We start from the raw sequence: 55,902 nt of genomic DNA, 5'->3' as shown, positions 1-55,902 counted from the left end.
GGGGTGGCGGGTTTTATCATATTCATCCTGTTCTCCTTCGGCGCTTGATAAACCTGCTTAAAGTTGCTGGCATTATACCAATTGAATTAATTCTCTAATCAATTTGAAGGGTGAAATAGCATATTAGCTTCGTTAAAAATTTCTCATTTAGAACAACTAAATAGCAAAATTTTTGCCTTGCCTATATGGATATAGGTACCTTAGCGGTAGCAGGACGCGAGAGCGGTGCTACTAAAGCTATTTCCCCGTTTCAAGATAGATCATTTACTTAATACAACTGGTATTAAAAGCGATAGCTGACACCAAGAGATAAGTTTGATGTATCCAAGTCACCCATATCAAGGTACTTGTAGCCAAGGTTAACTGCTATACCGTTATCCCAGTCATATTGCCAACCGGCCTCAGCAACAAAACCGATACCGTCGTCAGTAACTAATTTGGTGCGGCCACGAGTGATTTCGTAATCGTAATAGTTCGCCCCTAATTTACCGTAAAAATAGCTATTGTCAGAAATTTGATAGTAGCCTTTAGCCGCAACGACGAAGTTATCAAATTCTAAGTTATTAGCACCAAGACCAAACAAAGTTTTGTTGTTTTGTGTGCAGGTAAATTTGCGATCGTTTTCGTCTTCACACTTCCAATCATCTAAGTCTTCACCGCTGTTATAACCTAATTCAAGCGCCAAAATTGGCGTAAAGTGATAGTTGTAATACAGGTAGGCTTGACCTACACCATCACCATCTTTGCTTGAGCTTTTATAAGAGGCGCCACCGCCAGAAATGTCTAAACCGACACGGTGTGTCTCGTCCTTTTGCTCTGCAAAAGACGATAAGCTTGTTGTGAGTAATGCAAGAGATAAAAGCGCTTTAAGTTTCATAATCAATGTCCGTTGTGGTTAACTTGAAGACAGTATAAATAGGGTGGGTGTCAAGGTCTGTTGGGGGGCTGTCATAAAGTGTAAGAAGGCGTCGAATTTGGTTTTATTTATTTTACAAATCTAAATAGTTGCACTTGCTAAGTGCTTGTTGGTGTCTTAGGTTTTGCAATGAATATTTGATATTTCATTATGGTGAAAAATGTTAAAATTGCAGCAATAAGCCCACTCCATATGTGATGCATGACCAAATGACTTGCAATGAACATAGGCACATCTTGCCAGCCAGCAATAAACAAAAGTTTACTCAATAACAGCAAATACCCGAGCAGGTGTGCGAAGAGCGCAAACCTAAAGGATTTTATAAATTTACTTTTTGCATTGACAGGTAGCGCTGGGAGGTTGAGGTGTAACGCGACGGTAAAGACTACTGAGAGCAAAATACTCACGCTTCCTAAACCCAGTAATGAGGTTTTAATCAACACGATGGAATAGATGAAAGCTAGTAACATGCGTCAGTCCTACAATTACGAGAAACGCAGTTTATATACGCTTAGGTTTTGAGTCTATTCGAATTATTCTAAGGATTAGGTAGTGATTTTCTGAACGATCGCTCTATACTAAGGGCCGATTTTATCAATAGTTTGTAAACCGATGTAACATTAGCCTGTATTTTCGTGGCATGTTTCGTTATAAATGCAATGCTATGTCGTAGTAAATTCGAAAAAAACAATAATTATTATAGTATTTAAGACCAAGTTGGGAACTAGGGAAATGAAATTTGCTTTTAAGGATTTTTTGTTTGATAGCAAAGAACTCAAGCTTTATAAAGATGATAGAAAGCTAAATCTAAAACAAAAGCCAGCTCAGATATTGGAGCTATTTTTAACTGCTCCTCAAACCATTCACAGTAAAGAAGATATTTTAGAAAAGGTATGGCCAGATAGAAAAGTAACGGATCAGGTCGTATTTCAAAATATCGGGCATTTACGCGCTTTATTTGGGGATGATGCTATCAAAACCTTTTCGAGAAAAGGGTATCAATGGCAGATCCCATGTACGGCCTTTGAGGGAACGACAGAAGCTCAGACCTCAAAGCAGTCTTTGCCTCAATCAACTAACCCCGCAGGGGGAGTGCTAGATGATAAACCTTCTGAGAATGAAGCCGCAGTCACGAATAATGCACTCAAAAAACCCGAGTCAGTCAGTAAGCTGCCAATGTTTGGGCTTGTGGGCATACTTGTATTACTAGCTGTGGGTGTTTACTTTACGTTATCGTGAGTCAAACTTACGTGGATTGAGGGCGTATTATGTCGCAAACGTTATATATCACAGGTGCTGGTGTAAGTGCTGAAAGTGGTATTCCGACTTTCCGGGGAGAGGATGGATTTTGGACGATAGGTTCGGCTAACTACACTCCTCAAGAAATGGCTACGCGCGCAATGTATAAATCACAACCGGCGGAATTCTTAAAATGGTATTACCATCGTTTTGTGACTTATCGTAATCACGGCCCCAATCAAGTTCATCAATGGCTTAGTGATAAAAATGTGATCACGCAAAATATCGACGGTTTAGATGGTAAAGCGGGAAATAATCATTTTATTGCGATCCATGGCCGTGTTGATCAGGTGACTCCCTTTCATACCCAAGGTGAGCCCACGGAGTGCTTTACTGCCCCTTGGGATGAGGTGGACGAAAGTCGATTAGCTGAGTCGCTGTTAGCACTTTTCAAGATCGCGCAGCGAGGCCCAGAAAAAGGCGTGTCACTTAAACCCTATGTATTGCTATTCGACGAATACTACACCGATCTGTATCGTATTAGCGAAGCACAGTCACGAATGTATGCTGCGGATCGCATGATTTTTATAGGTACTTCCTTTAGTGTCAATATCACTCAAATGGCCTTGGAAATAGCAAGGCACAAAGCTATTCCAATTGAAGTGGTTGACCCAAACCCTGCGCACTTACTTTACGAGCAAGTCACTTATCACCGTATGACGGCAAGTGAATACATCACCAGTTTGCCAGCCTCTTAATCCAAAGTTTGGGAAAACTCATCCTGTATTGCCTTGGTAGTAAGTAGCTAACAGAAATTGTTTATACTCGCTGAATCGATTTTGTTGTATGAGATGTGACTCAATCATTTTAGCGTTGTGGAGTTCTACAACGCTTATATGTCGTCGTTCGATTTCTATCAAGCCGAGTAACGCACTTAATTCTTGAATGCTAAGCGGGGTAGTATGGCTATTAAAAGCTAAGTAGCATTCGAGAGGTGTTAACTTTTTTGCATTTCTTTGACTAAGTGCGTTTTGTAGTAGTTCTTTACTTTCAAAGTGTAATAAGGTTCTGAGGTAGTTGAGGCCGTTATCTTTCGCTGCGATTTGCGATAAAAGAATGTGCAGTATGTTATTCCCTTGCTGGTTGAGGTTGTTGATTTGCTCAGCTTGGATCAAAGGGGGTGAGAAAAAGGCAAACTTTTCTAAGGAGTTAATCGCAGCTATCATCGCTTCTGGAAAGCGCGCAGCTTGTAAGCAAATACTCGCTATATCTTGATAGTGGCCATAGCGTGCATCGTCACTCTGTGCGCTTTTGAAAAGAAACTTTAGGACTTCAATCTGCTCGTCTTTGGGAGCGTCTGTGTACACGGCTTTTATTTTTTCGATGTTCGCACTTTTTAACGCCAGTAAAAACGGTGCTAAGCTACCATTCGACATTTAAATACACTTTGTTATTTAATACTTAATCTCGATGATAGCTTATTCACTCGAGTATTTTAACTTCAATACTGCAAATATCAGGCGATGAACTAAACTTGGATTTATCAATTCAGAGGTAGCCCAATGATCGATATTGACGATAAAGTGCTGAATGATCTGCGCGGCGGGTTTAACTTACCTGCTAAGCCTGAAATATTACAAGCCTTACAAAATGAATTATCAAAACCAGAACCTGAGTTATTTGCTGTTGCGGATATTATTGCAGCAGATGTTGGTGCATCAGCTGCGGTGTTAAAGGTGATTAATTCACCTGCGTATGGCCTTGCCCGCACTATTACAGACATTAAACAAGCTGTGATGTTTTTGGGCGTTACCTGTATTACGCAGCTCGTGACAGGATATTTGCTTAAAAACGCGTTTGAGCAGTCCAAATGCTGTATTTCACTGCAGCAATTTTGGGATAACGCTGCTGATATTTCAAAAGCTGCAATGGTAGTTGGACATCACTTAAAGTCATCATTACCGATGGAGAATTTACAGTTGCTCGGACTGTTTCATGATGCCGGGATCCCTGCAATGGCCGTAAAATACCCTGATTACGCTGAGGTAATAAAACAGTCCATAGAGCGACCTGAGCAAACACTGATTTATTATGAGCAGCAACAATATCCAGTGCCACATACAGTAATAGGTTACTTTCTTGCGACATCTTGGCACTTACCCAAAGAAATATGTCAGATGATTTTGCGTCACCATGACGTAAGCTATCTTGAAGAGCAAAAAAATGCGCAATATGTGCAAACCTTTGCGGCACTTAAACTGGCTGAAAATCTCTGTTTTGAAGCAAAACACTTTAGAAGCGCAGCAGATTGGTATTTATTTAAAGATAAGGTGATGATTGAGCTTAATCTGCATGAAGATGAGTATCAAAACTTAAAAGATGATGTCGACGAAGTATTTATCGGGTAGGGGATTAACCGTAGGCATTAAAAAAGGCGCACTAGGCGCCTTTTTTACTTTTTGCAGCAGGGGATTATAGGCCTGCTGCTGCACGCAGTGCGTCAGCTTTATCTGTTGCTTCCCAAGGGAACTCTTCACGACCAAAGTGGCCGTAAGCAGCAGTAGGCTGATAAATTGGACGCTCAAGGTCTAGCATAGTGATTAGACCGTAAGGGCGTAAGTCGAAGTGCGCGCGGATAAGTTCGATTAAACGCGACTCATCAAGCTTAGCTGTACCGAAAGTTTCTACGCTGATAGAGGTTGGCTCAGCAACACCGATTGCGTAAGACACTTGGATCTCACACTTGTCAGCAAGGCCAGCGGCAACAATGTTCTTCGCAACGTAACGTGCTGCGTACGCTGCAGAACGGTCAACTTTTGATGGATCTTTACCAGAGAATGCACCACCACCGTGACGTGCCATACCGCCGTATGTATCTACGATGATTTTACGACCTGTTAGACCACAGTCACCCATAGGGCCACCGATAACGAAACGGCCAGTTGGGTTGATGAAGAACTTAGTTGCTTCAGTGATAAGCTCTGCAGGTAATGTAGGCTTGATGATAGTTTCCATCACAGCTTCTACAAGGTCTGCTTGTGAAACAGAATCACAGTGCTGTGTAGATAATACAACTGCGTCGATACCTACAGCTTTACCGTTTTCGTACGCGAATGTTACCTGAGACTTAGCGTCTGGGCGTAACCAAGGTAGTGTGCCGTCTTTACGAACTTGCGCTTGGCGCTGAACTAAACGGTGTGAGTATGTGATTGGAGCAGGCATCAGTACGTCGGTTTCGTTACACGCGTAACCAAACATTAGACCTTGGTCACCAGCACCTTGCTCTTCTGGGCGAGTACGGTCAACACCTTGGTTAATATCAGGTGATTGCTTACCAATGGTATTTAGGATTGCACATGAATCAGCGTCAAAGCCCATGTCAGAATGCGTGTAACCAATTTCACGCACGGTCTTACGAGTTAATTCCTCGATATCAACCCAAGCGCTAGTCGTGATTTCACCACCAACCATAACCATACCGGTTTTAACGTAAGTTTCACACGCAACACGTGCTTTTGGATCTTGCTCAAGGATGGCATCTAGAACCGCATCAGAGATCTGATCGGCGATTTTATCTGGATGGCCCTCAGAAACAGATTCAGAAGTAAATAAATGTTTAGCCATTGTATTTATGCTCACAAATATTGCGCTTCACAAACATCAGGGACAGCGCGAAAAATTAAGGGGCGTATTCTAACCAAAAAACCTAGGCATTGACTAGTTATTTTACGCCTAGACGTCCAAAATTGTGCAAACTTTTTTATTGGTCGGAAAAAGTCTGTCTGTACCCGTTTTTTTATGGCCTTTGCCGTTGCAGTTAGCCATATAAATAAGTAAGAATGGGCTCAAACCCCGCGAAACACATTTAAAGGTAGGAGAATTCATGCCATCTCGCAAAGAACTTGCTAATGCAATTCGCGTTCTTTCCATGGACGCTGTACAAAAGGCCAAGTCTGGCCACCCAGGAGCCCCGATGGGCATGGCGGACATCGCAGAAGTACTTTGGCGCGATTTTTTAAAGCACAACCCAAGTAACCCTGAGTGGTTCGACAGAGATCGCTTTGTATTGTCAAACGGTCACGGCTCAATGTTAATTTATTCATTGTTGCATTTGTCGGGTTATGACTTATCAATTGATGACATCAAAAACTTTCGTCAGCTACATTCAAAAACACCAGGCCACCCAGAATATGGTTACGCGCCAGGTATTGAAACGACTACAGGCCCATTAGGTCAGGGTATTACTAATGCGGTAGGTATGGCGATTGCTGAAAAAGCATTGGCTGCACAGTTTAACCGTGAAGATTACGACATCGTTAACCACTATACCTATACATTCTTAGGTGATGGCTGTTTGATGGAAGGTATCTCACACGAAGCTTGTTCACTTGCGGGTACGCTTGGTCTTGGCAAACTGATTGCATTTTGGGATGACAACGGCATTTCAATCGACGGTGAAGTTGAAGGTTGGTTTAGCGACGATACACCAAAACGCTTTGAGTCTTATGGCTGGCATGTTATCGCCGGTGTTGATGGCCACGATAGCGATGCGATTAAAGCTGCAATCGAAGCGGCGCAAGCAGAGTCTGACAAGCCAACGCTTATTTGTTGTAAAACGGTTATTGGTTATGGTTCACCAAATAAATCAGGTAGCCATGATTGTCACGGTGCACCACTGGGCGAGGATGAAATCAAAGCTGCTCGTGAATTCCTTGGTTGGGAACACGGTGCATTTGAAATACCAGAAGATGTGTACGCTAAATGGGACGCAACAGCACGTGGTCAAAATCAACAAAGTGACTGGTTGATTAAGTTCACTGAATACCAAATGCATTATCCTGAGCTTGCTGCTGAATTTGAGCGTCGCATGAAAGGCGAACTTCCAGCAGATTGGTCAGAGAAAACTGAAGCGTATATTGCAGAGCTTCAAGCGAATCCTGCAAACCCTGCAACACGTAAAGCATCACAAAATGCATTGAATGCCTATGGTCCAATTCTACCTGAGTTTATGGGTGGCTCTGCTGACCTTGCGGGTTCTAACTTGACACTTTGGGATCAATCTAAAGGCTTAACGGCAGAAGATGCTGCGGGTAACTATATCTTCTACGGTGTGCGCGAGTTTGGTATGTCTGCCATCATGAATGGTATTGCATTGCACAGAGGTTTTATCCCTTACGGTGCGACATTCCTAATGTTTATGGAATACGCACGCAATGCCGTACGTATGGCTGCATTGATGAAGCAAAGAAGTATCTTTGTGTATACCCATGATTCAATCGGTCTTGGTGAAGACGGTCCAACGCACCAACCAGTAGAACAAATGGCGAACTTACGCACTACGCCAAACCTAGCGAGCTGGCGTCCATGTGACCAAGTTGAGTCAGCAGTTGCTTGGCAGCAAGCGGTTGAACGCGCTGATGGTCCATCTGCACTTGTATTTACTCGTCAAGGTCTTGCGCAGCAGCCACGTACCGCTGAGCAGGTTGCAGCAATTAAGCAAGGTGGTTATGTGCTATCTTGTGATGGTGAGCCTGAAATTATTCTTATTGCGACAGGTTCTGAAGTGCAACTTGCGGTTGAGTCTGCGGATAAGCTTCGTGCAGAAGGTAAAAAGGTACGTGTTGTGTCTATGCCTTCAACTGACATTTTTGATGCGCAATCTCCTGAATACAAAGAAAGTGTACTACCAAGCTCAGTAACGCGTCGCGTCGCTATCGAAGCGGGTATCGAGGACTTCTGGTACAAATATGTAGGCCTAAATGGTGCGATCGTTGGTATGACAACGTTTGGTGAGTCAGCGCCTGCTGATGAGCTATTCAAGCTATTTGGCTTTACGGTAGAAAATATCGTTGAAAAAGCAAACGCATTGTTTGCATAATCAAGTGAAAGAGAAAAAACCCATGCTATGCATGGGTTTTTTTATGCTTGAATGCTCAGATTGAGCTTTGCTGTGTTTTGCTTTTTCTTATGGTGTTGCAGCGCTGGACTTTAATAACATATCAAGAGACTGCTTTAACTGTTGAACTTGCTCCATATTTAAGCCCGCTTTTGCCATCATTTGTGCTGGGATACATGTGCATGATTGCTCCAGTGCTTTACCTGCTTCAGTTAAGTAAATGAAGGTTTGCCGTTCGTCATCAGGGTTTTTGCTGCGGGTAACTAGACCTCGTTCTGCTAATCGCTTAAGAAGCGGTGTTAAGGTGTTGCTATTGAGTTCAGCTCGCTCGCCTATTTCTTTCACGAGCAGTCCATCTTGCTCCCATAAAATCAATAACACTATATATTGCGGGTACGTGAGCCCAATCTCTTTGAGTAACGGCTGGTAGAGTCGGGTAACCTGTCTTGATGCACTATATAGCCGAAAGCAGATCTGATTATCGAGGTTGAGCTGCGGATTCGATTTACTCATTTAATAACTTTTCAATATCTTTGGCTATTTGTTCTGGTTTGGTGATTGGAGCATAGCGCTTAATCGGTTCACCCTGTTGGTTGAATAAAAACTTAGTGAAGTTCCACTTGATTTTATTACCAAATAGTCCTGGAAGTGCAGATTTTAGGTATTGATAAAGTGGGTGTGTGTTGTCGCCATTAACTTCTATCTTTTCCATCATCTGAAAATCGACACCATAGTTGATTAAACAGCCTTGTTGAATTTGTTTTGCATCACCAGGCTCTTGTTTACCAAACTGGTTGCAGGGAAAGCCGATGATAACAAGGCCTTGGTCCGCATATTTTTGATGTAATTTTTGTAGCCCTTCGTATTGTGGGGTTAATCCACACTCACTGGCCGTGTTAACAATAAGCACAGCTTTACCTTGTAAGTCGGTAAAGTGATATGTCTGACCTTGTAATGTGTTTGCTTCAAACTGATATAGCGTCGTCATTTTTAATCTCTTGTGATTTAGTCGTGTGCGATTTAATTTAAACCAGGTATGACCTTTGTGCAATAGCTGTTGAGATTATTTTGCTGCGGTACGTTGATACTTGGCGTTTAGCATCGCAAGTCGTCTGGTGATCAAAGCGTGATCTTGTTTAGGGAGATATTTTAAGTGTGTGTTGAGGTAGGTATTAGTGGAGTAAAGTGCACGGATCATGTGGTTGGCCTTTTCGATAAATGCTTGGGTTTCTTGGGTATGGCTGCAAGCGATATGGCCCTCCAGGTGAGGAAGATTATTTGCTATTGGTAATGACCCCACTTGATGGGCTTTGTCCTTAGGAAAGCTTTGCTGAAAAATAGCGGGGTAGGCTAATATAAAGTCGTCCCTTCCTGCGCTGAAGTGTTCCATAATGGTTTGTGCTGACGTTTTATATGGTTTGGTGGCAACATTTTTTGGGTCAAGCAGCGCTAATGCGGAGTCAATGGTATTACCGTAAGACTTGCCGATCTCCTTGATGATGGTGGCTTGAGGATAGTAAGCCATTAAGCTTGCAAGCGACGTCAGCTTACCGGTGCTGTTCACAAGGCTGGCATCAATAGGAGTGCGTTGCTTGAAGTAATATAATCTATGGCTTGGATAGAGGTGAATGGGGATGGTAAACAAGAAGGCTTGCTGGCGGCTTGGGGTTTTTAGGCGAGACACTGCGCACACTGGGTCTTCACTTGCCAGCAATTGGTTGAGTTCGGCTGGGGTGACAATGTTAAAATCGAAGTAATCTCGGCCGAACTGGTTTAAAAGCAAGTTGTTGGTATCGGACTCTAAACTATGGGGTTGTTTGGTAAAAAGTCTTTGCTCATCGGCAGGCTCATTCGAGATCAGCAATATTTTTGCGTCGCAGCAGACACAAAACAACAGCAGCATTAGCAGTAAATATTTCATTATTGCTCCAACTAAGTAAAGCTGACTCCTGTTTACTATAGAACATTATGCTTAATTAGCATTCAAAATTGGGTGCTATATCAAGATAAGCGGTTATTTAACCTTAACTCTTTGTGCTGAGTTTTATAACCTGTCATCATTGCAATGATTTTTACCTATGGGGCAAATAAATGATGACCAAAGTGTGGGATGGATTTATCCGCGGGTTTCACTGGCTGCTCGTAGCAGGACTAGTAACCTTATATATTACCGGTGAAGAAGGCATGATGGATCTTCACTTTGTTACTGGCTATTTAGTGCTAGCACTGATGGCAACGCGATTAATTTGGGGTGTCATTGGTAGCCAAACCGCTAAATTAAGCGCTTTATTTCATTCACCTAAAGCGATTTTATCGGCCATTAAATCAAAACAAAGTCATGTAGGGCATAACCCCGCAGGCAGTTTGATGGTGCTACTATTTTTTGTGCTGATCCTTGTACAGCTCGTATCTGGCTTGATGACAACCGATGATATTTTGGTGGAAGGACCGCTTGCACAATATGTATCTTACGACTTAGTTGAATTAGCAGGTGATATACATCACACCAATATTGAGCTGTTAATCGCGGCCATTGCACTGCATATATTTGCTATTGTGGTGTATCGCCTAAAAGGTCAAAACCTAGTAAAGACGTTAGTTACTGGTAAGCAAGAAAATGCAGTCAGCACGCCTGTTATGAAATCGGGTGTTGTTGCATACCTTATCTTTATTGCACTTTCAGCTTTATTACTCTTTACGTGGGGCGCCGAGCCATTACAAGGGTTAATGTAACTCTACTCTAAACAAAAGTGAGCGAGGTTATTGTTTTCAATAACCTCACTCACTTTTAATACCAAGTCCGGCTAGTGTAATATTTGTTAACAGATTATCGTAACAGATATGACCTCTATTTCAGAAAATTCTGGTAACATGGCGCAGTTTTATCATAGAGGTTAGAGAAAAGTAGCGATGTTAGAGCCGTATTATCAACAACAAGCAAATGAAATCACCATTACCAGAGAACAGGGGAGCTTGTTTGCAAAAGGAGTCGCGGACGATTACAACCCATTGCACGACATCGATGCAAAGAAGTTTTGTGTACCGGGTGATCTACTTTTCTCCTTAGTATTAAAGCACTACGGATTAAGCGAAAATATGGAGTTTAGCTTTGTGGGCATGGTGGACGAAACGACAAAGCTCGTATTGCCAGATGGTGCTGCACAATTTGATATTACCGCAAATGATAAAGTGATGCTGTCTGTGTCGCGCACTGGCGAAACCAGCACTTGTCCAACACTCATCAATAGTTTGACGAGAAATTACGTTGAATTTTCAGGCACTACCTTTCCTCATGTGATCATCCCATTGATGGGTGAGCAAGAAGTAATGATCAATCCTGCAAGGCCAATGGTGATTTACGAATCTATGTCTATCCATATGGATGATATATCGGTATCGGAAGTAACATTGGAAGCAGCTAAGCCAGAGTTTAGCTATGAAGGCAAACGTGGCAAGATCAACCTGCGTTTTAACTTGCTGTCTAACGGCACTAAAGTCGGCTATGGTGAAAAGCACATGTTAGTTTCAGGGATCCGTGAGTATTGTCAGCAAACCGTTGATGATTTGATTGCTTATTACAACGATAGAAAAGTAGCATTAAAGCCATAATTTTGTAGTACACGCTGATTTACCGGTCAGCGTGCTGTTTATACAGCTTTCTTTTTAAACAATAATTCATCCTCTTTTCAGCTGTTCGCTATACTGTTTAGATAACATTGTAATTGAACGAAATGGTATCACTGTGCCCTATGCAGACTTGCTCAAACCAGAGTCCTCGCAACAAACATTATTAAAATGGCAAAAAACGGTCGATTTAATGGCAAAGATTTTTTCGGCGCCTGCTGCGTTTGTAGTGCAAAAAAAAGAAGATGGTTTTGCAGTGATGATTGCAAGCGACCAAGAAGAAAATCCGTATCCTGCTGGTGGTTTTATACCGCAAGAAACCAATATTTTCTGTAAGCATGTTGTTGCGAATAACCGTAATTTATACGAGCAAAATGCTAGTGCGAACTATCAATGGGACGATAACCCTGAGGTTGCCGTTGATGGTTTTGAGTCATACTTGGGCGTACCTATTCACTGGCCCAGTGGAAAGTCGTTTGGCACTTTGTGTGTGATGGATTTTAAGCCTACAAATTACAACGCTTCGTTGGTCGAGTTTATAGAGCACTTACGCGATATGCTAGAAGATGATTTGGTGATGATTGAGCGTTATAGCAAAATCAAAGCTATTGCAATGCAAGACCCGTTGACTGAAGTGTTGAATCGTCGCGCGACCGAAATACTCGGTGAACATAAGCGTGATATTGTCTTAAAACTTGGCGGAGCTATTTACTGTATCTTTCTTGATTTAGATGGTTTTAAACCAATAAATGACAGCTATGGTCATAAGATTGGTGATCAAGTGTTACAAAGCTTGGCTGAAGCGTTGAAGGCCACTAGCGGCGAAGATGATATTATCGGGCGCTATGGCGGTGATGAGTTCTTGGCTATTGTACAACGAGATAATGAAGAGGAAGTAAACGACTTTATTTTTCAAAGTGAGGCTAATTTCTATCAAGCGTTAAAAGAGAAAAAACTCCCCAAGTGTGGTTTTTCAGCTGGGTTTGCCAAGAGCGATAATAAGTTCGAAAGTATGGCTAGCTTATTTGCTCGAGCGGACAAACATATGTACCAGAAAAAAATGACCTAGATTGCCGACAAAATAGTGCTTTCCTTAAATTAATTCCCTTAGTCATCGTCCACTAAGCAGAGTACATGTGATCTCATGGCTCTGTTATTAATACCAATTTGTCATAATACTTGCTCAATTTGAAGCTACGAACCTGACGCTAACAGCGTTAAAAATTTCTTTTTCAGCGCAACTAAATAAGAAATTTTTGCTTTGTCTACATAGATGCAGGTACTTTGGCGATAGCAGGATGCGACAGTGGTGTTATTGACAAGATTTTCTCGCCTCAAAATAGATAATTTAATTAAGGTTTTTCAAACGCACTTTGTCGCTTCAATGACGGTCGTTTGTGTAATTTAAGTGGAAGAGTATGTATTCAATTCATCCTTTGTGGCAGCAATTTCCTTGTGCCGACAAAACCGCGCAGCAAGGTACAGAGCTCGCCTCGTATTACAACTCACAGCTCAATAAGACTGTGCGCTTTAAGTTGATCTCAAAAGCGGATTTACCATTATTTTGTCAGTGGATGAACGATCCTCGAGTTGCGCATTTTTGGCAGCAGGCGTGGTCAGAAGAAAAGCAGTGGCAGTATCTTAGCGAACGCTTAGCCGACAACTATAGTTTGCCGCTTATCATGTATTTTGATGAACAGCCATTTGGCTATGTTGAAGTCTATTGGGCTGAGTTAGATAAGTTAGCTGGTTATTATGAGTGGCAGCCCAAAGATAGAGGCATCCATTTATTAGTTGGCGAGCAATCATGCAGAGGTCCCGAAAATTTTCGTGCTTGGATGACCAGTTTAAGTCACCTTATTTATTTAGGGCATGAAGATACTCAGCGCATTGTACTAGAGCCTCGCCATGATAATGCAAGGTTACTCACTCGCATTGCAGAACTTGGCTATCATAGCCAGTTTGAATTTGATTTTCCTCATAAGCGTGCTGCGTTAGTGATGGCTGAGAAAGCTTCATTCTATCGAGACGTTTTTCCTCAGTTTGCTTAGGTTACTTAACGCGGCTTTTCTTTGCACCACATTGTGCTTGTGTTTGGGACAGTCGCGGCAGTAATTGCCATTTTCTCGGTTGTGTAGAAGGCAGCATTCAGGACGGATTTGATACTTGCCACTCGGATCATGCGCGATTATTTCGGTAAACTTTAGCGGATTATTTAGCGCCCCAAAGTGGGCGGATTTAGTCAATATTTGTTTATCTTCAAGCAATGTTGGATGCGCACCCACAAGCCCCATAATAATATCGAAAAAGTCATTCAAGCGATAAAAGCAATTACTCCATAGCGTCCGCTCTTTTACGCCAAAAGCTTGATGTAGCAGGTCGTGAAGCGGTGATAAGTGATTGAATAATAAATCGTGATAGCGTGTTTCTGTGTCACTGTCTACGAGTGCTTTGCCTTGATGAGGCAATAAAATGCTGAGCTGCTCAGGGTGGTAGCTCAACTCGCAAAGCTTTAGTGGCAATGGTGTTAGCAATAACGAATGGCTCACTATGATGCTTGGGAAAATATTGAAGGTGTAATACATATGCCACACGGAGGCTTGAGCCCTTGATTTCGTTACGCCTTTTTCTAGGCTAAAGCGAGCTACATGGTCGATAAAATGTGGTGACTCTAATAACTCAGAAAAAGTCGCAGTAGATCGTAAAGGGTTGAGGTCAACACCTTGCGCATAGGTATCATAAGGAGGCTTAAAAAAAGGCACTAAATTCGGCAGCATTGAAACGAACAGCTATAGAGGTTTATGGTTAATGACGAAGCGCAACTCCATTAATTTAATACCGTTTTTTAGTCTCAAAATACCACATTACCTAGTACTTATTTTGCTCGGTTGTTATCTACCAAAAATGGCGCTAGAAAAATGCAGTTAATGGTCAAATTAGGTGTTTTGGCGGGGTAAAAAATACCGAACGCCGACAAATCAATAATCTTATGTNAAGCGCAACTCCATTAATTTAATACCGTTTTTTAGTCTCAAAATACCACATTACCTATTACTTATTTTGCTCGGTTGTTATCTACCAAAAATGGCGCTAGAAAAATGCATTTAATGGTCAAATTAGGTGTTTTGGCGGGGTAAAAAATACCGAACGCCGACAAATCAATAATCTTATGTAAAAAAATTTAGTTTAGTTTCGTCACTAGTCTGAGTGTCGTGGTTGCTGCCTAAAAGTGGTGTGCAACAAAAACAAATATTCGGCTTGGGAACTAGGCTCTACATGCAAGAACTAACTAAAAAAATAACCCAAATAAGTACCTCTATAAGTCTTTTACAGGAGTTCATTGCAGCGCCGTCGGTGACGCCTTGTGATGCTGGGTTGATTTTAACAATCGCTCGATATCTTGAGGAACTCGGGTTTGAAGCCTCATGGTTTGAAGAAAATGGAGTGCGTAACCTTATAGCCAAGCAGGTTTTTTCTGAAGGGCCAAGTTTTGCATTCTCTGGTCATGTTGATGTTGTCCCCGCTGAGCAGGAGCATTGGCATTCCGATCCATTTAAAGCGACTGTCGTAAACGATGTTATTTATGGCAGGGGCGTGTCCGATATGAAAGGGGGCATTGCTGCCATGCTGAGTGCCACACGAGTCTTACTGGCTTCGAAGCAAAAGCTTAAAGGCACTTTCTATTGGTTGCTGACATCCGATGAAGAGGGGGAAGCTGAATTTGGTACCAAGCGAATAGTTGAGCGACTCAGTCAAGATGGTGTAACGATTGACGCTTGCCTTGTTGGAGAGCCTACGTCGCACAATCGAGTGGGTGATGTGATCCGAAATGGTCGCCGCGGCTCAATCTCAGGTGCCATAAAAATTGAAGGGAAAGCAGGTCATGTCGCTTATCCCGAACAAACGGTCAATGCGGCGCATATCGCGGGTAAAATAGTGGCGACACTGTGCGGTTTAGAGTGGCAAAAAGACCAACCAGATGTCAAAACAACCCTTCAAGTCACGGGCGTCAATACGACGACTGATGTGGATAATATCGTACCTGAAGCGTGCCAGGTTAATTTCAATATTAGATACAGCCATGGGTATAGTAATCAAGAGATCATCGGCATTATCGAAAATCACTTAACAAGATTTAAAGACAACCTGAGTCTAGATTGGTCAAGGGCATGTAACCCGTACTATACCAGTGCAGATATGGAAAATTCGTTCTTAAACTTAGTGGAAAATGCCATCGTGCAGTGCACTGCGAGATACCCCATAGTGAATACGGCAGGAGGCACATCGGATGGGCGCTTTTTTGCCAATGGCCACACCCAAACGATTGAATGTGGTGTTAAAAACGACACGATACACCAAGCAAATGAATGTTTACCCATAAATGATTTACTGGAAATCGAGCAGATTTATTTAACGGTGATCAGTGATTTTTTTGGCGCTAAGCAAAACCTTAATTTGCCCGCTGGTGAGTAAGTTGCTCGCTGTCAGGCAGGCAATACCAGTTTGACTTCATACTTGCTCAATTTGAGGGAGTAAACCTGACGCGATCTGTGTTAAAAATTTATCATTTAGAACAACTAAATAGCAAAGTTTAGGCCGGACTATCGAGAAGGTTTTCTTGCCTTAACATTTAGGTAAATTGGTATAAATTTAGTTTTTTTTAGACTTTCGTTAAACAACTTTATAAGTGCTTCGTCTTGTTGCTATCAGACTCAGTAATTGAATTATGAGGAAATCGTGTGCTTGGGTATTTAATTCGTCAATCAAAATGGCTGTTAGGTGCGGCTGTATTCACGAGTGCAATCTGCGGTGTGTGTGCCGTATTGTTACTCACGCAAATTAATAATGTATTGAATTCATCACAACAAGAAGCCAATCAATTTTTTGGTATTTTTGTCGCCTTGGTGGTGGCTGTGTTGTTTTTTCAGGTGGTGGCTTCAACATTGTTTGAGCGATTGAGCCAACAGGCGCACGCTGTGCTGAGAAGACATATTTCAGACAAGGTGCTGCAAGCAGATTATCGCCAACTTGAAGAAGTGGGTGGAGCCAAGGTGCAATCAGCGCTGTCTGAACACTGCTTAAAAGTTGCCGAGTTTTTCGTCCGGTTACCGGTGATCGTCGTCAACGGTATTATTGTAATAGGCTGTATGGCTTATATCGCTTGGTTATCGATGGATGTATTTGTGATGGCGCTGGTGGTCTTGGGCTTAGGTTCTATTGGTTATCACTTGGTTCATCTCAAGGCCATTGGCTATTTAAATGGTGCAGCAAAAGAGCAAGATCGCTTGTTTGGACACTTTAGTGCTTTGGTTGACGGTGCCAAAGAGCTACGCTTACATGCTGGTAAAAGAAAGCGATTTGCAGATAACGTGCTTGGAGACTCTATTGAGTCTGTACGTAAGCAACGGACGGTGGGCATGTCTGTCTTTGTTATTTCTACCGCTTGGGGAAATTTCTTAATCTACGCATTTATTGGCGCGGTTTTGTTCGCGCTGGTAGCAGACTCAGCGCAGCGCACCCAAATACTAACGGGCTTTGCGTTGGTCTTTATATACATGATTGCGCCTTTAGAGAATTTACTAAAGGCTCTGCCCGCGGCCAATATAGCGAAAGCATCAGCTGAGCGCATTGAAGCTGTCACCGCGCATTTATCCGAAGGAGCGAAAGAAAAGCACTTACCGAATGCGCCATCTTCGTTTAAGCAGCTTGAATTAAGCGGATTAACACACCAGTTTTATCATGAACCTTCTGATGATTTATTCACACTCGGGCCTATCGATTTATCGTTTAAACCGGGGGAAATTGTCTTTTTGGTTGGCGGTAATGGCAGTGGCAAAACCACGCTGGCTAAGATGTTGGTCGGATTATACAAGAGTAATACTGGTCAACTTCGCTTAGATGGCAAAACCATTAACCCAGAAGATCTAGATGAGTATAGGCAGCTTTTCACCGCAATTTTCTCTGATTTTTATTTGTTTGAAGAGTTACTGGATATCCCTTCGGCTGAATTAGATGCGGCTGCAAACTCATTGCTAGAAAAGCTCCAACTTAATCGTAAAGTGCATGTCGCCAACGGCGCATTTTCAACGCGTGCGTTATCTCAGGGGCAAAGAAAACGCTTGGCAATGGTGGTTGCCCATTTAGAGCAGCGTCCGTTTTTGGTCTTTGATGAATGGGCGGCGGATCAAGATCCTATATTTAAAGAGGTGTTTTATCGCCAGTTATTACCTGAGCTTAAAGCGCAGGGTAAAACGCTGTTGGTTATCTCTCATGACGATAAGTATTTTGACTGTGCCGATCGACTATTGCGGATGGAACACGGCCAACTTTATCAGCGTGAAGAGGCCGCTGCAAAAATAGCCTGAGTGGTTAAAGTTGAGCGCAGTGCCAGTTGACACTGCCACTGCGTTCAACTTGATAACAGCCTGGCAGTTAAGCATATTCAGTCCGCAACCCCCCCTCCTATACGCGTTCAATTATCTGCACTGGTAAAAAATCAGAATATAGGCGCTTTTTTCTTTAAACAATTCGCATTTCTATTCGTCTACAGAGGCAATATCGCCAAATTTATTGGCATGTTGAGACGGTAGCACGGAGATACATACCTCATGGCTACCCAATCTCATCAGAATGTAAACCAACTGCCTCTAGTAGCAGTGCAATATTTATCAGGAGATGTCATGTCTGTGAGCTGTTTTGACCGCGAAGATGAAACCTTCATCGTGCTTATTAATCAAGAAGAACAATATTCAATTTGGCCCGAGTGGAAAGCAGTACCTGCAGGTTGGCAAGCCGTAGCTGGCGTTCAGGGCGATAAGGCCCACGTGCAAAACTACATTAACGAGCACTGGACCGATATGCGTCCTGCCTCTTTGCGTCAGTGGATGGCTGAGCAAGCGCAACAAGGTGACGCGTGAGCACGCCAAGCATCAAGCTGCTGTGCCTGCCTTGTGCTGGGGCGAGTGCCTCCATGTACTTACGTTGGAGTCGGCAATTACCTAGCTGGATAAAGTTAGTACCCATTGAGCTTGCAGGGAGAGGCCCAAGGTTAGATGAACCGAAAGTCGAAAACTATCGCGAACAAGTGAATGCGATCCTCCAATGTTATCAGCATGAGATGACCGGTGATTATGCTTTTTTTGGCCATAGCATGGGAGCTTTGCTTGCCTATGGCGTAACACTGCAGTTGCAACAGCGCAATTTACCTTTGCCTAAGACCTTGATGCTATCGGCGTGTCCTGCGCCACAGTTTATTCATCCCGAGCGCTACCCAGAACCTAATGATAGGCAAGCGCTCATTGCTGAATTGCGAGCGCAGGGAGGGACGCCAGACATGCTATTTGACAATGCTGATTTATTGCAGATGACGCTTGAGGTGCTGGCCGCTGATTATCGCGCATTGCGCTCGTTTACGCCACCGAGCCCTTCGCAAATAACCGTGCCGGTAACCACTTTTTATGGTCACGATGACTTAATCAGTGTAAGCGAGGTACTGGCCTGGCAGCAACACGCCCGTCATCCATTATCGCAACAAGGTTTCGCTGGTGGGCATTTTTATATTCACAGTGCCCAAGCCTCAGTGTTGTCCGCGCTTGAGCAAACACTGAGTCGCAACAATGCATCAGCGGCTGCTTTGCTCAGTTGTTGAGAGTAAAACCAAGCGCTGCACTTGAGGACTTGGGTTATCACACAGCATTAAACACTTGGTGACATTAATTGTTTAGTCGGTTCGCTTTTTAATCTTGTCTCTAGTCGCGAGCCCATTTAGAAAAATTGAGGTAGAGCTGCAATATGCAACACAAGCCATTACAACTAAACCCGTATCTCACGGGCGAGACGCCCCACAGCATGGTTGAGCGTTTACAACACCTTGCCCAGATCCAAGCGGATAAAACCGCGCTGGTGGTCGTTAGTGACAAAGAAGGTGTGCTGGATGAGCGCTCATTTACCTATGGTGAATTAGATATACAGATTAAAAGACTAGCGGCCGAGCTGCAGCTACAGTGTCGTCAAGGTGATCGCGTGCTGTTGATGCTAGATAACAATGAGCACTATGTTATCAGCTTCTTCGCATGCCTTTATGCAGGTCTTATCGCGGTCCCTTTATTTGTTCCCGAATCTTCACGTTCTCAGCATATTCAGCGCGTTGTTGGGATTGCGTTAAATTGTCAAGCAACCGCTATTTTAGCGCATTCTGCAGATCATCAGTTAGTTGAACTAGCCAAACAAGAAATGAGCAACAGCGGTCTGAATGCTGCAAGTTTAATGTTTGTTGACCAGTTAAATTATCAAGAGAATACCTACTGGCAAGCGCATACGCCACAACCACAAGAGTTGGCATTTCTACAATATACCTCAGGCTCAACGGCAGCACCAAAGGGCGTTATGGTGAGTCACGGTAATTTGATTGCAAATGAAATTGCCATCAGCGAAGGGAGTGGGGTGATAGCTGACGAGGTTGTGGTGTCTTGGTTGCCTCTGTACCACGATATGGGATTAATGGCTGGCTTGATTTTGCCTTTATTCAATGGCTCAAAATGTGTCTTGATGTCGCCTCGCTACTTCCTTGAAAAACCAATTCGCTGGCTTGAAGCAATTGCTAGACACCGAGGTACGTCAAGCGGTGGTCCAGATTTTGGTTATCGCTTGTGTGTTGAAAGGATAAGACCAAGCGCAATGGCGAATTTGGATCTGTCTTCTTGGCAAGTGGCCTTTAGTGGCGCAGAGCCTGTAAGGGTTGATACGCTTGATAGCTTTTTTGCACAAGCCACGCCTGCAGGTTTTAATCCTCAAGCCATATACCCTTGTTATGGATTGGCTGAAGCAACCTTATTTGTTACTGGGCCAAAAAGACAATCTGGCCTAATGGTACAGTCACTTTCTGCTGCCTCACTTGCACAAGGTATCGCACAACAAGCTGAGCACGGCGTAAAACAGGTAGCCTGTGGCGTACCTGCTTCACATCATAGTATACGGATCACTGACAGCACGACCAAGGCGGCATTGCCGGCAGGACATGTGGGTGAAATTTGGGTATCGGGGCCGAGTATTGCTCAGGGCTATTGGCAAAACCCAGCTGCAACGGCTGACACCTTTGTAGAACATGAGCAAGCGCGCTGGCTTCGCACCGGGGACTTAGGAGTGTGGCAAGATAATCAACTATACATTGTTGGCCGCATCAAGGATTTGATCATTTCTCATGGTCGCAATATTTACCCTCAGGATATTGAAAAAATTATCGAAGCAGAATTTGAGTTCGCCCGTAAAGGTCGGATCGCGGTATTTGCAGCCACGGATAACCATAGCGAAGGCGTTGGCGTGGCCCTAGAAATTGCGCGCAAGGTTCAGCGCCAAGTGAGTCCGCAGTTGTTGGTTAATCGCTTAAAGGAAATCGTTGCAGAATATTGTGATGAGTCCGTCACAGGCGTTTTGATGATGCAACCTGCAAGCTTGCCAAAAACGTCCAGTGGCAAATTGCAGCGTAGCGCCTGCAAGCAAATGTGGACGCAAGCCGCTGAACTGAGTGCTGCTGCGGAACTGTCAGAAGATAATGCTGATAAGGCTTATGCGATTTATGCTCATAATCAGCTGGTGCGTGGTCAAACACTGGCAGATACTTTGGCCCCAGCACCTTTATCAGAACACGAGCAAGCACTGGCCAATATCTGGCAAGCCGTGCTCAACCGTAAGAGTGATTTTAGTCGCGACGCACACTTTCTAGCAGAAGGCGGTAATTCGTTAAAAGCGGTGCAGTTAATTCACGCCATTGAGCAGCACTGGCAAGTGAAGTTTGATCCTACAGAAATATTTCATTGTTTGCGCTTAGGCGAGCAAGCCGATGCTATTTTGGCCGCGTCACAACGTCAACAGCTGGTGGCTAAAGAAGCTTCCGACGTGTCATCAATCAATTCCATTATTGCCAATGAGTATGGAGTTGAGCAGGCCGTTCCAATGTCTCATGCGCAAGCGAGACTATGGTTTTTATGGCAACTAGAGCCCCATAGCAGTGCTTACAATATTGGTGCGCGCATCAACCTACACTCAGATATAGACGCTACGCGCTTGCAAAACGCATTAAATACTCTGGTGGCTGAACACCAAGCGCTGCGCACACGCTTTGATACCGATGAACTCGGTACGGCAATCCAAGTGGTTGCGAAAACGGGTCATTGGCCGCTGCAACAATTTGACTTAAGTAATGTTGAAGCACCGCAGCAAGCTTCGGCATTGGCTGAATTGGTTGCCACAGTGAGTCAATACGCATTTGATTTAACTAAAGGGGATGTCGTCAACGCGGCGCTAATTAATCTCGGTGAGCAAGGCTATCAGTTGATCCTAGTGATGCATCACATCGTTTCCGATGGCGTATCGATGCAAATATTACTAGACCAACTTGCACATATTTATTTGGGAACCTTGAGCGCGAGTAAAGTGCGAGAGGACGCAATCACCTATCAAGATTTTTCTTTGTGGCAGCGCTCATATCTCACCTCCGATGCAGCGCAAGCACAATTAGCGTGGTGGCAAGCACAGCTCGCCTGCGATGAGCAACCTATTTTGCAGTTATGCACAGATTTCCCTCGAGTCAATAAAGCGCACTCTCCTGAAAATAACAAGCAACTGTTAGGTGCAAATCACAGTGTCGTCTTACCGGCTCAACTGGTTAAGCAACTTCGTCGCCAAGCGGCCAAACAAAACGCCAGCTTATTTATGGTGATGTTAGCCAGTTTTCATGCGTTGCTTTATCGTCATACTGGGCAACATGACATTCGAGTGGGGATACCAGTTGCGAACCGCCATTTGCCTCAACTCCAAGAGTTAGTTGGCTTTTTTGTAAATACCCAAGTGATCCCTGCGAAGTTTTCGGGTCAGGTTTGTTTGCAAGATATTGTGGCGCAAGTCAAAACTGCAGTCTTGGGCGCACAAGCAAATCAAGATGTTCCTTTTGAGTATCTAGTCGAAGCACTAGCGCCGGAACGTAGCGTCGATACGCATCCGCTTTTCCAGGTAATGTTTAGCCATACGGAGCATGATACTCGTGCATGGCAGCCGTTGGTCGCAACGGATACTAACTTATCAGCTCGGGCTTGGCAGCCGCTAGAAGTGGCGCCGCAATTTGACTTAACGCTCGAAACTTACGAGCTGGAAGAGGATCAAGTAGCGCTAGAGTTTGTTTATCCCAGAGCACTATTTTTGCCGCAAACGATAGCGCGTATGGCTGAGCAATATGTTGCTCTACTACATGCCCAGCTTGAGTCTGGCGCAACGCCATTTGCGCAGCTATGTGTGCAAACTACGGCAGAGCAAGCGTGGTTGACTCAGGTTGCCAAAGGGCCTGCGGTTGCAACGGATGACTCCACCATTTATCAACTGTTTGAGCAGCAAGTGAAGCGCACGCCAGATGCGCCCGCGCTTATCTTCAACCAACAAACCGTAAGTTATGACGCATTAAATCAACGAGCCAACCAGCTCGCGCACTATTTAAAAAGTCGAGGTATTGGGCCGGAAGATTGCGTTGGTATGGCGCTTGAGCGCGGTATTGAGATGTATGTCACCCTATTTGCGATTTGGAAAGCGGGAGCCGCCTATGTGCCACTCGATCCGACGTACCCGGAGGACAGGCTTGTTCATATGGTGAAGGATAGCGGGGTGAAGTTGGTGCTGACGAATGCTGCGCTCGTGGCGCATATTCCAAACGCTGAAAACGACATCCCTGTGCTTGCATACGAGCATATAGCGCTTGGCGACTTTGCAACGACTAACCCTACGATTGCATCACACTCCCAGCACTTGGCTTATGTTATTTACACCTCAGGTTCGACCGGGTTGCCCAAAGGGGTTGCCGTTACGCATGGCCCATTGTCCATGCATATTCAAAATATGGTTGACGTATACGGAGTGGATAGCGAGCACACGGAGCTGCAGTTCTTTTCGATTAACTTTGATGCCGCAGGTGAGCAGTGGATGACGCCACTGATCAAAGGAGGGGCGTTAGTGCTGGCGACTAAAGCGCAACTCAATGTGGAGGCCGTCAGTGAATTAATAAACGTGCATAAGGTGACGGCACTGCATCTACCGCCCGCCTATTTGCGCCTTTTGACGCCGCATTTACACGACTGTAAACAAATTCGCACCTGTATTGTCGGCGGTGAAGAATTTAGCCGCACAGATTATCAAGACGCTCATCGGGCGTTTTCCGCGCCTCGGATTGTCAACGCCTATGGGCCAACTGAAACCATTATTACACCAACGGCATGGATCAGTTTGCCGGGTGAGCTACATGAGGTTAGCACTGTACCAATTGGCAAGCCGATTGGTGCGCGTGAGGCCTATATTTTAGACGCCGATCTGAATCCTGTACCACAAGGAGCAAGCGGTGAACTTTACGTGGGTGGTCGTGGTGTTGCTCGTGGTTATTTGGGGCGTCCAGCCCTGACCGCAGAGCGCTTTGTTGCCAATCCATTCAGTAGCGATGGCGAAGTCTTATATCGAACGGGAGACTTGGTTCGTTGGAATCAACACGATGAACTGGAATATTTAGGGCGTATCGATCATCAAGTCAAAATTCGTGGTTTCCGAATAGAGCTTGGTGAAGTTGAAGCGCAATTAATGGCACTCCCACATATTAAAGAAGCGGTTGTATTGGCCAAAGATGGGGATGGTCAACATGGTCATTCAGGGACACATTTAGTGGCTTATGTTGGCGCTAAGGCGAATGGCCAAGGCGTATTACCAAGCGCGCAAACACTGAAGCAAAGTTTACTGCAAAAACTACCAGACTACATGGTTCCGAGCTGTATCACCGTATTGGCAAACTTGCCAGTGACGGCCAATGGCAAAATTGACCGTCATCATTTACCCGAACCTCAGTGGGGGAGTGGTGAAAGCCATCAAGTACCAACAGGCGGCTTAGCAAAGAAAGTCGCTGCGATTTGGGCGGAAGTGCTAGGTCTAGATGCGAAACAAATTGGCCTGCATGACAACTTCTTTGACTTGGGCGGTCACTCCCTATTGTTTGGTCAAATTCAGCAACGTCTTGAAGCCGAATTTAGCTGTAAATTGACCATGTTAGAACTGTTTCATATGACAACCGTAAGTGCCATGGCCACTTACTTTGAACAACGTACACCTGAAGGCGCTGCAAATGCACAGCAAGCAGTTGCCAAAGAGATGAAAAAAGCATCGGCGCGCGGTCAACGCCAGCGCCAAGCCTTCTTGAAAAAAACACGCACTAAAGTGGAAAGCTAAGCATGACTACAGAAACTTATTCAAGCACAGATATTGCCATTGTCGGCCTAGCAGGTCGTTTCCCAGGAGCTGAGAACGTAGATGCCCTGTGGGAAAACCTAAAAAACGGGGTGGAATCAATCAAAACCTTCACAGAGGCAGAATTACGTGAACTTGGGGTGCCGGAAGCGACTATTGCTGACCCCAACTTTGTCCCTCGGTGTGCATTGTTGCCTGATCAAGACAAGTTTGACGCGTCATTTTTTGGCTATTCACCGCGTGAAGCCGAAGAGCTTGACCCACAGCAACGTCTCTTTTTAGAAACTGCTTGGCAGGCGCTGGAAAATGCTGGCTACGATGGTGACAAGTGTGACTTTCCAATAGGTGTCTATGGCGGCTGTGGCGTAAACACTTATCTAATCTCTAATTTGATGCAAAGTGGCCGTTTTAGCGATCTCGGTAATATCTCACAGCTACAAGCGCTGATGAACGGTAATAACAAAGATGCCATGACCATGACATTGGCCTACAAACTAAACCTAAAGGGTCCGGCGGTAACGGTACAAACAGCGTGCTCAACCTCTTTGGCTGCAGTCCACATGGCGACACGTTCATTATTGAATTATGAGTCAGATATGACCTTGGCTGGCGGCTCGTGGTTGAACTTTTTGCATCAGGGCGGTTATGTATATCAACCTGGCGCAATTTTGTCTCCAGATGGTCACTGTCGTCCGTTTGACGCAGATTCTCAAGGGACGGTAATTGGTTCTGGCTCTGGTGTCGTGGTGCTCAAACGCCTTGAAGATGCGATGGCTGATGGCGATACCATTTATGCCGTGATCAAGGGCTCTGCAATGAATAATGACGGTAATACTAAAGCTGGTTACACCGCACCTAGTGTGGATGGGCAGGCTGAAGTTATCGCCGCGGCACTGGAAATGGCTGACACCCCAGCAGAGAGCATTGGTTACGTTGAAGCGCATGGTACCGGCACGGTGATTGGGGACCCCATTGAAATTGCTGCGCTCACCCGCGCCTACCGAATGGATACTGAGCAAACGCAATATTGTGCTGTAGGCTCGGTAAAATCGAATGTTGGTCACCTAGATGCAGCCGCAGGGGTTACCGGGCTAATTAAGGCCGCGCTGACAGTGAAGCACGGACAAATCCCGCCGAGTTTGCACTACAAGCAAGCTAACCCAGAAATTGACTTTGCCAATAGCCCGTTTTATGTCGCGGATAAGCTGACGCCTTGGTCAAATGAAACAGGCCCACGCCGTGCTGGGGTGAGTTCATTCGGTATTGGTGGCACCAATGTGCATGTGGTCCTTGAGGAGCCACCTGTTCAACGTGCGACGCAGTCGCAGCGCAACTGGCAAATCTTACCGCTGTCAGGCCATACCAAAACTGCACTGGCCAGTCGCCGCGAGCAGTTAGCAACTTGGTTTAAGCAAGCAAGCACTCAGCCTTTGTGGCAAGACAGTGCTTACACTTTGCAAGTCGGTAGGAAAGGCCTAACCCATCGTGCCGTCGTGGTGGCGCAAAATAATGAGCAAGCGATTGCAGCACTGGCTGACGACACCAGCACATTAAGAGCGCAAGGGCAGTTAACAGTTTCGGGTGACAGACCCGTTACCTTTATGTTCCCAGGGCAAGGTTCGCAGCATATCAATATGGCCCGCGCACTGTATGAGTCAGAAAGTGTGTTTAGAGATGCATTTGACCGCTGCCGAGAGGGTCTGATAGCGCACGTTGGGCAAGATATTAAAGATCTTATTTTTGTTGATGAAGCGGACGTTGAGCACGGTGCGGCGCAACTAAAACAAACCTCAGTCACTCAGCCGGTATTATTTGCTATGGAATATGCATTGGCGCAGCAGTGGTTGGCGTGGGGAGTGAAGCCCAGCGCTATGATTGGCCACAGTATCGGCGAATACGTCGCCGCGTGTATTGCGGGGGTGTTTAGTTTAGAGGATGCATTATATCTGGTCGCTAAGCGGGGCGAATTTATTCAGGCGCAAGCACCGGGCTGTATGTTATCGGTGGCGCTCTCAGAAGCCGCTTTAGCTCCTTATCTTGATACCGACAATCTTGAGCATAAAGTTGAGCTAGCAGCGGTGAATAGCCCTGAAAACTGTGTTGTATCGGGCTCAGAGCAAGCGATAGCGGCACTATCAAATAGGCTCACAGAGCAAGGGGTCGTAGTACAGCCTTTACATGTTTCCCATGCGTTCCATTCGTCCTTGGTGAGTGATGCAGGTGAGCAACTGGCTAAGTTGATTGCTCAGGTTCAGCGCAATGCCCCAAGCATTCCATTTGTATCGAATGTAACAGGTACTTGGATAACCGACCAACAAGCGACCGACCCTCAATATTGGGCGCAGCATTTAGCACAAGCGGTTCGCTTTAACCAAGGTCTGCGCACTATCGTCAATCTTGACAATCCAGCGTCAGAAAATGGCTTAGAGCAAACTGTGCTACTCGAAGTGGGGCCAAGTAATACGCTAAGTCAACTTGCCGGACGGGATGCAGAAGTAAAAGCGCAAACGAGCATTGTCACTTCGCTACCACACCCAAGAAAAGCGCAAGAGACAGAGCAGCACTTTGCCTTAGCCTTGGGGCGTTTATGGATTGAAGGCGTAGAGATTGATTGGGATGCCTTGTATGAGCAGACGCCTCATCGCGTCGCCTTACCTGTTTACCCGTTTGAGCGAAAACGTTTTTGGATTGAAGCCGATGCAAATATTGTGGCGCAAAACAACCATAACGCCTTAGCACCAAAGCCGATTGAACAGTGGTGTTACATCCCTTCGTATAAGCGCTCGGTTCCTGATTTAACTCAGCCCGTTGAACTGGGTTGTACTTTGCTATTTGAAACACAGCATAAGGCCTGCGATCTGCTCCTTGATAAGCTGCACACGCAGAGCGATAAGCTAATTCGGGTCAAATTAGGGCAAGCATTTCAGCAAGAATCGGATAATGAGTTTGTGATCCGCGCGGCTCAGTTGAGCGACTATCAGCAACTTATTGCAAGCGTGAATCAAATTCATGGTCCTGTATCGCATATATTCCATTTGTGGAGCTTGCCGACCAGCGAGCCTGCTGATTTAAACCAAACTCAACAACAGGGCATGATGAGCCTAATCGCACTTGCTCAAGCACTTGAATCGCAACAGTTAGGTCAGCCGGTTAATTTGAGCGTAGTGAGCCAAGGGTTGGCCGATGTGTCGGGTAATGATGAGATTTCACCCGCTCAGTCGATGTTACTTGGCCCATGTAAAGTCATCCCGCAGGAGTTCCCACACATTCAATGTCAATTGGTTGATTTTGGTGCACAACTTCACGGTGACTGGGTAGATTGGTTGTTGTCAGAGCAGCATGGCGAAGCGGGCGAGGTGGTCGCTTATCGGTCTTATCATCGCTGGCTAATGGGCTTTGAAGCGACGGCCAAACCTAAGCAAAATGAAGCGATTTATCGCCACGGTGGGGTGTACTTAATTACCGGCGGTTTAGGTGGCGTTGGTTTGGTAATGGCTGAGCATTTGGCGGAGCACTACCAGGCTAAATTAGTGTTACTTGGTCGCAGCACGCCTTCAGAGGCACAACAGCAAAAGTTAGCACAATTGCAATCTTTTGGTGCGCAGGTACTGGTTAAACAAGCGAATGTGGCGGACTTTGAACAAATGGCAGAGGTTGTCGCACAAGCACATCAGCAGTTTGGGCAGATCAATGGGGTGATCCATGCCGCTGGGAGTGGTGCAACGTCCTTAATTAGTTCGACGGATGCAGCGTTTATCGAGCAGATGTTTGCTGCCAAAGTTGTGGGTACGCAACATTTGTTGGCTTTATTTAACGAGCAGCCACTGGACTTTATGGTGTTGTGCTCATCGCTTGCTAGCATTGCAGGTGGTTTATCTAAGGCCGCCTACGCTTCAGCCAATGCCTATCTAGATGGCATCGCACAACAATACGCACAGCGATTGGTGCAAACGGGCGGTTATCCAATACTGGCTGTTAACTGGGACAGTTGGCGAGAGGTCGGCATGGCTGGTGATATGGATATGCCTGACGGAGTCGGCATCGCGCCTCAGCAAGGGATTGAAGTTATGGCGCGCATACTCAGCGCACCAATATTGCCGCAAGTTGCGGTTTCAACGCTCGACCTTCCTGCACGATTAGAAGCCACCAAAGGTAACCTGTTAGATGCAGAATTGACTATGGCAGATGCGACACCTCGCAGTGGTGGCTATGAACGTCCTGAGTTATCAACGCCATATGTTGCACCAGAAGATGATTTACAAGTTGGTATTGCGCAAGTCTGGAGCGCCATGTTGGGGATAGAGCAAATAGGCATTCACGATAATTTGTTTGAGCTGGGCGGTGACTCCTTAATGGGGGTACAAATCATGTCGCAACTAAGCAATAAATTTGAAGTGACCTTGTCACCAGCTTCCTTTTTTAAAGATCCAACCATTTTGGGGCTTGCTCGAGTAATAGAAGCCATTCTAATACAAGAGCTACAGCAAGAGCTGGCTGAGGGAGCGAAATAAGCATGTCGATCAATGCACTATTGGCAGCGCGCAAAGGCAATATGACACTGGCGCAGAAAAAAGCCATGCTTAAACAGCTCGAGGATAAACAGCTAGTTCAGTCGAGTGCGCCAGTAATTAAAAAACTTGGCAAACTTCAAGCGCCGTTATCGGCGGCACAGCAAAGGCTGTGGTTTGAGTGGTTGATCAACCCTGAAAATACCGCATACCACCTTGGTGGGGGGATGTGTTTAAGTGGCCATCTAGACAAAGACGCGCTGCGTGCAAGCTTAGATCACTTAGCCGAGCGCCATGCTGGGTTGCGTACTCAGTTTGTTGAAGGGGAAGGCGCCAAACCTGCGCAAGTGGTTTTGCCGACACTGAGCTTACCGCTGGAATCGGTAGAGCAACATGAATTAGTCGCTGAAGTCGCAGCACTGCAAGCACATGATACAGAGCTGAGTCGCGAACAAGCGCAGGAACAGGTTTATAAAGCAAGGTTAGCGCGCTTCGCTGCAACGCCTTTTGATTTACGGACAGGTCCTTTGATGCGAATGCAGTGGTTGCAGTTTGCTCCAGAGCAGCATGTACTCTTAGTCGTGATGCACCACATAATTAGTGATGCGTGGTCGAAGAGTTTGATTATTAAAGACTTCGTTGAAATTTATCAAAAAGCGAGTCTCGCTCAACCCATCACCCATGACGCGAACCGGTTAGATTATACTGACTTTGCTCAGTGGCAAAATGATTGGCTTAACAGTGATGCTGAGCAAGTGCAGCAGCAGTGGCAATTTTGGCAGCAACAACTCACAGGTCACTTGCCTGTGGTTGAACTCGGTGTGACAAACTCAGCGAATAACGTACCTAAGGCAGAGCAACTCGTTACTCAGTTACCCGCGCAATTGGCAGCACAAGTCACACAATTTGCGCGTGAACAAGGGGTCTCGCTATTCGTCGTGTTATTGACTGCGTATCAAGCTTTGCTGCATAGATACACAAACGAAGATGAGCTGCTGACGGCGGTTCCGGTGGCAAATCGGAACCAGTTTGCTACCCATAGTGTGGTTGGCTTTTTTGTTAATATACAGCTGATGCGCTTGCCTGTTGCTGGTGAATTAACGCTGCAGCAGCTATTGCGCAACTGTGCCAAACAGGCATTAGCAATCCAAGCGCAACAAGACATCCCCATAGACTCACTGATGAAGCGTTTTCAACCTAACTTGCAGGGCGCAACGCCTTATCAAGTGATGTTCAATCATCTCAAAGATAGCAGCAGTGGTTTAGCACAATTGCACGGTGTCTCGTTGACCAATTACTTTAGCTTGACTCAGGGCGTAATGTGCGACCTTGCGTTAGATACAACCGAGCTAAGTGATGGTGGCGTGCAATTACAATGGCGTGTTGATAGTAGTAAACTTTCAGCGGCTTGGATCTCCACATTTGATGAGCAATATCAGTCGCTCCTGCGCACCTTTTGCCAAGCTCCAGAGACTCAAATTCGCGATCTTTCACTGAACAGTGCCGAACGGAAAGCGGCTTTAGCGGCGCTTGAATCCGGTGGTAAAACTTCAGCAAGCTTGCTTAGCGTACCTCAAGCATTTACGCTTCAGGCACAGAAAACCCCAGACGCGATTGCGTTAAGGTTTGCGGGCGAGTCAGTCACCTATGCTGAATTACAGCAACGGGTAAATCAATTAGCACAGTATTTGGTGGCGCAAAATATCAGCCATGAGTCGAAAGTGGCATTGCTATTTGAGCGCAGCATTGAGATGGTGGTGGCGATGCTAGCTACGCTTCAAGCTGGCGCGGCTTACGTACCAATCGAGCCTCAACTGCCCGAGGCTCGCTTACACTATATTATTGAGCAAAGCGCCTGTGCATGTATCTTGAGTCATGCTCCAGTAAAAGCGCAGCTGGCAGAGAATATCTGCGCTCAAGTAACATGGCTTGAGCACTTAGAGTTAAGCGCTTATCCAACCACAGCACCCAATGTGACAATCCATTTAGATAACTTAGCCTATGTGATTTATACCTCAGGCTCGACGGGCAAGCCCAAAGGGGTTGCATGTGTACATCGCGGCGTCGCAAATCGTTTGGCTTGGGGGCAAGCTCGCTATCAGCTTCAAGGCAGTGATAGGGTGTTGCAAAAAACGCCATTTGGTTTTGATGTTTCTATTTGGGAGTTTTTCTGGCCATTAACGCAAGGTGCAAGCCTAGTATTAGCAGCGCCAGAACAACACAAAGAACCGACACAAATTCGGCAACTTATTGAAACAGAAGCGGTGACGGTTTGTCACTTTGTTCCCTCCATGTTGCAAGCATTTATGACGGGGATAAGCAGCTCACGCGAAGCGCTGGGCGGAAAAACCTTATGTCCAAGTTTACGCCAAGTATTTACGAGCGGTGAAATGCTTACCTTGCAAACCCAACAGCAATTTTTTAGCTACTTTGAACAAACGGCACTGCACAATCTTTATGGACCGACAGAAACGGCGATAGAGGTGACAAGCTGGCAGTGTCACCAGCAAGATGACGTTATTCCAATTGGTAAACCTATCTCTGGCGTACAAGCTTATGTATTGGATGGTGCGCTCAATCAAGTGCCGATAGGGGTGGCAGGAGAGTTATATCTCGCCGGTGAGTGCTTGGCGCGCGGTTACTTATCTAGACCGGATCTCAGTGCTGATCGTTTTGTCGCGAATCCATTTGCCGATAGTAACAGCCAAGGCGCTAGAATGTATCGCACTGGCGACAAGGTAGTTTGGAATGATGAAGGTCAACTTGAGTTTTTAGGCCGCTTAGATCAGCAAGTGAAGATCCGTGGTTTGCGGATTGAATTGGGCGAAATAGAGAGCCAACTAAGGCAATTAGCCAATGTAGTTGATGCTGCGGTGTTAGTGAAAAATAGCGTTGGTGGCGAGCAATTAGTGGCATACCTGGTGCTAGCAAATGGCGCTGAGCTTGGGCCTGATACGCTTAACTCGCAACTTACTACTCAGTTGCCGCAATATATGATCCCTAGTGTGTTTGTGCAGCTTGAAAAATTGCCGCTCACTGTGAATGGCAAGCTAGATCGTAAAGCTTTACCTGAGCCATCGTTACAGCAATTTTCAACGTTTGCGGCACCACAAGGTGAAATCGAAAGTGGACTGGCCAAGATATGGCAGCAGGTGCTGCAACTTGAAAAAGTCGGACGTGACGACAACTTTTTTGCACTTGGCGGACATTCTTTACTTGCGGTGGAAACCCTGAGCCAAATCCAAGCACAATTTGGTGTAGACATTGCGGTGCGCGATGCTTTTGCTAATCCAATACTAAAAGACTTAGCTGCAATTATTTCAGCACAAACAAATCCAGAGCAAGAAGATGCCTTGCTCGACTTAGAAGCATTTATGGAGAACCTATAATGAGCAGTGAGGTCATCCAACGCATTGCTGAGCGCTTTCATCAGTTACCTCAAGAAAAACGTCAGCTGGTCTATCAAAAGGTGCAAGCCGATGGGCTGAACATGCGTCAGTTTCCCGTTTTACCTTTTCATCACTCAGCTGAGGCTGCTGAGCTGTCTTATGCACAGCAACGTCAATGGTTTTTATGGCATTTAGACCCAGACAGTGCAGCGTATCACATCACTGGGGGGTTACAGCTTGAAGGTGAGGTAAACCTGAGTGCGTTGACACGTGCTTTTCAGCTATTAATTGCTCGTCACAGTTCGCTTCGCACGCAATTTGTACAAGTTGAAGCTGAGGTAAAGCAGCAGGTGCTACCAATCGAGATTGCCAATGATTTTCAGGTAGAGGTAGGAGCGGGTGATAACATTGATGCGGTGCGTCAGCAATGGTTAAACACACCGTTTAACCTCACCCAAGGCAACTTAATTCGCGTGGGACTACTCACGCTTGCGCCAAATCAATATCAACTGGTGGTGGTACTACATCATATTATTGCTGATGGTGGTTCATTACAGATTTTAGTGGGAGAATTTGCCGCGCTGTATAGCCAATTGCTTAGCGCTGAAATTGCACCGGGAGATTTATCGAGTCAGCTGGCTCAATCAGCACTACCGGCACTGAATATTGCCTATGGTGATTATGCTAAATGGCAAAAAGACTGGATGACGGCCGGTGAGCTTGAGCGTCAGTTAGCGTATTGGCAGCAAAAGCTCGGTGACGAACAACCGGTGTTACAACTTAAGGTGGATAATGGTTTAGCTCAACACTCAGAGCACGGCAATGCTCGCGGTGCCTCACACGCTTGGCAATTACCACAGAGCTTAACGCAGCAGCTAGGTACTTTTGCCACCAGCCATCAGGTTTCTCATTACATGGTATTGCTGACGGCATTTCAGGTATTGCTACAGCGCTATACCGGGATGGAGCAGATCCGTGTCGGTACGCCAATCGCGAATCGACAACGGGCTGAAGTCGCCAATTTGGTCGGCTTATTCGTCAACACCCAAGTGCAGGATAACCGCTTTGACAGCCGCACTTCATTGCAACAGGTTTTAGCACAGGTAAAGGCTTCCACACTTGGAGCACAAGAATATCAAGATTTACCTTTTGAGCAATTGGTTGAAGCTTTGCAACCTGAGCGAAGTAGCGAAGTGCATCCGTTATTTCAGATATTGTTTAACTATCAGTTTGGTGATTTAAGCCAGTTACAACAGTTGCCAGGGCTCAAAGTGGGTGAATTGCCTGCAACCATAGGAGAAGTGCAGTTTGAGTTGGTATTAGATGCTCATGAAAACCGAGCGGGCGCTTGCTTTTTAACTTTTACTTACGATCAAAAGGCCATCTCCACGCAACGCATTGTTCGCATGAGTCAGCACTTTGAGCGGGTGCTTGCTGCCTTGCTCACTGAGCCGACTATGGCCCTTGGTGACATTAACTTGCTAGACGATAGTGAAACGCAGCAATGGCAGCGTTGGGGGTTAAATCCACAACTAGAAGACACCACCCCAGTGCAACAAAAGTTTAGCCGTTTGGCTCACACCCAGCCAGATGCAGTGGCAGCGGTATTTGCAGATTTAACCTTGAGCTATAAACAACTGGATGAACGTTCAAATCAGCTTGCGCAGCACCTTCAAAGCCTAAATATTGGTCGCGAAGATAGAGTCGGTGTGGCGCTACAGCGCAGTATGGATACGGTAGTGACGTTATTAGGCGTGTTAAAAACTGGCGCAGCCTTTGTGCCTATGGACCAAGATTATCCGCCAGAGCGACTGGCTTACATCGCAGAAAATAGTCAACTCACAGCCATTATCACTCACCCTGACGCACAGTCGAAATTAACCGAGGTGCTGAAAGATACGCAGATCACACACCATTTGGCTTCTTTGCCTGTCGTCAACTTAGCACAATTGCCTTGGCAAACGTTGTCAGCCCAGCCGCTTGACGTGGCTATTCATCCCGAGCAATTGGCTTATATGATTTATACTTCGGGCTCAACGGGTCGCCCGAAAGGGGCTGCGATCAGCCATCGTGCACTGAGTAACTGCATGGCATGGATGGCAAGACAATATTCTCCACAACCTGAGGAAGCGGTATTGCACAAAGCCGCTTTTGGGTTTGACGTGTCTTGCTGGGAGATTTTCTTCCCTCTGAGTGAAGGGATGTCGGTGGTGGTTGCAAAACCTGGTGACCAACGCGATCCGCTCGAACTGAAGCGACTTATCCAACAACAAAGCGTTGCAATAACCTCGTTTCCTCCTGCTTTATTACAGGCCTTTATCGAGCTACCTGATGTGGCCGAATGCACCTCGCTGCGGCATATCATGTGTGGTGGTGAAGCCGTACCTGCTGAGTTATTCCGTGACACATACAAGGCACTGCCTGATGTTGTGATGAACAACTTGTATGGGCCAACAGAAACCACAATTCATGTAACCCACTGGCCTTTTATTAACGACAATAGAAGCTTAGCGCCTATTGGCCAAGGTATTTCACAAACCCATACCTATATTTTAGATGCCAGTTTAAACCCAGTGCCTGAGGGCGTTACTGGTGAGTTATACATAGGAGGCATCCAGCTGGCCAGAGGGTATTTTGCCCGACCAGATTTAACTGCCGAACGTTTTGTTGCAGACAGCGTGTTAGGTAATGGCCAAAGGATGTACCGCACTGGTGATTTGGCGCGCTGGAATCAAAACGGTGAGATTGAATACCTAGGTCGTAGCGATGATCAAGTACAGATCAGAGGGTTTAGAATAGAGCTGGGTGAAATTGCTGAGCAGTTAAGACGCTTACCTCAAGTGCGCGAAGCCAAAGTATTAGTGAAACACTTGGCGACCGGCGATAAATTGGTCGCTTATGTTACCGGTAATATTCAAGATGAGCAGCAATTAGCTCAAGCACTTGGTGAAAATGTACCGGATTATATGGTGCCCAATGCGTTTGTGGTGTTAGATAAAATGCCACTGACAGCCAATGGTAAAGTTGATAGCAAAGCTTTGCCTGAGCCACAATGGGCCAAAGCGCAGGAATACAGCGCACCGATAGGTGAGGCTGAAACCATGACTGCACACCTATGGGCAGATTTACTCGGCCTTGAGCGAGTGGGCAGGGATGACAACTTCTTTTCGTTAGGTGGCCACTCACTGTTGGCGATTAAGCTGGTGGAGCGTGCACGCCAAGCTGGTTGGCAAGCACAAGTGAAAACCTTATTTAGTCAGCCAGTGCTCAAACACTTCGCGGCTGCCCTTACGCCATACCGCCAAGATGCAGCACCAGAAACCGCATGGTCAGGGATTGCGACGGATACCGCTGTTATCACCAGTGAAATGCTGCCATTGGTCAGGCTGGATAATGATCAGATAGCTAAAGTCGTCGAGCAAGTAGATGGGGGCGTACAAAATGTCCAAGATATTTATCCGCTGGCGCCGCTGCAGTCGGGAATTTTATTCCACCATACTTTGCAAGAAAAAGGCGACGCTTACATTACGCCTAACCTATTACGTTTTGAAAGCCGCGCGCAGCTAAGTGCATTTGTTGATGCGCTTAACCTTGTTATTGCCCGCCATGATATTCTGCGTACAGCCATTTTTTGGCAGGGTTTGCCAGAGCCTGTGCAAGTCGTGCAGCGTCAGGCCAAAGTAGAAATCAAGTGGTTAGATTGTGCCTGTGACGCGCCACTAGCTGTTGATGAAGCAGGCTTAACGGCAGCAGCAAGACGCTTAAATGAGGCCGTAGATCCAACTCACTTTAGGCTAAACACACAGTGTGCGCCTTTAATTGCCGCCATTGCTATTGCCGAAGTGCAAGACGAGACCTGCTGGTTGCAATTGCCGAGTCATCATTTAGTGATGGATCACACTAGCTTAGAAGTACTCGTTGAAGAAGTGCAGATGATTTTAGCGGGTAATGCAGCGCTACTGCCAGAGCCTGTACCATTTAGACGTTTTGTGGCGCTAGCGCAGCAAAATCCAGAGGCCGAAGCGGAGCAAAATACCTTCTTTAGTGAATTATTAGGGGACATAGAAACGCCAACTGCGCCATTTGGATTGTTAGATATTAAGGGGACAGGTGAGGACATTCTAACCCACGAAACTGCCGTACCTGAGACACTGGCCGCCCAAGTGCGCCACCTTGCCATAAAGCAAAACACCAGTGCTGCTGCGGTATTCCACCTAGCTTGGGCGATGGTGCTACAAAAGCTGACCGGACTAAATGATCCGGTATTTGGCACGGTGATGTTTGGCCGCTCACAAGGTGGAGAAGGCGCCGATAGGGCTGTTGGCATGTTTATCAATACATTGCCGATCCGTTTTCGATTGCGCCAAGCAGATCTTAAATCAGGATTGCAACAAGCGCAGCAACTGTTAACTGCGCTTATTAGCCATGAAAGTGCGAGCTTATCCAAAGCACAATCTTGCAGCAGCGTAGCGAAAGGAACGCCGTTGTTTTCGACGCTGTTGAATTATCGTTATAGCCCAAATGCGCACAAACATGGTGATTCGAAAAAGCTCTATGTTACCGATGATGGCTGGCAAGTGTTTGGCGGTGAGGAACGCACCAATTACCCTATTGGAGTTTCTATTGACGATGCTGGAGATGGCTTTAACATCGTAGCGCAAACACTACCGAGTGTTGAACCTGCGCAGTTGTGTGGCTATTTACTGAATGCTTTGACTCAGCTTGTCGCAGAGCCGGAACTAAAGCCGCTAGGTGATTGGCAAGCGTTGACTGACAATGCGTGGCAAACTCAGCGCTTGTGGAGTGAAAACCCCATCAAAGAGAACACCCAGCAAGCGGTCTACCGCTTATTTGAAGCACAGGTGAAAAAACAGCCTGACGCTATCGCCGTGACATTTAAAAACAATCATGTGAGTTACGCTGAGCTTAACCAACAAGCAAACCAGCTGGCGCATTATCTACAATCACAAGGCGTGGGTATAGAGAGCCGAGTCGCTGTGGGCATGTGGCGTAGTGTTGAAACCGTGATAAGTCTGTTGGCAATCATGAAAGTGGGTGCCTCGTACGTACCACTAGATTTAGATTATCCAGCGGAGCGTTTGCAATATATTGTGGCGTCAAGTGGCGTACAGCTGTTATTGACTCATGCTGAAGGGGTAGATGCACTGCCGCCATTCCCTGAGCAGATCATGCCGTGTGTATGGCAACAGATAGACTTAGCGCCATACAGCCAAGATAATCTCATTGTCGATGCTCACCCTGAGCAGCTAGCTTATGTGATTTATACCTCTGGCTCGACGGGACGACCGAAAGGCGTGGCTATTAGTCACCGCTCACTGGTTAGCTGTATGCAGTGGATGCAGCGCGAGTATCAACTTACACGGGAAGATGCGGTGTTACATAAGGCGCCGTTTGGCTTTGATGTCTCTTGTTGGGAGCTATTTTTCCCACTGAGTCAAGGCGGCCGCATTGTGGTATCTGAACCCGGAGATCATAAAGATCCAGACAAGCTAATTGCACTTATCAAGGCGCAACAAGTTACAACCGCAAGCTTTGTACCTACGATGCTACAAGCCTTTATTGAGCAAACAAACCCCAGTGAAGAGAACTATTTACGTAACATTATGGTAGGAGGAGAGGCTGCGCCACCGGAACTTCGTCAACGCATGTTCGCCGCGTTGCCAGATGCCAAGGTACATAATTTATATGGACCAACAGAAACCACAATTCATGTGACCAACTGGGAGTTTACGCAAGCGCCACGAACCACAATTCCAATCGGTCGTGCTATCTCAAACACCAGCTGTTATGTACTCGATGAATACTTGACGCCAGTTCCTCAAGGGGCAGTAGGTGAGCTCTATTTAGGCGGAGTAGGGTTGAGCCGAGGTTATCTTAACCGTCCTGACTTAACCGCAGAGCGATTTATTGCCGATCCGATATCTGCATCAGGTGGTCGCCTTTACCGTACCGGTGATTTGGTGCGTTGGAATAAAGAAGGGCTGATTGAATACATGGGTCGACTCGACCACCAAGTTAAGATCCGAGGCCTGCGTATTGAGCTTGAAGAAATTGAAGCTCAGCTTGCAAGTATTAGCGGTATTCAAAAAGCTGTTGTATTGGCAAAGCCTTCGCCGTCAGGCGACCGTTTAGTTGGCTATGTGCAGTCTCAACAAGTACAGTCAAGTGATGAGCTAAAAAGCATCTTAGCCAAAGTCTTACCCGACTATATGGTGCCAAACAGCATTATGAGTCTTGAACGCTTACCACTTAGCCCGAATGGTAAAATTGACCGCGACGCTTTACCGGAACCGGTTTGGCAAGATAGCGGAGAGTTTGTTGCGCCAATAAACGATATGGAGCAAAGTGTGGCGCAAGTCTGGTCTGAGGTTTTAGGTATCAATAATATCAGTCGTTTTGCTAATTTCTTTACGCTTGGCGGCGATTCTATCGCGTGTCTAAAAGTGGTGTCATTGATGCGCCAACGTGGTTTTGAAATGGCGGTAAAACACATGTTTGAAACTGCGGATCTGAGCCAGTTAGCCTTGCAGTTAACTGAGTTGCAAGGCACTACAGGCTCCGGAAATACACTTTGTAGCGAGCCTATTATCGCACTGAATCAAAAATCAGCCGCTGCAAGTGCGCTATTTTGCTTACATGATGGTTTTGGTAAAGTGTTGGACTACACCACTTTGGCAAGGCATCTCGATGGCAAGCGCACAGTGTACGGGCTGACCTATCAGCCTGATCCCTTAACTGGGCAAGCTGCTGATTTATCTGCGCTGGTGGCATCGCATCTGAGCGAAATTCGCAAAGTGCAAGCTCATGGACCTTACCGTTTATGTGGTTGGTCTTTAGGTGGCGTATTGGCGCACGCTATTGCCGCTGAATTAGAACAACAAGGTGAGCAAGTAGAGCAGCTGCTTTTACTTGACCCTTACTCGCCACCTCATGCAAGTGCACAGCGCTCAACACTGGCAGAGCAAATAGGCCCAATGATGCAGCTACAAACCTTCTTTAGCTTATTACTGAGCGAAGAAAGTGGGTTTGCCTTGATGCAAGACGTTGAAATACAAAGTACGCTGGCTGAATGCTCTGCTCAACAGCAGATATCAAGTGATGACATTCAAAGGTTGATGAAACAAGTGTTTGAGCACCCAAGGACGGAGTTTATGACGGGTTACGGACAGTTAACGGCTCAAGACTTATACCATTTATATCTGGCCTTCCAGCCGTTATTCTTGGCTGCTGTCAATATTGAGACGCTGCCTGTTTACACCGGTAAGGCCGAACTGTTTTGGATGAAAGGTCGAGAGCAAGCGCATAAAGCATGGTGGTACGAATGGTTGAATAGCCAAAGTGTTTCGTCTCACGACTTGGATGTTGGGCATTTTGCGGTGGTTAAAGAGCGTACCGTATTAGAACGTGTCTAGCGAAGTTTAAAGTTGATGTATAAAGCGGCTATAAGTCGCTTTATTTTTATCTTTAGGTTTGTCTTCGGAAATAAAAACGGCGCTGAGAAGTGAACTGGGTGAAATTAACTTAAACTAAGTTTAGTTACTTCTACTTGAAGTGTGATTCCCCTCCTTTATTTATAAGAGTTATTGAAAATTAAGGTATGGAAAAATCAGAAAGATCTGACTGTTATTTAATCAAAATAATTAAGCTCAAGGATATGTGATGCTTGTTCAACCTTTACTGATTGGTCCAATAGTGGGACACACTACTTCGTCAAGTTTCCGTGTTGGTGGTAGTTGTTTAAATGCGAACAGTTGCATTGGCGTTATCCGCATTAGAGAATCGGAGTCATCTCAGTTTTTACCAATTCAGACTTTTCATTTTAGCGCTCATTACAATGATATGGGCATAGTTGATATTTTATCATTAGAAGCTAACACGACTTACCGTTACGAAGTTGGTTATGTAATTTGCGATACGCTGGATGAACTAAATCAAGCACTTGAAGAAGATAAATTAATTTGGGGAGCTGATCAGACACCTGATTTGAATGGACAAGTAACGACCTTCCCTGAGGACAATAGCACTACTACTCGATTTATCATGGGGTCATGTCGTGACAACCTTAGCAATAGAGGCGAGGAAACATTCGACAATATCTACGCTTACCTTGATGAAATTGACGAAGAATTAAGGCCAACCATGTTATTTATGTTGGGCGATCAAATATACATCGACCATGCGCATATTTTTGATAAGTATCAATTCAGACCTAAAATCGAAGACTATTTTAAAGAATATGACGAAGCGTTTGGTTTATACATGTTTAACAAAGTGACTCGACAACTGCCTTGTTACATGATGATGGATGATCATGAAATACAAAACGATTGGTCGCTGGGGAAGTTCAATGAAGACGAGCACAAAGTTAAGCAGCAGTTCAATAAAAATACTCTTGAAAACGGCCTTATAGCGTATGAAGCACATCAAGCTGGCTTCTCTAATTTAATTGAAGAACCAGAGCAGTTTATCCAACAGAATTTCCCTCTTCATCCAATCGCAGGACGCAAAAAGTATTGGTACAAGTTTACTCATAGCAACAGTGACTTTTTCTTTTTAGATGTGCGCGGTGATAGTGAAATTCGCTCTAAAGAATATGAAAGTGAACACACTACTGAGCCAAAAATTTTGAGTGATACTCAATATACTGAGCTGTGTTCATGGCTAAGCGATACTAGTGGTAAAGTTAAGTTTATTGCCAGTTCTATTCCTCTATTTCCTGATACCAAAGGAAAGTTAGGCACACCAGAAGATAAATGGTTTTTAGCTGCAAAGCAGCGTGTTGAACTACTCGATTTTATTCGAACACTCGAAAATCGCCCTCAGGTAGTGTTTTTATCAGGTGACGTACATATTTCAGCCGTTGCTCAATTGACTCATGAGGACGATCCAGATTTCAAAGTGTTCAATATTATTTCTTCTGCGTTCCATTGGTATGTTCTTGGATTGCAAGAAGATCATTTTAATTGGGGTAAATTATTAGCGAAGAAAGCGAGGGCAGATCATGTTGAAGATGGCCATGCTACCTTTTCTAAGTATCATTCAGAAAGCGTGATTAAAACAGCTTTTGGTAAACCAAAAATATTTAAGCGTAATAACTTCGCAATAGTAAGTGTTGAACAGGTCGATGGTAGGAATCAAGTTTCGGTTGAGTTTCGAAGGGGAAAGGACTATAGCAAAGTACTTAAAAATATCATGCTAGATTTTAGCTAATGTAAAATGAAATAAAAAACTTAAAATCAAATGTTTGCTGCGTTTTTGGCTGGGTGACCTTGGCTCAGACATCGTTGTTCCAGATTACTGTTTTGGTTATGGTATATAGTAGCGATTTTAAATATTCAGTGCTCTTTTGTTCGCCCAAATCTATGGTTTCAGTATCAACACAAACAACCCTTTCCAAATTTCCCTATAAGTAGGGGAATTTGGAAAGGGTGCAATGTTTGTACATTACACTCTCTAAGTTGACTCTCTGCCAGGCTGAGTAGCGCCGTTTTTGCGAGAGTTAATTTATCTAGTTGCTAGCACTTACCATTGGTAAGTTGCAGTTAATGCGATGTTTCGGCGACTGCCATAAGAGCATGATGTCGCGCCACATGAAGCGATAACCTTTTTGTCAGTTAGGTTACGTACGTTCAGTGCAAAGCGCCATTGTGCCAGATCGTAACTTGCCATGGCATCAAACAGGGTGTAACCCTCAACGGTTTTAGGTGCTTTTTCACCAGTACCTTTGTTACTTCCTGTGTAACGTGCACCTAAACCTACAGTGAAGTTGTCGGTAAGTTGATAGTCACTCCAGATATTAAACTGATGCTTTGAAACGGCTTTATCCTGTTTGCCCACTTCGTCAGCAAGTCTTGGATCTAGACCACTTTCAGTGACATCCGCTTTTGGAATATAAGCGTAAGAAGCGGTTAAGTTCATTTTTTCAGTTGGTTGCACAAAGGCATCAAATTCTAAACCGCGCACAACGACGGCACCGGTTTGTTTGTAGCCAGCAGGTTCGGTTGTCCATACCCACTGAGTGAAGTCACTACGTTCAATCTCAAATACCGCTGCACTATAGCTTGAAGTTGAGTCCTTTGGTTGATAGCGCACACCGGTTTCGTATTGTTTACCTGTTTCAGGTGAGAAAGGGCGAGCGGTAGCAGGGTCAACATTGGTTGTCGGTGCAAAAGATTCGGAGTAGCTAAAATAAGGGGCTAAGCCGTTATCAGCTAAATAAACAACACCTGCGCGAGCACTAAATTCTCTGTCTGTACGCACTGATGTCGGGTCTACTTGGCCTTCTAGCGTCTCATTTTTTAGCTTTGCTTCATCCCAACGACCAGCCAAAGAAATGATGATCTTCTCATTAATTTTGATTTGGTCTTGGATATAAATACCAAACTGCTCTAGCTTGGAAATACCCTTGATGTTAGGTTCAGGCTGGATCACACTTGAGCCGTAAGTCGGGTTAAATATATCAAGATCAGCTAACACACCGCCGTAGCGCGCTCTCACTTCAATCTCAGTATCTTGATAATCGGCACCAATGAGTAAGGTATGCTCTACGTTACCGTGTGAAAATTGACCGATCAAATGCGTGTCGATAGTGGTGCCGCTGACTTCCTCTTTACTTGATAGTGGAGTACGGGCTAAGTAACGGAAGTTTTCAGGGTCATTTGGGTTATCAGCATTTTTTTGCGCCCATTTACCCCAAATGATGCCATAGTCAACGTCAAATTCCGCATAGCGTGCGTGTTGCTTGATTTGCCAGCTGTCATTGAAATGATACTCGCCTTTATAACCTACTACCCACTGTTCTTGGTTGTAGCGGTTGAAATCAGGCTCACCAATCAATGTTGAAAACGGGATTTGGCCGTTAGGGTTCGGTAAAATAGTACCTGTTGTTGGGTAGGCGTGCCAAGCAGCGCCAGACTCAATGTCGTAATACTGTGAGTAAAAGGTGATTTTCCCTTGGCTACTTGGTTGCCAAGTCATTGATAGGGCTAAGTAGTCGCGATCGTTTTCTAGTGGATCGGTACTCAAATCAGACTTTTTGGTTAAGCCTGTCACGCGATATAAATACTCGCTATCGTCGTCAATTGGACCTGACATATCAACGGCTAGTTGTTTGAGGCTGTTATTGCCAAGCTTGATCTGCAGCTCATTTTGCGAAAATGGCGTTGGCATTTTACTAACTAGGTTAACGACGCCACCTGGGCCATTTTGACCATATAATACTGAAGAGGGGCCTTTAAGAATTTCTATACGCTCCATACCGTAGCTTTCGGTCTGCCATAAACCCCAGTTACCACTGTTACGGATCTGTAGACCATCTTGGTAGAAACCAGGTGCATAAGCATCAAAGCCACGAATGTATAACCAATCGTATTGTGGTAAGTCACCCCAAGGTGCGGTATTTACACCTGCGGTATATGATAATGCTTCTGTCACACGCGTTGCGCCGATGGCTTCAATTTTGTCTGCGGTGACAACATTGATGGTTTGTGGCACCTCAATTATTGCAACATCGATTTTTGAGCCAGTTGCACTGCGGCGTGCATTGTAACCTTCAACCGGACCTGTTGCCGTTTCTTGGTCGGCATCAGCATTGACGGTAACCGCTTTTAGTTTGCTTGGCGAGTTACCTTCAGCATGTGCAGTTGATACCAGTGTTAAACCTAAAATGGCGGCAGCAATGGGTGATAGGGTTAACAATGGGGTTGAGCGTTGTTGTTTCACAAAGACTCCTTATTATTTTTGAGAAGCAGATTTATTTATGAGGTGATTGAGCAGAGCTTTTCTCAATCACCCGTTTTAGTTCGAGGCTAGTCCACTAGCGCCGTGTTATCAGTAACTTGAGGCGTTGATGTTTGTTTTAGTTGTTTAAGTACCTCACCAATTTCTTGGCTACGGACTGCCAAAATTGATAACAAGGTATCGCTCAGTCCATGGGAACTTTCGCATGCGCCTTGCAAGAAAATATTCGGTTTAAAGTCTTCCGTGCTTTGAATGCGGTAATCGCGTCCTACGGTAAAGTCACCTAAGTATTTCGATAAAGGCGCCAATAGCGTTTTGTGCTGATCACGTACATAGCCTGTTGCTAGCACTACCGCATCGTAGGTACATACTTTAGTGTCGCCAGTTTTGCGGTTTGTGAGAGTTAAATGAATACCGTTTTCGTCCGCATCAACCGCCGCGACCTCTGTGCTTGAAAGGAAGCGATGACGATAGTGACTGCGTACTTTTTGTTCGTAAAATACACCGTAAATTTGTTCGATAAGTGGTAAGTCAGGACAGGCGTAGTTGGTCTGGCGGTATTCTTTTAAGAAGGCTTCGCGCTCGATATCGGATTTAGAGAAAACCTTATCAGTATATTCTGCGTTGAAAATTTCATTTACAAATGGACTGTCGTCCGATGGCTTAATAGAGTTTGCACGAATAACAAAGTCGACTTGGTTATCATCTGCGCGGCCGTGTAAATCCATAAATATTTCGGCGGCACTTTGACCTGCGCCAATTACGGCAATTTTCTTAGCTGTGTTATTTGCTTCAATAGCGACTTTGTAATCATTACTGTGGAATACGCGAGTGTCGCCTGCCAGCTTTCTAAATTGTTTTGGTATATATCCACCGCCACCAATGCTTACGACTAGGTTATCTGTTTCGACGACTTTTTCACTGCCATCAACACCTCTAGAGTGCACTTGTAGTGCAACAACTTGCTCGTTTTCTATAATCGGTTGGACATCAAATACGGTTTCGCCATAGCTGGTTTGATCTTTAAAATGCGAAGCCGCCCAGGCTAAGTAGTCGTTAAATTCATGCCGGCTTGGGAAAAATGTCTGCAGGTTGATAAAGTCTGCTAAGCGGTTTTTTTGGTGCAAATAGTTAATAAACGTAAATTCACTTTTAGGATTACGAATAGTGACCAGATCTTTCAAAAAGGAAATTTGCATGTGGGTGTTTTCGAGCATCATATTTTTATGCCATGAAAACTCTGGCTGACGTTCCATAAACAAGGCATGGTTAGCCCAATCCGTTAGACCTTGCTCGCGAAGTGCGATTGCTAGTGCAATATTAGAAGGTCCGAAGCCAATACCTACTAATGAAAAGCGAGATGTGTTGTTCATACTTAATCCTCACAGTTACGGTCAGCTACTGCTATTGTCCTAGGGCCTGCTGAGCGTCAAGACCGACAGGGCGCTATTAATACCAATTAGTCTTAATACTTGCTCAATTTGAAGGAGCAAACCTGACGCTAACTGCGTTAAGAATTTCTCATTTAGAACAACTAAATAGAAAAACCTTCGCCTTGTTATCGACAAGATTTTCTCGCCTCAAAATAGATCACTTAATTAAGCGAATCGGTATGACTATCAGAAGCTCAACTAAAATTATGTTTTGGATTAGACGAGTGAGAATTTAATTTATTTAAATATTTATGAAATTAATTCGTATTTAAACTGTCTAACGAGATCCTTCGTCGTTTAGTGCTTAATCTCTGCCCGTTGCACTGTGTTAAAAAGCTAAGTTCTGTCTATTTATCTATCTTCATAGCGCCATAACAAGGCGACACCCCGCTTAGCGCTATCTTGGTTTTTATTACTTGGTTTGCGTCACAAAGTTCAGTGAGTTAACGCCCGATTGTTGCGCCAGTGCCATAACCTCGACTATTTTTTCATAGGGAACTTTGGCAGCTCCTTGTAATTGGATCGGAGGCTGCGGTGATTGTGCGGCAACTTCCACTAAACGTTGTTGAAGTTGCGCGAGCGTAATGGCTTGCTGTTGCCATTGAATATCACCATTTGCTTGTACTATCAAAGAGACGCTGTTGGGCAATATCTCTGCGCTGGTTTCTTGCAAGGCTGCTTTGGGCAGCTCCACTTCAATAGACTGAGTGATCACAGGCATGGTGATAATAAAAATGATCAGCAATACCAACATCACATCCACAAGTGGTGTCATGTTTATTTCAGCCATGACCTCTTCGTCATCTTCAAACCCCTGACCAAACGCCATTATTTGCCTCCTACGGTCTTAAATACTGGGCGCTTTGCGTTTGCACTTGGTGCAGAGCCCATCAGTAAGAATGCATGTAATTCGTGAGCAAAGTGATTCAGGCGGTTCACGACGCGTTTGTTGCCCCGGGTGAGTGCGTTGTAACCCAATACCGCAGGGATAGCGACGGCAAGGCCAAAAGCGGTCATAATTAATGCTTCACCTACAGGACCTGCCACTTTGTCGATACTTGCTTGGCCACTAACGCCAATGCTGATCAGGGCATGGTAAATACCCCATACCGTGCCAAACAAGCCGATAAAGGGCGCGGTGGCACCAATGGAAGCAAGTATCGCTAAGTTACTCTGTAGTTCCGATTTACTTTCGTCAATAGAAGTCCGTAAGCTGGCTGTTAACCATTCAGCGATAGGTAAATTACCATGCAAATCTTCTTTGTGTTGTTCATGATGTGCCTTGGCATGCATGCCTTCGTTGACCAGTGAACTAAAGGGCGTTGCTTGGCCCGTTGGAGTTTCGAGTAATAAAATACCTGACTGCACATCTTGTGCGTGCCAAAACTGCTTGGAGCCAACAAGTGGCTGTTTTAATTTATAAAGCTTAATGCCTTTGATTAATATGACGCACCAAGTTGCGATTGACATAAACAGCAAACTAAACGCTACTGCTTTAATGACGATATCGCTTTGTGCCCACATGGCGGCGATTCCGTATGGGTTCTCCATGACTGTTCCTTATTTAATTTAATGCAAAATTGACAGGCTGTAGGTACCAATAACCGATCGCTTGTCCGTCTTGAGTTGCCGGTTGGTATTGCCAGTGTTTTACAGTTGCTTTTGCAGACTGATCTAGGCGACCGTGGCCACTCGACTCATGTATTTCTATCTCAGAGACGCTGCCGTCCGCTTCAATATAAATTTTTAATAATACTGTCCCTTGTTCTTTAAATTTACGGGATAATCTTGGGTAAATAGGTGCCGGATTGTTTAATGCATTAGCGTCACTCATGTGCGGCAATACAAGTCCTGGCGGTAAACTCGGATCCTGAGAAGTGGTGGCCGCCTCAGCTGTGTTACTAACATTTTTTTGTTCTGGTTGGACTGGGGAGCTGACTGGAGCAGGTTCTACAACAGGCTCAGGCTCTACAACAGGCTCAGGCTCTACAACAGGCTCAGGCTCTACAACAGGCTCAGGCTCTACAACAGGCTCAGGCTCTACTACAGGCTCAGGCTCTACTACAGGCTCAGGCTCTACTACAGGCTCAGGCTCTACTACAGGCTCAGGCTCTACTACAGGCTCAGGCTCTACTACAGGCTCAGGCTCTACTACAGGTTCAGGCTCTACAGCAGGCTCAGGCTCTACAGCAGGCTCAGGCTCTACAACAGGTTCAGATTGCTGAACTGTGCTTTCCTTTGTTTGCGCTGGTAAGTTGATAAACTTGCCCTTAATACTTGAGTGCTGAGAAGATATTTCTATTGGCTCAGGTGTTGAGGTAGTTGTCCACGCAAAAGCAATGCCTCCGATATGAATAGCAATAACAAGGAAACATGAACTTAAGGACGCGACGTCAGGGGATTGCAGTCGCAAAGCTTTTGTGTGTGAGGTAGGCACAACTACGTACATCCGTTACTAATTTAAATGCAAATCGTTATTACTTTATTTTGTTTGTTACAAAAATACAAGAACCACATACTCAATTGTATGGGTATTTTGCGCATGAGTTAGGCAAGTTCAGTCATATCATTTGCGATAAAACAGAATAAATATCGTAGAAAAATCGCTCTGCGATTGAGTATCTTGGCAAGATAAGCGAAAATAGACGATTAACTGATATTCATAGCCTGAGTAGGGCAGAAAACAGTCCTCTGTACTGTACTCAAAATAAGAGAAGATTTTAACCGATGTCAAACGCTTCAATTCCTCAGGAAGTCTCAAAAAGACGGACTTTCGCGATTATTTCGCACCCGGATGCGGGTAAAACCACCATCACCGAAAAAGTACTTTTATTCGGAAAGGCGTTACAAAAAGCCGGTACGGTTAAAGGCCGTGGCTCAAACCAACACGCCAAATCTGACTGGATGGAAATGGAAAAAGAGCGTGGTATCTCGGTAACAACTTCTGTGATGCAGTTTCCATACAATGATGCCTTAGTAAACTTACTAGATACTCCGGGACACGAAGACTTCTCTGAAGATACTTATCGTACGCTCACCGCTGTTGACTCGTGCTTGATGGTAATCGATGCAGCAAAAGGTGTAGAAGACCGTACTCGTAAATTAATGGAAGTAACGCGCTTACGTGACACGCCAATTGTTACCTTTATGAACAAATTGGACCGTGATATTCGTGACCCAATGGAGCTACTTGATGAAGTAGAAACCGAGCTGAACATCATGTGTGCGCCGGTGACTTGGCCAATTGGCTGTGGTAAAGAATTTAAAGGTGTTTATCACATTCACCGTGATGAAACGATTTTGTACCAAACTGGTCAAGGTCATACGATCCAAGACAAACGCGTGATCAAAGGGCTAGATAACAGCGAGCTTGACGCCGCCGTGGGTGAAAGCCTTGCGGAACAACTTCGAGAAGAGCTTGAGTTAGTTATGGGTGCCTCGCACGAGTTTGACCGTGAATTGTTTTTAACTGGCGAATTAACTCCTGTATTCTTTGGTACGGCACTTGGTAACTTCGGTGTTGACCACATGCTTGACGGATTAACCGAGTGGGCGCCAACGCCACTGCCGCGTCAAACTGATGAGCGTGAAGTAAAAGCCGATGAAGAAAAGTTCTCTGGTTTCGTGTTTAAAATCCAAGCAAACATGGATCCAAAACACCGCGACCGTATCGCCTTTATGCGTATTGTATCTGGTAAATATAGCCAGGGCATGAAGATGAACCACGTGCGCCTTGGTAAACAAGTCAGTATCGCAGATGCAGTAACCTTTATGGCGGGTGACCGTGAGCGTGCTCAAGAAGCGTTCGCGGGTGATATTATCGGTCTACATAACCACGGTACTATTCAAATTGGTGATACCTTCACACAAGGTGAAACGCTTAAATTTAGTGGTATTCCAAACTTTGCGCCCGAGCTATTCCGTCGCATTCGCCTAAGAGATCCACTGAAGCAAAAACAGCTCCTTAAAGGGTTGGTACAGCTTTCTGAAGAAGGTGCAGTACAGGTATTTAGACCACTTATCAATAACGACCTGATTGTAGGTGCGGTTGGGGTGCTACAGTTTGATGTGGTTGTGGCACGCTTAAAGTCTGAATACAACGTTGATGCAATTTACGAGAGCGTAACGGTTCAAACCGCGCGTTGGGTAAGCTGTGATGACGAGAAGAAAATGGCAGAGTTCCGCCGCAAGTGCGAGCAAAACTTGGCACTAGATGGTGGTGATAACCTAACTTATATCGCACCAAGCCGCGTAAACCTGAACCTATCGATGGAACGTTACCCTGACGTGAAGTTCCATGAAACTCGTGAACACTAATCGCTGCGCATTAAAGGAAAACAGATGAACATCAAAAGTATTTTAATTGAAAAAGCCAATGCTGCGATGCAAGCGGCTGGTATCCCTGAAGGTACAAACCCTGCGGTAACACAAAGCACGCGTCCACAGTTTGGTGACTATCAAATTAACGGTGCGATGGGGGCTGCTAAAGCACTAAAAACTAACCCAAGAGAGCTTGCGCAGAAGATCATCGATAATCTAGACGTTGCCGAACTTGCTGAAAAAACAGAAATCGCAGGCCCTGGTTTTATTAATATTCACCTCAAGCCTGAGTTTTTAGCCACAAGCCTAGAAGCGGCAAATAATGATGCCAAACTAGGTGTTGCTGAACAGGCTACACCTGACAAAGTTGTGGTCGACTTTTCTTCGCCAAACCTTGCTAAAGAGATGCACGTAGGTCACCTGCGCTCAACTATTATTGGTGATGCCGTTGTGCGTGCCCTTGAGTTCCGTGGTGACACTGTTATTCGCCAAAACCATATGGGTGACTGGGGTACCCAGTTTGGTATGTTGATAGCACACCTTGAAGATTTGCTGAACCAAGGTGTTGACCTTGAAAACGTCGCCCTTGCGGATCTTGAAAGCTTTTATCGTGATGCCAAAAAGCGCTTTGACGACGAAGCTGGTTTTGCCGATAAAGCCCGTGATTACGTAGTAAAACTACAAGGCGGTGATGCGCATTGTAAGAAGCTATGGGAAATGTTTATCGACACCTCAGTTAAACATTCTGAAGAAGTATACGGTAAACTAAACGTGACGCTTACGCGTGATGATATCATGGCAGAAAGTGCTTACAACGACCGTCTTACTGGCGTGATTGAGCTGCTAAAAGAGAAAGGCATTGCGGTTGAAGATCAGGGCGCTCAAGTTGTATTCCTTGACGAATTGGCAAATAAAGACGGTGAACCTTCCGTATTTATCGTGCAAAAATCAGGTGGTGGTTTCTTATATTCGACGACTGATTTAGCAGCCTGTGATTACCGCTCAAATGAGCTAGATGTTGATCGTATCCTAATTTTTGTTGATGCGCGCCAGGGCTTACACTTCAACCAAGTTGAGATCACAGCACGTAAAGCGGGTCTTTTAAAAGACAAAACCAGCTACGAGCCAAGCCTGTTCGGTACAATGATGGGTAACGACGGCAAACCGTTTAAAACTCGTACTGGCGGTACGGTGAAGTTATCAGACTTACTTGACGAAGCGGTGAGTCGTGCGACAGAAAAGCTTGCTGATAGAGCCTCTGACCTATCTGATGAAGCACGCCAAGAAATAGCACGTAAAGTGGGTATTGGTGCGGTGAAGTACGCCGATCTGTCAAAACACAGAACCAGTGATTATATCTTTAACTGGGATACGATGCTGAGTTTTGAAGGAGCCACAGCGCCATATTTGCAGTACGCCTATACTCGTGTTCGTAGTATTTTCCGTAAGGCAAACATGGATAGCGCCAGCCTAACTGGTTGCATTCAAATTCAAGCACCGCAGGAAAAGGCACTTGCACTTAAACTGCTGCAACTTGAAGAAGTACTTGATCTGATGATCAGCGAAGCAACGCCACACGTATTATGTAGTTATTTATATGAGCTCGCGAGCTTGTATATGACATTCTATGAAGCGTGCCCAATTTTGAAAGATGATGTAGCAGCAGACGTCCGTGAAAGTCGTCTAGTGTTATGTAATCTGGTTGCTAACTCACTGAAAACCGGCCTAGATTTGCTTGGTATTGAAGTGATGGAGCAAATGTAAGTTCGTTTTAACTTGCATTAAGGTATACTAAAAGCCGCTTTATAGCGGCTTTTTTTGTTAAGGAAATTGTGATGAAACTTGAAGACATTCGCAGAGAATATACCAAAGACGGTTTACGTCGTGAGATGCTAAAAGACACACCCGTTGCGCAGTTTGAAACCTGGTTGCAGCAGGCGATTGATGCCAAGTTTACTGACCCAACTGCGATGGTTGTTGCTACGGTTGACGAGCATGGTCAGCCGTCTCAACGCATTGTTTTACTCAAGCATGTAGACGAGGACGGTTTTGTCTTCTTTACCAATACCGGTTCACGCAAAGCGCAAGAATTAAAGCAAAACAACAAGATATGCTTACACTTTCCATGGCATGAAATTGAGCGTCAGGTTATCGTGTACGGTGAAGCTATTCCGTTACCAACCAGTCGTGTTGCCAAGTATTTCTTATCACGACCAAAAGAAAGTCAGCTTGCAGCGTGGGCGTCTCAGCAATCGCGCCCTGTGTCATCTCGCCAAGCCTTGATGCAAACCTTTAGTAGCATGAAAGACAAGTTCGCTAAAGGCGAAATCCCACTACCTGATTTTTGGGGCGGTTATTGCGTGGAACCGACTAAAGTTGAGTTTTGGCAAGGTGGAGAACACCGTCTTCACGATCGCTTTATGTATGTCAAGCAAGCCGACGGCAGTTGGGAAATTGAGCGGCTCAATCCATAAATTCGCCTTTATAGATAGTCACTGTCACCTCGACTTTAACGAGTTGGCAGATGACTTAGCTACGCATATTAAAGCTGCCCACAGCAATGGTGTTGAACGCTTCGTGGTGCCCGGCGTTACCCTTAAGCAGTCTCTTGAGCTTATTGAGTTTCAAGCACATCATCCTCAATGTGAAATCGCCGCGGGGTTACATCCTTATTTTATTGGCGAACATCGGGACGACGATATGACTGCGTTGGTCGAGCATGTCATACACAATCGTACCCAACTGTGTGCGATAGGAGAGTGCGGCATTGATACAACCTGTGATGCGCTTGAACGGCAAATTGCACTGTTTGAAGCGCATATCACACTGAGTAATCAGGTAAAGCTTCCGCTAATCGTTCATCACCGTAAAAGTCATCACCTAATTGCCGCCGCGTTTAAACGTGTTAAACCACGGTATGGCGGGGTGATCCACGCCTTTTCAGGTTCAAAACAGCAGGCTGAATATTATATCGGTCAGGGTTTTAAGCTCGGAGTAGGTGGCACAATCACCTACCCAAGAGGCGAGAAAACAGCGCAGGTAATATCACAGTTGCCGCTTGAAAGCCTTGTATTGGAAACCGATGCACCGTCGATGCCGTTACATGGTTATCAGGGGAAGCCGAACTCCCCCAAGCGAGTCGTCCAAGTATTTGACAGGCTTTGTGAATATCGAAGCGAAACACCAAGCGAGCTTGCCTCAGCGCTCTATCGAAATACCACACAGTTGTTTGGCTTGAGCTAAATTGATGATGTCGAGATAAATCTTGACCTACGAGTCAATATCATAAATGGGATATAAACTCATACCTATCAGCAATAGATAACCCGTGTAGGAGCCGTTTCCCTCTGCGATCTTGATGCTTTTACCGCGATACAAAACCATACCTACCAGCAATAGAAAAGCAGGTGTAGGAGCCGGTTCACCCGGCGATCTTTACGCAGTTACCACGATATAGACCAGTAATCTCATTCCTCGCTCTAGGGCATTGTTCACTTCTGGTTAATGCTTATACACTTAATTTCAGTTCTCATATTGTTTGGACGAAAAAGCTCAAACATACTATTAAGAGGTTTTCACTTGTACGAAGTTACTCTCAGGTTGAACTAAAGAAATCACCAACAGCTACAGAACAAAACTGGAATTAGTCACAACAGGGATTGAGTTGTTATGTTTAAAATAATTTTACTTGTCGCGTTAACGTTCACCTCAAACTTGGTAATTGCGTCACAAACAGCGCATCCTTTTCCAAGCGCTGCTTGTAGTAATAAAGTCCATATCAGAGTTGTTGATCTGGTTTATTGTGTAGATAGCACGACACTATCAAAAATTAACTTTTTAGGGCTAAATAACCAAACTGTGGTCGTAACTAGCCAAGATCAAACTGAGTTGGCAATTGCGTTAAACCCACCGGAAATCTCACTTGGTGATATGCATAAAAAGTTGAGTATGAGTGTAAATGAATTTTTTCATGCCCTGTATCATTCAGATCCTAAAGTAAAAAACATAGCAAAGCTCCGCTCGGCTTTTGACATAGACGAAAAAAATCCGATGAGTGTGTACCAAAACGGCGATATTTTTGCTTTTGTCGTTATGGGGGAAAATCAAGACTACGATAGGGTTTATATTAATAAGAAGGGAAGCGATGTTATCTATCAGATAAGTGGTGAGTTTAACCAACCTCAGTTAAACCGCATTCTCTCCTCGCTTGTTTTGGATTTGTAGTATAGCTGTTCACCTTATAAAGTGGAAGCCGGTTCACCCGGCGGTTTTTACGCAGTTACCGCGATATAAAACCATACTTACCAGCAATAGAAAAATAGGTGTAGGAGCCGGTTCACCCAGCGGTTTTTACGCAGTTACCGCGATATAAAACCATACTTACCAGCAATAGAAAAGCAGGTGTAGGAGCCGGTTCACCCGGCTATCTTTATGCAGTTACCGCGATATAAAACCATACTTACCAGCAATAGAAAAACAGGTGTAGGAGCCGGTTCACCCGGCGATCTTTACGCAGTTACCCCGATATAAAATCATACTTACCAGCAATAGAAAAACAGGCGTAGGAGTCGGTTCACCCGGCTATCTTTATGCAGTTACCGCGATATAAAACCATACTTACTAGCAATAGAAAAATAGGTGTAGGAGCCGGTTCACCCGGCGATCTTTACGCAGTTACCGCGATATAAAACCATACTTAGCAGCAATAGAAAAGCAGGTGTAGGAGCCGGTTTACCCGGCGATCTTTATGCTTTTCTGGCATAGCATTAAAGCTACTCAAGCCAATTGCTGATTAATAATTGAGATCATCTCATCAGCGTATTGGTGAATAAAAAAGTGCCCACCGGCAAATTCAGTAAGCTGATATGGCTGTGTCGTTAGCTCCTGCCAAGCTGCAATATGCTCATCTACTATCTCGTCATCGCTGCCATGAAATACATGAATGGGAAGCGGTAAGGCTCGTTGCTCTGCGACATAGGTATCTGCGATTTTAAAATCCGCGCGTAGCAAAGGGATAAGTAACTCCATCAATTCTTTGCTTTCGAGCACTTCTTTTGGCGTGCCATTTAAGTCACGAAGCTCAGCGATAAATTCATCGTGTGGCAAAGCATGCAAGATACGTTTACCGGACTTGCAATGTGGCGCGCGGCTTGCGGATGCGAATATTTTTTGAGGCGTTGGTAAGTTTTCTAGGAGTAATTGAGAAGCTAAAGCGTAAGAAATACGACTGCCCAAGCTGTGACCAAAAAATGCAAATGGCTTGCTGGTAAGATAGTCACGGTAAAACATCAGCTCTTCAATTACATCAGACATGTTATCTATGGCTGGCTCTACGAGACGGGCGCCACGCCCAGGAAGCTGAACAAAAACGAGTTCAATATTGTCATTTGCTTTTTCGATCCAAGATGAAAATATAGTGGGAGAGCCACCAGCATATGGGAAGCAAAATAACCTAAGTTCGGCATTTGGATTTGGTTTTGGGGTAACAAAAAGCTTGCTGTTCATATCCTTTGTCATTAATTCTTATTTTATGTTGGTTGTTATATTATCA

General features: G+C 45.1%; 35 protein-coding genes. 22 read left to right on the top strand and 13 right to left on the bottom strand.

Annotation, left to right across the window (positions count from 1 at the left end):
- Positions 1 to 283: 283 nt before the first annotated feature.
- On the bottom strand, positions 284 to 877 hold the full coding sequence (locus tag L1D50_RS05720; protein ID WP_128726753.1) for a porin family protein: 594 nt from the start codon (positions 875 to 877) through the stop codon (positions 284 to 286).
- A 771-nt stretch (positions 878 to 1,648) separates the two neighbouring features.
- Here L1D50_RS05720 and L1D50_RS05715 point away from each other — a divergent pair.
- Together L1D50_RS05715 and L1D50_RS05710 are read left to right on the top strand one after the other, a co-directional pair.
- On the top strand, positions 1,649 to 2,155 hold the full coding sequence (locus L1D50_RS05715; protein ID WP_128726751.1) for a winged helix-turn-helix domain-containing protein: 507 nt from the start codon (positions 1,649 to 1,651) through the stop codon (positions 2,153 to 2,155).
- A gap of 29 nt (positions 2,156 to 2,184) precedes the next feature.
- Positions 2,185 to 2,913: a Sir2 family NAD-dependent protein deacetylase gene (locus L1D50_RS05710; protein WP_128726750.1), complete on the top strand. Its 729-nt coding sequence runs from the start codon at positions 2,185 to 2,187 to the stop codon at positions 2,911 to 2,913.
- 18 nt (positions 2,914 to 2,931) lie between these two features.
- Here the strand turns inward: L1D50_RS05710 and L1D50_RS05705 are convergent, their stop codons facing one another.
- On the bottom strand, positions 2,932 to 3,591 hold the full coding sequence (locus tag L1D50_RS05705) for a hypothetical protein (protein WP_128726749.1): 660 nt from the start codon (positions 3,589 to 3,591) through the stop codon (positions 2,932 to 2,934).
- A 126-nt stretch (positions 3,592 to 3,717) separates the two neighbouring features.
- Here L1D50_RS05705 and L1D50_RS05700 point away from each other — a divergent pair, with 126 nt between their 5' ends.
- A complete protein-coding gene (locus tag L1D50_RS05700; protein WP_239965676.1) occupies positions 3,718 to 4,563 on the top strand; it encodes an HDOD domain-containing protein in 846 nt (281 codons plus the stop codon).
- 64 nt (positions 4,564 to 4,627) lie between these two features.
- Here the strand turns inward: L1D50_RS05700 and metK are convergent, their stop codons facing one another.
- Positions 4,628 to 5,779: a methionine adenosyltransferase gene (metK, locus tag L1D50_RS05695; RefSeq protein ID WP_045962687.1), complete on the bottom strand. Its 1,152-nt coding sequence runs from the start codon at positions 5,777 to 5,779 to the stop codon at positions 4,628 to 4,630.
- 259 nt (positions 5,780 to 6,038) lie between these two features.
- Here metK and tkt point away from each other — a divergent pair, with 259 nt between their 5' ends.
- A complete protein-coding gene (gene tkt / locus L1D50_RS05690) occupies positions 6,039 to 8,033 on the top strand; it encodes a transketolase (protein WP_128726747.1) in 1,995 nt (664 codons plus the stop codon).
- Positions 8,034 to 8,120: 87 nt separating this feature from the next.
- Here tkt and L1D50_RS05685 read toward each other — a convergent pair whose 3' ends face one another.
- The 3 genes from L1D50_RS05685 to L1D50_RS05675 all read right to left on the bottom strand — a co-directional run bounded on the left by L1D50_RS05685 (position 8,121) and on the right by L1D50_RS05675 (position 9,972).
- On the bottom strand, positions 8,121 to 8,564 hold the full coding sequence (locus tag L1D50_RS05685) for a MarR family transcriptional regulator (protein WP_138522166.1): 444 nt from the start codon (positions 8,562 to 8,564) through the stop codon (positions 8,121 to 8,123).
- Positions 8,557 to 9,039, bottom strand: a complete 483-nt coding sequence (locus L1D50_RS05680) for a glutathione peroxidase (RefSeq protein WP_138522164.1) — start codon at positions 9,037 to 9,039, stop codon at positions 8,557 to 8,559. Before L1D50_RS05680 ends, L1D50_RS05685 begins: the two co-directional genes overlap by 8 nt.
- 75 nt (positions 9,040 to 9,114) lie before the next feature.
- A complete protein-coding gene (locus L1D50_RS05675) occupies positions 9,115 to 9,972 on the bottom strand; it encodes a hypothetical protein (protein ID WP_239965675.1) in 858 nt (285 codons plus the stop codon).
- A gap of 173 nt (positions 9,973 to 10,145) precedes the next feature.
- Here L1D50_RS05675 and L1D50_RS05670 point away from each other — a divergent pair, with 173 nt between their 5' ends.
- From L1D50_RS05670 to L1D50_RS05655, 4 genes are all read left to right on the top strand, one after another.
- Positions 10,146 to 10,784, top strand: coding sequence for a cytochrome b/b6 domain-containing protein (locus tag L1D50_RS05670; protein WP_239965677.1), 639 nt, complete (start codon positions 10,146 to 10,148; stop codon positions 10,782 to 10,784).
- Positions 10,785 to 10,961: 177 nt separating this feature from the next.
- The gene (locus tag L1D50_RS05665; protein ID WP_128726743.1) at positions 10,962 to 11,660 is read left to right on the top strand and encodes a DUF3581 family protein; all 699 of its coding nucleotides are present in this window, start codon (positions 10,962 to 10,964) and stop codon (positions 11,658 to 11,660) included.
- Positions 11,661 to 11,793: 133 nt separating this feature from the next.
- Positions 11,794 to 12,744 (top strand): sensor domain-containing diguanylate cyclase, encoded by a 951-nt coding sequence (locus L1D50_RS05660; RefSeq protein ID WP_345773969.1) that lies wholly within the window; start codon positions 11,794 to 11,796, stop codon positions 12,742 to 12,744.
- 349 nt (positions 12,745 to 13,093) lie between these two features.
- A complete protein-coding gene (locus L1D50_RS05655; RefSeq protein ID WP_239965673.1) occupies positions 13,094 to 13,726 on the top strand; it encodes a GNAT family N-acetyltransferase in 633 nt (210 codons plus the stop codon).
- Here the strand turns inward: L1D50_RS05655 and L1D50_RS05650 are convergent.
- On the bottom strand, positions 13,691 to 14,452 hold the full coding sequence (locus tag L1D50_RS05650; RefSeq protein ID WP_239965672.1) for an IucA/IucC family C-terminal-domain containing protein: 762 nt from the start codon (positions 14,450 to 14,452) through the stop codon (positions 13,691 to 13,693). The genes L1D50_RS05655 and L1D50_RS05650 overlap by 36 nt on opposite strands.
- 499 nt (positions 14,453 to 14,951) lie before the next feature.
- Between L1D50_RS05650 and dapE the strand changes: the two genes are divergently transcribed.
- The 9 genes from dapE (at position 14,952) to L1D50_RS05605 (ending at position 42,069) form a co-directional block, all read left to right on the top strand.
- Complete coding sequence (gene dapE / locus L1D50_RS05645; protein ID WP_239965671.1) at positions 14,952 to 16,148, top strand: succinyl-diaminopimelate desuccinylase; 1,197 nt, start codon at positions 14,952 to 14,954, stop codon at positions 16,146 to 16,148.
- Positions 16,149 to 16,414: 266 nt separating this feature from the next.
- Positions 16,415 to 18,040: a cyclic peptide export ABC transporter gene (locus L1D50_RS05640; RefSeq protein WP_239965670.1), complete on the top strand. Its 1,626-nt coding sequence runs from the start codon at positions 16,415 to 16,417 to the stop codon at positions 18,038 to 18,040.
- A 315-nt stretch (positions 18,041 to 18,355) separates the two neighbouring features.
- Positions 18,356 to 18,592 carry an MbtH family NRPS accessory protein gene (locus L1D50_RS05635; RefSeq protein WP_128726818.1) on the top strand — a complete coding sequence of 79 codons (237 nt, stop codon included), beginning with the start codon at positions 18,356 to 18,358 and terminating at the stop codon, positions 18,590 to 18,592.
- The gene (locus L1D50_RS05630) at positions 18,589 to 19,323 is read left to right on the top strand and encodes an alpha/beta fold hydrolase (protein WP_239965669.1); all 735 of its coding nucleotides are present in this window, start codon (positions 18,589 to 18,591) and stop codon (positions 19,321 to 19,323) included. Before L1D50_RS05635 ends, L1D50_RS05630 begins: the two co-directional genes overlap by 4 nt.
- 143 nt (positions 19,324 to 19,466) lie before the next feature.
- On the top strand, positions 19,467 to 24,923 hold the full coding sequence (locus tag L1D50_RS05625) for a non-ribosomal peptide synthetase (RefSeq protein ID WP_239965668.1): 5,457 nt from the start codon (positions 19,467 to 19,469) through the stop codon (positions 24,921 to 24,923).
- 2 nt (positions 24,924 to 24,925) lie between these two features.
- A complete protein-coding gene (locus tag L1D50_RS05620) occupies positions 24,926 to 29,452 on the top strand; it encodes a type I polyketide synthase (RefSeq protein WP_239965667.1) in 4,527 nt (1,508 codons plus the stop codon).
- A 2-nt stretch (positions 29,453 to 29,454) separates the two neighbouring features.
- Positions 29,455 to 32,838 carry an amino acid adenylation domain-containing protein gene (locus tag L1D50_RS05615; RefSeq protein ID WP_239965666.1) on the top strand — a complete coding sequence of 1,128 codons (3,384 nt, stop codon included), beginning with the start codon at positions 29,455 to 29,457 and terminating at the stop codon, positions 32,836 to 32,838.
- On the top strand, positions 32,838 to 40,271 hold the full coding sequence (locus L1D50_RS05610; protein WP_239965665.1) for a non-ribosomal peptide synthetase: 7,434 nt from the start codon (positions 32,838 to 32,840) through the stop codon (positions 40,269 to 40,271). The genes L1D50_RS05615 and L1D50_RS05610 overlap by 1 nt, the downstream gene beginning before the upstream one ends.
- Before the next feature lie 247 nt (positions 40,272 to 40,518).
- Positions 40,519 to 42,069: an alkaline phosphatase D family protein gene (locus L1D50_RS05605; protein ID WP_239965664.1), complete on the top strand. Its 1,551-nt coding sequence runs from the start codon at positions 40,519 to 40,521 to the stop codon at positions 42,067 to 42,069.
- A 312-nt stretch (positions 42,070 to 42,381) separates the two neighbouring features.
- Here L1D50_RS05605 and L1D50_RS05600 read toward each other — a convergent pair whose 3' ends face one another.
- The 5 genes from L1D50_RS05600 to L1D50_RS23540 all read right to left on the bottom strand — a co-directional run bounded on the left by L1D50_RS05600 (position 42,382) and on the right by L1D50_RS23540 (position 48,468).
- Complete coding sequence (locus L1D50_RS05600) at positions 42,382 to 44,580, bottom strand: TonB-dependent siderophore receptor (RefSeq protein WP_239965663.1); 2,199 nt, start codon at positions 44,578 to 44,580, stop codon at positions 42,382 to 42,384.
- A gap of 86 nt (positions 44,581 to 44,666) precedes the next feature.
- Positions 44,667 to 45,971 (bottom strand): lysine N(6)-hydroxylase/L-ornithine N(5)-oxygenase family protein, encoded by a 1,305-nt coding sequence (locus tag L1D50_RS05595; RefSeq protein ID WP_128726731.1) that lies wholly within the window; start codon positions 45,969 to 45,971, stop codon positions 44,667 to 44,669.
- A gap of 472 nt (positions 45,972 to 46,443) precedes the next feature.
- Positions 46,444 to 46,860, bottom strand: a complete 417-nt coding sequence (locus L1D50_RS05590; protein ID WP_239965662.1) for a biopolymer transporter ExbD — start codon at positions 46,858 to 46,860, stop codon at positions 46,444 to 46,446.
- The gene (locus tag L1D50_RS05585) at positions 46,860 to 47,582 is read right to left on the bottom strand and encodes a MotA/TolQ/ExbB proton channel family protein (RefSeq protein WP_128726729.1); all 723 of its coding nucleotides are present in this window, start codon (positions 47,580 to 47,582) and stop codon (positions 46,860 to 46,862) included. Before L1D50_RS05585 ends, L1D50_RS05590 begins: the two co-directional genes overlap by 1 nt.
- A gap of 13 nt (positions 47,583 to 47,595) precedes the next feature.
- Positions 47,596 to 48,468: an energy transducer TonB gene (locus L1D50_RS23540; protein ID WP_239965661.1), complete on the bottom strand. Its 873-nt coding sequence runs from the start codon at positions 48,466 to 48,468 to the stop codon at positions 47,596 to 47,598.
- A 290-nt stretch (positions 48,469 to 48,758) separates the two neighbouring features.
- Here L1D50_RS23540 and prfC point away from each other — a divergent pair, with 290 nt between their 5' ends.
- From prfC to L1D50_RS05555, 5 genes are all read left to right on the top strand, one after another.
- Positions 48,759 to 50,348: a peptide chain release factor 3 gene (gene prfC / locus L1D50_RS05575; protein WP_128726727.1), complete on the top strand. Its 1,590-nt coding sequence runs from the start codon at positions 48,759 to 48,761 to the stop codon at positions 50,346 to 50,348.
- A 24-nt stretch (positions 50,349 to 50,372) separates the two neighbouring features.
- Complete coding sequence (gene argS / locus L1D50_RS05570) at positions 50,373 to 52,115, top strand: arginine--tRNA ligase (protein ID WP_239965660.1); 1,743 nt, start codon at positions 50,373 to 50,375, stop codon at positions 52,113 to 52,115.
- Between the two features lie 68 nt (positions 52,116 to 52,183).
- Positions 52,184 to 52,825, top strand: a complete 642-nt coding sequence (pdxH, locus tag L1D50_RS05565) for a pyridoxamine 5'-phosphate oxidase (RefSeq protein WP_205125730.1) — start codon at positions 52,184 to 52,186, stop codon at positions 52,823 to 52,825.
- Positions 52,776 to 53,594, top strand: a complete 819-nt coding sequence (locus L1D50_RS05560; RefSeq protein WP_239965659.1) for a TatD family hydrolase — start codon at positions 52,776 to 52,778, stop codon at positions 53,592 to 53,594. The genes pdxH and L1D50_RS05560 overlap by 50 nt, the downstream gene beginning before the upstream one ends.
- Before the next feature lie 426 nt (positions 53,595 to 54,020).
- Entirely contained in the window at positions 54,021 to 54,575 is a 555-nt protein-coding gene (locus L1D50_RS05555; protein WP_239965658.1) for a hypothetical protein, read from the top strand.
- 552 nt (positions 54,576 to 55,127) lie between these two features.
- Here L1D50_RS05555 and L1D50_RS05550 read toward each other — a convergent pair.
- Complete coding sequence (locus tag L1D50_RS05550) at positions 55,128 to 55,856, bottom strand: alpha/beta fold hydrolase (protein ID WP_128726722.1); 729 nt, start codon at positions 55,854 to 55,856, stop codon at positions 55,128 to 55,130.
- Between the last annotated feature and the right edge of the window lie 46 nt (positions 55,857 to 55,902).

The sequence above is a fragment of the Pseudoalteromonas sp. Isolate6 genome, assembly GCF_022398435.1.
In the GTDB taxonomy this organism is placed as follows: Bacteria; Pseudomonadota; Gammaproteobacteria; order Enterobacterales; family Alteromonadaceae; genus Pseudoalteromonas; species Pseudoalteromonas galatheae.
This window is presented reverse-complemented; position numbering and strand designations above follow the sequence as displayed.

Bases quoted from the DNA above. Each gene is read 5' to 3' on its own strand.
- L1D50_RS05720 (WP_128726753.1), bottom strand. From the start codon at position 877: ATGAAACTTAAAGCGCTTTTATCTCTTGCATTACTCACAACAAGCTTA.
- L1D50_RS05715 (WP_128726751.1), top strand. From the start codon at position 1,649: ATGAAATTTGCTTTTAAGGATTTTTTGTTTGATAGCAAAGAACTCAAG.
- L1D50_RS05710 (WP_128726750.1), top strand. From the start codon at position 2,185: ATGTCGCAAACGTTATATATCACAGGTGCTGGTGTAAGTGCTGAAAGT.
- L1D50_RS05705 (WP_128726749.1), bottom strand. From the start codon at position 3,591: ATGTCGAATGGTAGCTTAGCACCGTTTTTACTGGCGTTAAAAAGTGCG.
- L1D50_RS05700 (WP_239965676.1), top strand. From the start codon at position 3,718: ATGATCGATATTGACGATAAAGTGCTGAATGATCTGCGCGGCGGGTTT.
- metK (WP_045962687.1), bottom strand. From the start codon at position 5,779: ATGGCTAAACATTTATTTACTTCTGAATCTGTTTCTGAGGGCCATCCA.
- tkt (WP_128726747.1), top strand. From the start codon at position 6,039: ATGCCATCTCGCAAAGAACTTGCTAATGCAATTCGCGTTCTTTCCATG.
- L1D50_RS05685 (WP_138522166.1), bottom strand. From the start codon at position 8,564: ATGAGTAAATCGAATCCGCAGCTCAACCTCGATAATCAGATCTGCTTT.
- L1D50_RS05680 (WP_138522164.1), bottom strand. From the start codon at position 9,039: ATGACGACGCTATATCAGTTTGAAGCAAACACATTACAAGGTCAGACA.
- L1D50_RS05675 (WP_239965675.1), bottom strand. From the start codon at position 9,972: ATGAAATATTTACTGCTAATGCTGCTGTTGTTTTGTGTCTGCTGCGAC.
- L1D50_RS05670 (WP_239965677.1), top strand. From the start codon at position 10,146: ATGACCAAAGTGTGGGATGGATTTATCCGCGGGTTTCACTGGCTGCTC.
- L1D50_RS05665 (WP_128726743.1), top strand. From the start codon at position 10,962: ATGTTAGAGCCGTATTATCAACAACAAGCAAATGAAATCACCATTACC.
- L1D50_RS05655 (WP_239965673.1), top strand. From the start codon at position 13,094: ATGTATTCAATTCATCCTTTGTGGCAGCAATTTCCTTGTGCCGACAAA.
- L1D50_RS05650 (WP_239965672.1), bottom strand. From the start codon at position 14,452: ATGCTGCCGAATTTAGTGCCTTTTTTTAAGCCTCCTTATGATACCTAT.
- dapE (WP_239965671.1), top strand. From the start codon at position 14,952: ATGCAAGAACTAACTAAAAAAATAACCCAAATAAGTACCTCTATAAGT.
- L1D50_RS05635 (WP_128726818.1), top strand. From the start codon at position 18,356: ATGTCTGTGAGCTGTTTTGACCGCGAAGATGAAACCTTCATCGTGCTT.
- L1D50_RS05625 (WP_239965668.1), top strand. From the start codon at position 19,467: ATGCAACACAAGCCATTACAACTAAACCCGTATCTCACGGGCGAGACG.
- L1D50_RS05620 (WP_239965667.1), top strand. From the start codon at position 24,926: ATGACTACAGAAACTTATTCAAGCACAGATATTGCCATTGTCGGCCTA.
- L1D50_RS05615 (WP_239965666.1), top strand. From the start codon at position 29,455: ATGTCGATCAATGCACTATTGGCAGCGCGCAAAGGCAATATGACACTG.
- L1D50_RS05610 (WP_239965665.1), top strand. From the start codon at position 32,838: ATGAGCAGTGAGGTCATCCAACGCATTGCTGAGCGCTTTCATCAGTTA.
- L1D50_RS05605 (WP_239965664.1), top strand. From the start codon at position 40,519: ATGCTTGTTCAACCTTTACTGATTGGTCCAATAGTGGGACACACTACT.
- L1D50_RS05595 (WP_128726731.1), bottom strand. From the start codon at position 45,971: ATGAACAACACATCTCGCTTTTCATTAGTAGGTATTGGCTTCGGACCT.
- L1D50_RS05590 (WP_239965662.1), bottom strand. From the start codon at position 46,860: ATGGCGTTTGGTCAGGGGTTTGAAGATGACGAAGAGGTCATGGCTGAA.
- L1D50_RS05585 (WP_128726729.1), bottom strand. From the start codon at position 47,582: ATGGAGAACCCATACGGAATCGCCGCCATGTGGGCACAAAGCGATATC.
- prfC (WP_128726727.1), top strand. From the start codon at position 48,759: ATGTCAAACGCTTCAATTCCTCAGGAAGTCTCAAAAAGACGGACTTTC.
- argS (WP_239965660.1), top strand. From the start codon at position 50,373: ATGAACATCAAAAGTATTTTAATTGAAAAAGCCAATGCTGCGATGCAA.
- L1D50_RS05560 (WP_239965659.1), top strand. From the start codon at position 52,776: ATGTCAAGCAAGCCGACGGCAGTTGGGAAATTGAGCGGCTCAATCCAT.
- L1D50_RS05555 (WP_239965658.1), top strand. From the start codon at position 54,021: ATGTTTAAAATAATTTTACTTGTCGCGTTAACGTTCACCTCAAACTTG.
- L1D50_RS05550 (WP_128726722.1), bottom strand. From the start codon at position 55,856: ATGAACAGCAAGCTTTTTGTTACCCCAAAACCAAATCCAAATGCCGAA.